This is a genomic window from Bacillus sp. MYb56 (genome assembly GCF_002976445.1).
GTDB lineage: Bacteria > Bacillota > Bacilli > Bacillales > Bacillaceae_G > Bacillus_A > Bacillus_A mycoides.
The window spans coordinates 173,015-230,685 of record NZ_PCOH01000004.1 but is presented as its reverse complement, the minus strand read 5'-3'; the positions used below and the strand labels follow the sequence as shown (position 1 = coordinate 230,685).

At 36.1% G+C, this 57,671-nt stretch carries 57 protein-coding genes, 8 pseudogenes and 1 riboswitch (2 of these 66 running past the window's edge); of the genes and pseudogenes, 38 read left to right on the top strand and 27 right to left on the bottom strand.

What is annotated here, in order from left to right; translation table 11 throughout:
- The 8 genes and pseudogenes from CQ058_RS08090 to CQ058_RS08055 form a co-directional block, all read left to right on the top strand.
- Positions 1–252 carry the end of an ABC transporter permease gene (locus CQ058_RS08090; protein WP_105589591.1) on the top strand. 600 nt of this gene lie to the left of the window's left edge, so the window shows 252 of its 852 coding nt (coding positions 601–852); its start codon lies beyond the left edge, outside the window; its stop codon occupies positions 250–252.
- A 27-nt stretch (positions 253–279) separates the two neighbouring features.
- Entirely contained in the window at positions 280–1,272 is a 993-nt protein-coding gene (locus tag CQ058_RS08085; protein WP_105589590.1) for an ABC transporter ATP-binding protein, read from the top strand.
- A complete protein-coding gene (locus tag CQ058_RS08080) occupies positions 1,265–2,236 on the top strand; it encodes an ABC transporter ATP-binding protein (protein ID WP_002125594.1) in 972 nt (323 codons plus the stop codon). The genes CQ058_RS08085 and CQ058_RS08080 overlap by 8 nt, the downstream gene beginning before the upstream one ends.
- Positions 2,237–2,370: 134 nt before the next feature.
- Positions 2,371–2,592, top strand: a pseudogene (locus CQ058_RS08075) (nucleotide excision repair endonuclease); the annotation flags it as partial.
- 169 nt (positions 2,593–2,761) lie between these two features.
- On the top strand, positions 2,762–3,391 hold the full coding sequence (locus CQ058_RS08070) for a DUF4352 domain-containing protein (RefSeq protein ID WP_105589589.1): 630 nt from the start codon (positions 2,762–2,764) through the stop codon (positions 3,389–3,391).
- Positions 3,392–3,587: 196 nt separating this feature from the next.
- Positions 3,588–3,734, top strand: coding sequence for a hypothetical protein (locus CQ058_RS08065; protein WP_258169456.1), 147 nt, complete (start codon positions 3,588–3,590; stop codon positions 3,732–3,734).
- On the top strand, positions 3,697–3,972 hold the full coding sequence (locus CQ058_RS08060; RefSeq protein WP_258169453.1) for a DNA/RNA non-specific endonuclease: 276 nt from the start codon (positions 3,697–3,699) through the stop codon (positions 3,970–3,972). The genes CQ058_RS08065 and CQ058_RS08060 overlap by 38 nt, the downstream gene beginning before the upstream one ends.
- A gap of 2 nt (positions 3,973–3,974) precedes the next feature.
- Complete coding sequence (locus tag CQ058_RS08055; RefSeq protein ID WP_105589588.1) at positions 3,975–4,457, top strand: antitoxin YezG family protein; 483 nt, start codon at positions 3,975–3,977, stop codon at positions 4,455–4,457.
- Between the two features lie 120 nt (positions 4,458–4,577).
- Here CQ058_RS08055 and CQ058_RS08050 read toward each other — a convergent pair.
- A pseudogene (locus tag CQ058_RS08050) lies at positions 4,578–4,694 on the bottom strand (tyrosine-type recombinase/integrase); the annotation flags it as partial.
- Between the two features lie 361 nt (positions 4,695–5,055).
- On the opposite strand from CQ058_RS08050, the gene CQ058_RS08045 reads away from it, so the two are divergent.
- From CQ058_RS08045 to CQ058_RS31770, 3 genes are all read left to right on the top strand, one after another.
- Positions 5,056–5,460, top strand: a complete 405-nt coding sequence (locus tag CQ058_RS08045; protein WP_002188513.1) for a hypothetical protein — start codon at positions 5,056–5,058, stop codon at positions 5,458–5,460.
- Between the two features lie 288 nt (positions 5,461–5,748).
- A complete protein-coding gene (locus tag CQ058_RS31775; protein WP_002188515.1) occupies positions 5,749–5,910 on the top strand; it encodes a hypothetical protein in 162 nt (53 codons plus the stop codon).
- Between the two features lie 152 nt (positions 5,911–6,062).
- Entirely contained in the window at positions 6,063–6,221 is a 159-nt protein-coding gene (locus CQ058_RS31770) for a hypothetical protein (protein ID WP_002087303.1), read from the top strand.
- Between the two features lie 218 nt (positions 6,222–6,439).
- On the opposite strand, the gene blaIII is transcribed toward CQ058_RS31770, so the two are convergent.
- Positions 6,440–7,387 (bottom strand): class A beta-lactamase BlaIII, encoded by a 948-nt coding sequence (gene blaIII / locus CQ058_RS08040; RefSeq protein WP_000497835.1) that lies wholly within the window; start codon positions 7,385–7,387, stop codon positions 6,440–6,442.
- Positions 7,388–7,923: 536 nt separating this feature from the next.
- Complete coding sequence (locus CQ058_RS08030) at positions 7,924–9,246, bottom strand: MFS transporter (RefSeq protein ID WP_105589586.1); 1,323 nt, start codon at positions 9,244–9,246, stop codon at positions 7,924–7,926.
- A 226-nt stretch (positions 9,247–9,472) separates the two neighbouring features.
- Here CQ058_RS08030 and CQ058_RS08025 point away from each other — a divergent pair, with 226 nt between their 5' ends.
- The 11 genes and pseudogenes from CQ058_RS08025 (at position 9,473) to dnaB (ending at position 22,196) form a co-directional block, all read left to right on the top strand.
- Positions 9,473–11,062 carry an ATP-binding protein gene (locus tag CQ058_RS08025; protein ID WP_105589585.1) on the top strand — a complete coding sequence of 530 codons (1,590 nt, stop codon included), beginning with the start codon at positions 9,473–9,475 and terminating at the stop codon, positions 11,060–11,062.
- A 19-nt stretch (positions 11,063–11,081) separates the two neighbouring features.
- Positions 11,082–11,759 (top strand): response regulator, encoded by a 678-nt coding sequence (locus CQ058_RS08020; protein WP_105589584.1) that lies wholly within the window; start codon positions 11,082–11,084, stop codon positions 11,757–11,759.
- The gene (locus tag CQ058_RS08015) at positions 11,756–12,730 is read left to right on the top strand and encodes a tripartite tricarboxylate transporter substrate binding protein (RefSeq protein WP_142396333.1); all 975 of its coding nucleotides are present in this window, start codon (positions 11,756–11,758) and stop codon (positions 12,728–12,730) included. The genes CQ058_RS08020 and CQ058_RS08015 overlap by 4 nt, the downstream gene beginning before the upstream one ends.
- Before the next feature lie 88 nt (positions 12,731–12,818).
- Positions 12,819–15,359: an MrcB family domain-containing protein gene (locus tag CQ058_RS08010; RefSeq protein ID WP_105589582.1), complete on the top strand. Its 2,541-nt coding sequence runs from the start codon at positions 12,819–12,821 to the stop codon at positions 15,357–15,359.
- On the top strand, positions 15,334–17,778 hold the full coding sequence (locus CQ058_RS08005) for a restriction endonuclease-like protein (RefSeq protein WP_142396335.1): 2,445 nt from the start codon (positions 15,334–15,336) through the stop codon (positions 17,776–17,778). Before CQ058_RS08010 ends, CQ058_RS08005 begins: the two co-directional genes overlap by 26 nt.
- 352 nt (positions 17,779–18,130) lie before the next feature.
- Entirely contained in the window at positions 18,131–18,469 is a 339-nt protein-coding gene (locus CQ058_RS08000) for a magnetosome magnetite crystal formation protein family (RefSeq protein WP_016126635.1), read from the top strand.
- Between the two features lie 3 nt (positions 18,470–18,472).
- The gene (locus CQ058_RS07995; protein ID WP_105589580.1) at positions 18,473–18,724 is read left to right on the top strand and encodes a hypothetical protein; all 252 of its coding nucleotides are present in this window, start codon (positions 18,473–18,475) and stop codon (positions 18,722–18,724) included.
- Positions 18,725–18,732: 8 nt separating this feature from the next.
- A complete protein-coding gene (locus CQ058_RS07990; protein ID WP_088004599.1) occupies positions 18,733–19,476 on the top strand; it encodes a MerR family transcriptional regulator in 744 nt (247 codons plus the stop codon).
- A gap of 50 nt (positions 19,477–19,526) precedes the next feature.
- Positions 19,527–19,853: pseudogene (locus CQ058_RS07985) on the top strand (nucleoside triphosphate pyrophosphohydrolase).
- A gap of 196 nt (positions 19,854–20,049) precedes the next feature.
- On the top strand, positions 20,050–20,910 hold the full coding sequence (locus CQ058_RS07980) for a DnaD domain-containing protein (RefSeq protein WP_105589578.1): 861 nt from the start codon (positions 20,050–20,052) through the stop codon (positions 20,908–20,910).
- Positions 20,907–22,196 (top strand): replicative DNA helicase, encoded by a 1,290-nt coding sequence (gene dnaB, locus CQ058_RS07975; protein ID WP_050000894.1) that lies wholly within the window; start codon positions 20,907–20,909, stop codon positions 22,194–22,196. Before CQ058_RS07980 ends, dnaB begins: the two co-directional genes overlap by 4 nt.
- A gap of 92 nt (positions 22,197–22,288) precedes the next feature.
- Here dnaB and CQ058_RS07970 read toward each other — a convergent pair whose 3' ends face one another.
- A complete protein-coding gene (locus tag CQ058_RS07970) occupies positions 22,289–23,074 on the bottom strand; it encodes a TrmB family transcriptional regulator (RefSeq protein ID WP_105589577.1) in 786 nt (261 codons plus the stop codon).
- Positions 23,075–23,184: 110 nt separating this feature from the next.
- Between CQ058_RS07970 and CQ058_RS07965 the strand changes: the two genes are divergently transcribed.
- Positions 23,185–23,952, top strand: coding sequence for a TSUP family transporter (locus CQ058_RS07965; RefSeq protein ID WP_105589576.1), 768 nt, complete (start codon positions 23,185–23,187; stop codon positions 23,950–23,952).
- Positions 23,953–24,098: 146 nt separating this feature from the next.
- On the opposite strand, the gene CQ058_RS07960 is transcribed toward CQ058_RS07965, so the two are convergent.
- Entirely contained in the window at positions 24,099–24,989 is an 891-nt protein-coding gene (locus CQ058_RS07960) for a DMT family transporter (RefSeq protein ID WP_105589575.1), read from the bottom strand.
- 257 nt (positions 24,990–25,246) lie between these two features.
- On the opposite strand from CQ058_RS07960, the gene CQ058_RS32255 reads away from it, so the two are divergent.
- Positions 25,247–25,501 carry a hypothetical protein gene (locus CQ058_RS32255; protein ID WP_258169452.1) on the top strand — a complete coding sequence of 85 codons (255 nt, stop codon included), beginning with the start codon at positions 25,247–25,249 and terminating at the stop codon, positions 25,499–25,501.
- A 50-nt stretch (positions 25,502–25,551) separates the two neighbouring features.
- Here the strand turns inward: CQ058_RS32255 and CQ058_RS07950 are convergent, their stop codons facing one another.
- Positions 25,552–26,127: a TetR/AcrR family transcriptional regulator gene (locus CQ058_RS07950; RefSeq protein WP_105589574.1), complete on the bottom strand. Its 576-nt coding sequence runs from the start codon at positions 26,125–26,127 to the stop codon at positions 25,552–25,554.
- Positions 26,128–26,269: 142 nt separating this feature from the next.
- Between CQ058_RS07950 and CQ058_RS07945 the strand changes: the two genes are divergently transcribed.
- Complete coding sequence (locus tag CQ058_RS07945) at positions 26,270–27,745, top strand: MDR family MFS transporter (protein ID WP_078178720.1); 1,476 nt, start codon at positions 26,270–26,272, stop codon at positions 27,743–27,745.
- A 43-nt stretch (positions 27,746–27,788) separates the two neighbouring features.
- Here the strand turns inward: CQ058_RS07945 and CQ058_RS07940 are convergent, their stop codons facing one another.
- The 4 genes from CQ058_RS07940 to CQ058_RS07925 all read right to left on the bottom strand — a co-directional run bounded on the left by CQ058_RS07940 (position 27,789) and on the right by CQ058_RS07925 (position 29,575).
- Positions 27,789–28,316, bottom strand: coding sequence for a permease (locus CQ058_RS07940; protein WP_016126645.1), 528 nt, complete (start codon positions 28,314–28,316; stop codon positions 27,789–27,791).
- Complete coding sequence (locus CQ058_RS07935) at positions 28,313–28,795, bottom strand: hypothetical protein (RefSeq protein ID WP_105589573.1); 483 nt, start codon at positions 28,793–28,795, stop codon at positions 28,313–28,315. The genes CQ058_RS07940 and CQ058_RS07935 overlap by 4 nt, the downstream gene beginning before the upstream one ends.
- Complete coding sequence (locus tag CQ058_RS07930; protein WP_105589572.1) at positions 28,788–29,129, bottom strand: PadR family transcriptional regulator; 342 nt, start codon at positions 29,127–29,129, stop codon at positions 28,788–28,790. Before CQ058_RS07930 ends, CQ058_RS07935 begins: the two co-directional genes overlap by 8 nt.
- A gap of 299 nt (positions 29,130–29,428) precedes the next feature.
- Positions 29,429–29,575: a YjcZ family sporulation protein gene (locus CQ058_RS07925; RefSeq protein ID WP_000540380.1), complete on the bottom strand. Its 147-nt coding sequence runs from the start codon at positions 29,573–29,575 to the stop codon at positions 29,429–29,431.
- 200 nt (positions 29,576–29,775) lie between these two features.
- On the opposite strand from CQ058_RS07925, the gene CQ058_RS07920 reads away from it, so the two are divergent.
- Complete coding sequence (locus CQ058_RS07920) at positions 29,776–30,012, top strand: hypothetical protein (RefSeq protein ID WP_002087264.1); 237 nt, start codon at positions 29,776–29,778, stop codon at positions 30,010–30,012.
- Positions 30,013–30,165: 153 nt separating this feature from the next.
- Here the strand turns inward: CQ058_RS07920 and CQ058_RS07915 are convergent.
- A pseudogene (locus tag CQ058_RS07915) lies at positions 30,166–30,480 on the bottom strand (DUF4352 domain-containing protein); the annotation flags it as partial.
- A 189-nt stretch (positions 30,481–30,669) separates the two neighbouring features.
- Between CQ058_RS07915 and tnpA the strand changes: the two are divergent.
- A pseudogene (gene tnpA / locus CQ058_RS07905) lies at positions 30,670–30,939 on the top strand (IS200/IS605 family transposase); the annotation flags it as partial.
- A 35-nt stretch (positions 30,940–30,974) separates the two neighbouring features.
- Positions 30,975–32,054 carry an RNA-guided endonuclease InsQ/TnpB family protein gene (locus CQ058_RS07900; protein WP_085309502.1) on the top strand — a complete coding sequence of 360 codons (1,080 nt, stop codon included), beginning with the start codon at positions 30,975–30,977 and terminating at the stop codon, positions 32,052–32,054.
- Between the two features lie 87 nt (positions 32,055–32,141).
- On the opposite strand, the gene CQ058_RS32715 is transcribed toward CQ058_RS07900, so the two are convergent.
- The 5 genes and pseudogenes from CQ058_RS32715 to CQ058_RS32245 form a co-directional block, all read right to left on the bottom strand.
- Positions 32,142–32,294, bottom strand: a complete 153-nt coding sequence (locus CQ058_RS32715) for a hypothetical protein (RefSeq protein ID WP_181150758.1) — start codon at positions 32,292–32,294, stop codon at positions 32,142–32,144.
- A gap of 549 nt (positions 32,295–32,843) precedes the next feature.
- The gene (locus tag CQ058_RS07895) at positions 32,844–32,945 is read right to left on the bottom strand and encodes a YjcZ family sporulation protein (RefSeq protein WP_000505688.1); all 102 of its coding nucleotides are present in this window, start codon (positions 32,943–32,945) and stop codon (positions 32,844–32,846) included.
- A 660-nt stretch (positions 32,946–33,605) separates the two neighbouring features.
- Positions 33,606–34,781 (bottom strand): MFS transporter, encoded by a 1,176-nt coding sequence (locus CQ058_RS07890; protein WP_002140622.1) that lies wholly within the window; start codon positions 34,779–34,781, stop codon positions 33,606–33,608.
- 288 nt (positions 34,782–35,069) lie between these two features.
- Positions 35,070–35,381 (bottom strand): ArsR/SmtB family transcription factor, encoded by a 312-nt coding sequence (locus tag CQ058_RS07885; protein WP_002087249.1) that lies wholly within the window; start codon positions 35,379–35,381, stop codon positions 35,070–35,072.
- A gap of 175 nt (positions 35,382–35,556) precedes the next feature.
- Positions 35,557–35,658 (bottom strand): annotated as a pseudogene (locus CQ058_RS32245) (TetR family transcriptional regulator); the annotation flags it as partial.
- 244 nt (positions 35,659–35,902) lie between these two features.
- On the opposite strand from CQ058_RS32245, the gene CQ058_RS07875 reads away from it, so the two are divergent.
- Both CQ058_RS07875 and CQ058_RS07870 read left to right on the top strand, forming a co-directional pair.
- Entirely contained in the window at positions 35,903–36,529 is a 627-nt protein-coding gene (locus CQ058_RS07875) for a VanZ family protein (protein WP_002188546.1), read from the top strand.
- Between the two features lie 125 nt (positions 36,530–36,654).
- Positions 36,655–37,290 (top strand): hypothetical protein, encoded by a 636-nt coding sequence (locus tag CQ058_RS07870; RefSeq protein WP_105589571.1) that lies wholly within the window; start codon positions 36,655–36,657, stop codon positions 37,288–37,290.
- Positions 37,291–37,534: 244 nt separating this feature from the next.
- On the opposite strand, the gene CQ058_RS07865 is transcribed toward CQ058_RS07870, so the two are convergent.
- The 3 genes from CQ058_RS07865 to dhaS all read right to left on the bottom strand — a co-directional run bounded on the left by CQ058_RS07865 (position 37,535) and on the right by dhaS (position 39,521).
- The gene (locus tag CQ058_RS07865) at positions 37,535–37,642 is read right to left on the bottom strand and encodes a YjcZ family sporulation protein (RefSeq protein ID WP_000505673.1); all 108 of its coding nucleotides are present in this window, start codon (positions 37,640–37,642) and stop codon (positions 37,535–37,537) included.
- A gap of 294 nt (positions 37,643–37,936) precedes the next feature.
- On the bottom strand, positions 37,937–38,935 hold the full coding sequence (gene dhaQ / locus CQ058_RS07860; RefSeq protein ID WP_105589570.1) for a DhaKLM operon coactivator DhaQ: 999 nt from the start codon (positions 38,933–38,935) through the stop codon (positions 37,937–37,939).
- A 19-nt stretch (positions 38,936–38,954) separates the two neighbouring features.
- Positions 38,955–39,521, bottom strand: coding sequence for a dihydroxyacetone kinase transcriptional activator DhaS (gene dhaS, locus CQ058_RS07855; RefSeq protein WP_105589569.1), 567 nt, complete (start codon positions 39,519–39,521; stop codon positions 38,955–38,957).
- Between the two features lie 177 nt (positions 39,522–39,698).
- Between dhaS and dhaK the strand changes: the two genes are divergently transcribed.
- On the top strand, positions 39,699–41,450 hold the full coding sequence (dhaK, locus tag CQ058_RS07845; protein ID WP_105589568.1) for a dihydroxyacetone kinase subunit DhaK: 1,752 nt from the start codon (positions 39,699–39,701) through the stop codon (positions 41,448–41,450).
- 55 nt (positions 41,451–41,505) lie between these two features.
- Here dhaK and CQ058_RS07840 read toward each other — a convergent pair whose 3' ends face one another.
- Positions 41,506–42,057, bottom strand: coding sequence for a DUF4352 domain-containing protein (locus CQ058_RS07840; RefSeq protein WP_002035363.1), 552 nt, complete (start codon positions 42,055–42,057; stop codon positions 41,506–41,508).
- A gap of 242 nt (positions 42,058–42,299) precedes the next feature.
- Complete coding sequence (locus tag CQ058_RS07835) at positions 42,300–42,506, bottom strand: hypothetical protein (RefSeq protein ID WP_105589567.1); 207 nt, start codon at positions 42,504–42,506, stop codon at positions 42,300–42,302.
- Between the two features lie 257 nt (positions 42,507–42,763).
- Positions 42,764–42,871, top strand: a riboswitch (SAM riboswitch).
- Positions 42,872–42,953: 82 nt separating this feature from the next.
- Here CQ058_RS07835 and CQ058_RS07830 point away from each other — a divergent pair.
- The 3 genes from CQ058_RS07830 (at position 42,954) to CQ058_RS07820 (ending at position 47,776) form a co-directional block, all read left to right on the top strand.
- Positions 42,954–44,012: an LLM class flavin-dependent oxidoreductase gene (locus tag CQ058_RS07830; protein WP_016093174.1), complete on the top strand. Its 1,059-nt coding sequence runs from the start codon at positions 42,954–42,956 to the stop codon at positions 44,010–44,012.
- Positions 44,005–44,961, top strand: coding sequence for an ATP-grasp domain-containing protein (locus CQ058_RS07825; protein WP_105589566.1), 957 nt, complete (start codon positions 44,005–44,007; stop codon positions 44,959–44,961). Before CQ058_RS07830 ends, CQ058_RS07825 begins: the two co-directional genes overlap by 8 nt.
- Before the next feature lie 430 nt (positions 44,962–45,391).
- On the top strand, positions 45,392–47,776 hold the full coding sequence (locus CQ058_RS07820; RefSeq protein ID WP_016094632.1) for an immune inhibitor A domain-containing protein: 2,385 nt from the start codon (positions 45,392–45,394) through the stop codon (positions 47,774–47,776).
- A 589-nt stretch (positions 47,777–48,365) separates the two neighbouring features.
- On the opposite strand, the gene CQ058_RS07815 is transcribed toward CQ058_RS07820, so the two are convergent.
- Both CQ058_RS07815 and CQ058_RS32710 read right to left on the bottom strand, forming a co-directional pair.
- Complete coding sequence (locus CQ058_RS07815; RefSeq protein WP_105589565.1) at positions 48,366–49,196, bottom strand: VanW family protein; 831 nt, start codon at positions 49,194–49,196, stop codon at positions 48,366–48,368.
- An 88-nt stretch (positions 49,197–49,284) separates the two neighbouring features.
- A pseudogene (locus CQ058_RS32710) lies at positions 49,285–49,488 on the bottom strand (hypothetical protein); the annotation flags it as partial.
- 690 nt (positions 49,489–50,178) lie between these two features.
- Here CQ058_RS32710 and CQ058_RS07805 point away from each other — a divergent pair.
- From CQ058_RS07805 to CQ058_RS07795, 3 genes are all read left to right on the top strand, one after another.
- Positions 50,179–51,915, top strand: coding sequence for an S-layer homology domain-containing protein (locus tag CQ058_RS07805; RefSeq protein WP_105589564.1), 1,737 nt, complete (start codon positions 50,179–50,181; stop codon positions 51,913–51,915).
- A 140-nt stretch (positions 51,916–52,055) separates the two neighbouring features.
- Entirely contained in the window at positions 52,056–52,370 is a 315-nt protein-coding gene (locus CQ058_RS07800) for a PadR family transcriptional regulator (protein WP_001078071.1), read from the top strand.
- 16 nt (positions 52,371–52,386) lie between these two features.
- Entirely contained in the window at positions 52,387–52,998 is a 612-nt protein-coding gene (locus CQ058_RS07795; protein ID WP_105589563.1) for a DUF2812 domain-containing protein, read from the top strand.
- 114 nt (positions 52,999–53,112) lie between these two features.
- Here CQ058_RS07795 and CQ058_RS07790 read toward each other — a convergent pair.
- Positions 53,113–53,427: pseudogene (locus tag CQ058_RS07790) on the bottom strand (Tn3 family transposase); the annotation flags it as partial.
- Positions 53,428–53,532: 105 nt separating this feature from the next.
- On the opposite strand from CQ058_RS07790, the gene gad reads away from it, so the two are divergent.
- Entirely contained in the window at positions 53,533–55,002 is a 1,470-nt protein-coding gene (gene gad, locus CQ058_RS07785) for a glutamate decarboxylase (protein ID WP_105589562.1), read from the top strand.
- Positions 55,003–55,148: 146 nt separating this feature from the next.
- On the opposite strand, the gene CQ058_RS07780 is transcribed toward gad, so the two are convergent.
- The 3 genes from CQ058_RS07780 to CQ058_RS07760 form a co-directional block, all read right to left on the bottom strand.
- Entirely contained in the window at positions 55,149–55,250 is a 102-nt protein-coding gene (locus CQ058_RS07780) for a YjcZ family sporulation protein (protein ID WP_000505688.1), read from the bottom strand.
- Between the two features lie 218 nt (positions 55,251–55,468).
- Complete coding sequence (locus CQ058_RS07775; RefSeq protein WP_105589561.1) at positions 55,469–56,122, bottom strand: DUF2306 domain-containing protein; 654 nt, start codon at positions 56,120–56,122, stop codon at positions 55,469–55,471.
- A gap of 908 nt (positions 56,123–57,030) precedes the next feature.
- A protein-coding gene (locus tag CQ058_RS07760) for a bifunctional metallophosphatase/5'-nucleotidase (protein ID WP_105589560.1) crosses the window boundary here: on the bottom strand, positions 57,031–57,671 show its end. It continues 949 nt past the right edge of the window; the window shows 641 of its 1,590 coding nt (coding positions 950–1,590); the start codon falls outside the window, past its right edge — the gene reads right to left on this strand; the stop codon is at positions 57,031–57,033.

The window sequence follows — 57,671 nt, the reverse complement described above, 5'->3', positions numbered from 1 at the left end:
ATCGCAGCGACATTAACAATTGCGACATCGATTTTAATGGAATCATCACTTAGCTTCTTAGGATTAGGTATTAGAGAACCAGATTCTTCTTGGGGCAGCATGCTGAACAATGCGCAAGGATACATAGGTGAAGCTTGGTATTTAACACTCTTCCCAGGGTTCCTTATTTTATTAACAGTACTAAGTTTTAACGTAATCGGTGAAGTGTTGAAAAAAGTTTTCGCGCCAAAAGGGGCTCATCATGAGAACTAATGCTTTAAGTGAGGGGGAGTGAAAAGCGTGTCTGAAAAACTATTAGAAGTGAAAAACTTAAAGACTTCTTTTTTCATAGAAGACGGCGAAGTAGAAGCTGTTCGCGGCGTTTCATTTAGTTTGAAAAAGGGTGAAGTCGTCGGGATTGTTGGCGAATCGGGAAGCGGAAAGAGCGTTATGGCGAAATCGGTTATGGCTCTCGTTACGTCGCCAGGGAAAGTGAAAGAAGGAGAGATTCTTTTTCAAAATGAAAACGTGCTTTCTAAATCGGAGAAAGAATTACGTTCCATTAGAGGGAATCAAATTTCACTCATATCCCAAGATCCAATGTCTGCACTAAATCCAGTTGTGAAAATTGGAAAGCAAATGACGGAAGTAATTATTCGGCATCAAAAAGTGAAAAAGAAAGAAGCACAAAATATCGCGGTCAACTTACTAAAACAAGTCGGTCTTTCTTCACCAGAAGAAAGGGTAAAACAATATCCGCATGAACTAAGCGGCGGAATGAAACAACGGGTTATGATCGCGATGGCAATGTCTTGTAATCCAGACCTTCTCATTGCGGACGAACCGACGACAGCGCTTGATGTAACGATACAAGCGCAAATACTAGATTTAATGAAAAACTTAAAGAATGAAACGAATATGTCATTACTTCTTATTACACATGATCTTGGAATTGTTGCGCAAAACTGTACACGCGTCATCGTTATGTACGGCGGGCTTATTATGGAAGAAGGACCTGTACTTGATATTTTTCAATCGCCGAATCATCCATACACGAAAGGGTTATTAAACTCTCTGCCAAAAATATCGAACGGCGTAAAAGAAAGACTCGCTCCTATTCAAGGTGTAACGCCAAACTTACTACACCCGCCGAAAGGGTGCCCATTCGCAGAGCGTTGCCCACATAAAATGGACATTTGTGAAAAAGAACGTCCACCATATTTCGAAATCGGAAACGGAAGACGCTCTATGTGCTGGTTAAACGAAAGGGCGGTAGGTGATTCACATGCATGAAGAAAACTTAATTGAAGTTCGGAACTTAAAAAAGTATTTTCCTATCAAAAAAGGACTATTCGGCAGAAAAACAGAGCAATTAAAAGCAGTTGATGACCTAAGCTTCACAATTAAAAAGGGTGAAACATTCGGACTAGTAGGGGAATCCGGCTGCGGGAAATCAACGACAGGAAGAAGCATCATTCGTTTACACGATGTCACTTCAGGTAACATCTTATTCGACGGAAAAGATATCGCAGATCTAAAAGAAAGTGAACTAAAAGAATACAGAAAACGAATGCAAATCATTTTCCAAGACCCATACGCATCATTAAACCCGACAATGAACGTATTCCAAATTATTAGCGAACCGATGAACATTCATGGCTCTTACACAGCCGAAGAAAGAAAAGAAATCATTCTAGACCTTCTCAAAAAAGTAGGACTAAAAGAAGAACACCTATATCGCTACCCGCACGAATTTAGCGGAGGCCAAAGACAGCGCATTAGCATCGCACGCGCACTATCTGTAAAACCGGACTTCATCCTATGTGACGAACCAATCTCAGCACTAGATGTCTCAGTCCAAGCACAAGTCGTAAACATGCTGCAGGACATTCAAGAAGAAACAGGCGTCACATACTTATTCATCGCACATGACCTATCCATGGTAAGACACATATCAGATAGAATCGGAGTCATGTACTTAGGAAACATAGTAGAAATTGCCGATAGCGAAGACCTATACACAAAACCGGCACATCCATACACACAAGCACTACTCTCATCCATGCCAGAACCAGATCCAACAAACACAGGCAAAGAACGGATTATCCTAGAGGGAGAAGTACCGAGCCCACTAAACTCACCATCCGGCTGCAAATTCAGAACGCGCTGCAAATTCGCCACTGAAAAATGCGCGCAGGAAGTACCGAAGATGGTGGAGATTGCGAAGGGGCATCAAGTGGCTTGTCATTTGTTTTAGAGGAGAAAGCATTGGGGGGACCTGGTGCTTTTTTCTTTTGTGTGGGGGTGTGGGATTAGTTGTAGACTAATGGTCAGCGACTGTCTATATTTGCATCTCCTATCATATAATTCCCCTTATTTTTTAACTATGATTTTAATGACGAACTTCTTTTTGTTGGGAAAGCACGTAAAGTAAGACAACGTATTAAAAAACATTTTGAAGATAATGTATCACCAATTAAAAATCATCGTGATGAAGTGTATTGTATTGATGTATGTATTGTAGAAGATCCGATGGAAAGAGAAATTTACGAAACATATATGATTAACGAATTTCAAGCGAAGTATAATGTGGATAAAGTATTTTATAAATAACATCAACGTAAAACATGATCTTGGTACTACATCAAGATCATGTTTTTTATATGCAATAAAAACGATTGATTATTCTTAATCATTCGACAAAATACAACAATTTAAGATCGTATTTTTTGCTATGATAAGTAAGGAATTTATATATCGTGTTATTGGGGGATAAAAAGAGATGTTGAAAAAATTTACTACATGTATTTTAGGGGGCGCTTTAGTATTCAATTTATCTGGTTGCGGCAATACATCCGACAAAACTTCTTCAGAATCTAAAGAAACCAATTCTAAACAAGAAGAAAAGAAAGTTCAAACAACTGATGAGGCGAAACCGAAAGAGAATGCAAAGCAGAAAAATACAGAACAAACAAAAGAGAAATCAAAGGTAAAAGAAAAAGAGTATGCTGTAAACAAGGATTTTCATACACCTAAATTTGATGTAACTGTAAAAAGAGTTGTAGAAAGAGATAAGGTTGGTAAAGAAAGTATAGGAATCCAAGAACCTGAAAATGGACATGTCTTTATTGTTGTAGAAGTAGAAGGGAAAAACATCACAAACGAATCGATGAAATTAGCTGTTTTACCATCAGTGGATTTAGTGGATGAAAATGATAATGCTTACCAAAGTGATGTGTGGGCAACTAGTAGTTATGAGGTTGAAAAAGGTGAGACCTCTACTATTACTAAGGAATTAAAACCAGGGGAGGTAAAGAGACAAAATAAAGTTTACGTGATTAATAAAGAAAAATTTGATACAGGGAAATGGTATGTACTTGTTAACCGTGAGTATAAGGAACAAATTAAATAGTGTTTATTTATTAAGAGGAGATGGCTCCTCTTTTTTTTGTTACAAGTTAACACAAAATTCCGTTCTGAGGACACTATTAAATTTTTAAGTTGATGGAGATCATTATGAAAGAGTTAAACGCAGAAAAGTACTTGCACCAGATGTAGAGTATACATCACCATCAGGTCATACTTATAAAACTGATAGTGAGAGGCGAATTAACAGTGTAGAAGGAGAATTAAAAATAGGGGATGCTAAAAGAAATCCTTATGCACAACGAAAAGCTGGGCAAAATGGACCAAATGGAAGAAATGATAGATTAAAAGATGATGATGGGGGGTCATTTAATCGCAAGTATGTTTGAGGGATCAGGTGATATTGATAATTTGGTGGCAATGAATTCACAAATAAATCGTTCTGGTGGTAAATGGTATAGTCTTGAACAAAAGTGGTCGCAAGCTTTAGCGGATGGAAAAACGGTAAAAGTAAAAATAGAGCCTATATATTCGGATGATAGTATAAGACCTTCTCAATTTAAAATAGCTTATGAGATTAATGGAGAAATTAAAAAAATTAGGATGAAAAATCAATCTGGAGGATAAGTATGGAAACTAAAAAAATGGAAATAATTTATCAAGAAATAGGTACAAAAATAGATGAAATTATACCTGGGGAATGGAACGAGATTTATCTATATGCTGAATTATTAGAAGATTCAACAGAAGCGTATTTCTTCTTTACGTCCCCTAAAAAAGATGGATTTGTTTATTCGAATAATATCCCAAAAGTATATGATGTAGATGGGGGAATTTATGATGACTTATTATTCGAACTATACGACGCATTAGAGAAATTACGTGAAGAATTTAAGAAAAACGAACAAGAATTATGGACAAACTTAACATTAATTCTACATGATTCAGGAAAATTCAAAATAGAATATGATTATACAGATGTGCTATCGCCTGAACATAATCCTACAGAAAGGGAGATAATATGGAAATACAAATATCTTGGTATTACTCCCGATAATGAAAATGACAAGATTCGTTTAGCGAATTATCTTAAAAATATAGAAGGTAAATAAAAATATTTATAATTGTGTGTTATGTTATCCTCTATGAATTATCATTCATAGAGGATTTTTTTATAAAATTTAATGGTTAAAAATGAATAATTCTCATACTTAATTATGAGAGGGAGTAGATAGGAACAGAATATAATCTCGTTTGGAGCAATGACGTTTAAGAGCCCACTTCATATCTTCGATTTGTTTTTTGCTACGGATGGATTGGACATCAATGAGATGTTGTTTTTTGTTCACGGATTTTTAACATCTTTATTTACAGTGTTTTGAATGTAAACTAATAATAAAAAGTTTGCTTTCATATTAGAAAAGGTTAGTCCCTCACCTCACTCCAGTTAAAAACCTCACACCCAAAAACAAAGGGGAACTCAATTGTTCAAGCTCATATAAAGTTTCAATCTTGTCTAAGCATCCATTAGGATATACAATTGATCATCTATTTTTCTTTACATAATCTCCAGATACAGTCCATATCAACTATAGATTCTTGTCTTATGCTAAATGTAATCAAAAAGCAAGTAGATAAAGATAATGACTAAAACATTAACTCTAGATACTTTTTTGATGAATATTACAAATAAACAGGAGGTAATGAAAAATGATTAAAACATTATTAGCAGGAGCACTTTTAAGTACAGGATTGGTAGCGGGAGGTGCAGTAGGTGCAGATGATGCGAAAATGGACAATTTAAAGTCAAATGAAAATAGTTCAAATCAAGTAATTACACAAAGTGCAGATGGAACAACGTCTTTCTCACAAAACTTTGATTTACCTAAAGATGCAGTGCCAGCAACTCCTAGAGGAGACGCAAAAACTGTTGAAAGAACAGAAGGTACAGGTTCTCAAGAAGGAAAAATGGTACCAACAAAAGAAGGTACAGATTCTCAATCTGGATTTGAAATGGGAGCCCCTGAAAAACCAGAACATGCAAAAACTGTTGAAAGAACAGAGGGTACAGACTCTCAAGAAGGAAAAATGGTACCAACAAAAGAAGGAAATTAAATAATATATAGTTATAACGAAGAGCATCCAAAAAGTGGTGCTCTTTTTATATTATAGGAATCAACTGGTTTTACTCAATATAGAACTGTAGCGGGAATTCAAGCTAGAATATGCGTTACTGTCTCTTCAAATCATGGTGTTTGAAGCACTAGTTTTGGTGGTAACGTTACAACATAAACATTTTATTAGAGATTTTTTGAATTTACATACACTCTAGATAAACTACATATTAACTTCAGATACTTGTTTTATGATACAAGTAATCAAACAAAAGGAGGGCAATACAAAATGATTACAACAGTATTAACAGGGCACTCTTTTAAGTACAGGAGATTATTAACAGGTGGAGAAAATGTTGAAGATGTGCAGACAGATCAACATATTCCATATGAACAAAATGAATTGCAGCAAACTCTAGAAAAGTACGATTCGAAGAAATTTGAGTTATAAAAAGAAAATAGATAAATATAGTGAAAATAGATAAATTGACAAGAGAAAAGCACTTTGTGTATATCACAGGTGCTTTTTATTTTCATTTTGATATAGGGCTTGAATTAAATTTTTAGACTAAAATATATACGGCAAAAAGGGGGGGGAGTTCATTGCACAAAGTTATTTATGGAATATTAATTTTAATTTATACTTTGTATTCATTTTTTGTAAGTGATGGAAGTGAAGTAAGGTTTATTATGGTGTTAACTATAGTACTTATCTTTTCTGTAGTTTTAGAAAAAGGAAATGCAAACAAAACGACTGATTAAAGGTCTTTTTGTTTGCATTTTTTAGTTGGCTATTAAAGTCCAGATGTTTTAGGGATAGCACCAAATCGCCATCAAGCTTAAAGAACGATTTATCCCCAAACAATAAAAATGAGCTTTTTATTACAAGTTAGCACCAAATTTCGTTTTTGGGACACTATTAAATTTTTAGTTGATGAAAAACACCCGCCTAAAATAGAAAACTTTTAACCTATTATCATTTATTCCGTAGCTTTTAAGGTATTTAACACGACTTTGGTTGCGTCTGCAATAAGTTTATCATCGTATTTAGCATCTTCTTTATCATGATTAGAAAGTATAGCAAGAACAATCGGCTTTTTATTTGGTGGCCAAATAATTGCGATATCATTTCTTGTTCCGTAAGATCCCGCGCCTGTTTTATCAGCTACTTCCCATCCTTTTGGTACGCCAGCGCGAATCAAATTATCCCCAGTTGTATTTCTCTTCATCCAATCTACTAATAGCTCACGTTTTTCTATTGGAAGTGCAGTTCCTAATGTAAATGATTGAAGTGTCTTAGCTATCGCTTCTGGTGTACTGGTATCATGTGTTTCTCCTGGATGCACTTCATTTAATTCAGGTTCAAATCGTTCTGAAGTAGTAACAGTATCTCCCATTTCTCTCAAGATTTTTTCAAATTCAGAGGGCCCCCCTAACTGTTTAAGAATCAAATTATGCGCTGTGCTGTCACTATATCGAACAGAAGCATCTGCAAGTTCTTTTAACGTCATTCCTGTATCAACATGCTTTTCAGTAATTGGATTATAATTAGAAAGATCTTCATGAGTATACGTAATCCTTTGATCAAGAGCTTCTAATGAGTTCTTGCGTAAAAGAGCGCCCACAGCTAATGATTTAGATGTAGATGCAAATGCAAAACGATCATCTGAATGATAAGCAACAGTTTGATTTGTACCTGTGTCCAGTGCATAAATACCAAGCTTAGCATCATATTCTTTTTCAAGTTTAGCGAAAGATTGATTACCTGTATTTTCTTGTTTAATTTGATTAGCTTGATTCGTTTGTTTAGGTGGTTCAGATTGAGTGTTACTATTGGAACAGCCTATAAGTGATACACATGAAAGTAATACTACAGGCACAATCTTTTTGTAATGTAAAATGTTAAAGAACTTGTTTAAAACGAACATAAATTTTCAACCTCTTTCAAGAATATATGGATTTTGTCTAGGTATTCTAAATACCAATGCAATTAAAGATGGCATAGGGTAACAATACTACTGCAGCTAAAATTTCACAGGTTAAAGGACATCCAAAACGTTTATATGATTGATAAGTCACGGTTTGGGCGGTTTCTTTTTTGTTTTCACTTGTAATGGTTCACCTGTGAAAGTATTACAATACATATTTTTTACTTTTGGGAATAATAAGTCCTTTCATTTTTTTGTAATACATAAAAATAGATGTCAAACGGGATATGTTGTATCCAATCTGGACAACTAATATTAGAAATACACTTATTAGACACTCTAAGTAATAAATTTGTTCCACTTTAAGATGAGGAAGAATTTGGGGTTTGTAAAATAACAATGGAACTACGTGTTTTTTCATCATACAAAAACCTCTACATATAAGTAGAGGTTTTTAAATTGTATATTAATGAATTATGCTTTTTTAGATAAAGAAAATCGAGTTCAGGTAAACGAAGAACATAGAATACATAATTTTAACTAGATTTATTATTAGCTAGTTTATCTCCACCACCAAGCTCCGCCTCAATCTGCGAAGTCTTCGATGACTCATCCATACGCCAATACGTAATAAAGCTTATCGCGATACATCCAGCTACGTAGAAGTAAAATAGTGATTCCATTCCGATACTCTTTAGCCATAATGCGATGAACTCGGCTGTTCCGCCAAATATCGCAACAGTTAGTGCATACGGTAAACCTACGCCAAGTGCGCGAATTTCAGTTGGGAAGAGCTCTGCTTTTACAATTGCGTTAATGGAAGTGTAACCAGTAACGATAATGAGACCGACCATCATGAGTAAGAATGCAACAATTGGTTCTGTCGTTTTTTCCATAAAGAAGAAGATAGGTGCTGTTAGTAACGTTCCGAGAATACCGAAAGCCATTAATAGTGGGCGGCGTCCGATTTTATCGGATAATAGCCCTGCAATCGGTTGAAGTACAACGAATATAAGTAGTGCGGCAAAGTTAATCCAGCTTACAACTTCTTTCGGGAGACCGACTGTGTTTACCATGAATTTTTGTAAATATGTTGTGTACGTATAGAATGCAACAGTGCCTCCTAGTGTTAGGCCGACTACTGTTAATACTGCTTTCGGGTGTTTCATAAGAGCGCGAACGGTTCCTGCGCTTTCACGGTTTTTCGATTCCATATTTGAGAACTGCTCTGATTCATCCATTGTACGTCGAAGCCATAATACAGCTACTGCTCCCATCGCACCAATAATGAATGGAATACGCCATCCCCAAGCTTTCATATCTGGTTCGCTTAGTAATTGCTGAAGAACAATTTGAACACCTAACGCAACCATCTGTCCAGCAACGAGCGTTACATATTGAAAACTTGAATAAAAACCACGGCGTCCACTACTAGCCATCTCAGATAAATATGTTGCGGAAGTTCCATACTCTCCGCCAAGTGATAACCCTTGAAGTAAACGAGCAAGAACTAAAATAATTGGCGCCATAATACCGATGCTTTCGTAACTAGGTGTACAGGCGATAATTAAAGAACCACCGGCCATAACCGTAATAGAAAGAGTTAATGCTGCCCGGCGTCCGTGCCGATCTGCATAGCGTCCCATTAATAAACTTCCGATAGGGCGCATTAAAAATCCGACTGCGAAAATAGCTGCTGTGTTCAGTAACTGACTTGTTGGATCTCCTTTAGGAAAGAACTCTGCTGAGAAGTAAACAGCGAAAGCAGAGTAAACGTACCAATCGTACCATTCAATTAAATTGCCGACTGAACCTTTGAAGATATTGCCGGCGACTCGGCTTGATTTTGCTTGAGCCATATTAATTCCTCCTCTTACTTATAAATAAAATGATAATTATGAAAGCGTGTTCAATGTAGTTGAATTGTACTGTTCTTTAATTGAAATCTCAATATTATGACAATTTTATTCTTTTTGTACTTTATGTACATGGAGAGTTTTAATAGTTGCTTCATTATTAGTTTTGTCATAATAATAGAAAAAAGGAGATTGATAGTTTTGAATATTTTATCAAAGGATATGGAGTATGAAGAAATCACGTAAAGTGTCATTACAAACGAAAATAGTAAGCTTAATTATTACATTAATTTTATTTGTCGTTCTTCTATTAGCGGGAATATTTGTTTACATTCAGTCCGTTGATACGAAGCGGCAAGTGGAGCAGTTAGCACTGCAAACAGCGAAGTCGCTTTCTTTTATGCCAGCTATAAAAGAAGCTTTTCAAAATAACGAGCATAAAAGTACGATCCAATCCATTGCGGAACAAGTTCGTGAGCAAGCTGGTGCAGATTATGTAATTATAGAAGATCGCTATGGGGTTATGTATTCCCATTCTAATTCGGAGTTGATTGGAACAAAGAGTAACAATCCATATAACTATGAAGCACTCACTTTTGGTGGCTATTATACGCTCGAAGGAAAGGGAGTAAGTGGCCCGGCTTTAATGGCGAAGGCGCCTATTATTGTTCATAACGGAGATTACGATCAAGTTGTAGGCGTTGTGACAGTAGAGTTTTTAATAAAAGGTATTGAATCTAACATACTGAGCAGAACGAAAGAAATCATACTCTTCTCTTTAGCGGTGTTACTAGTTGGAATTGTTGGCGGCATTCTTCTAGCACGTAGCATTCGTAAAGATACACTCGGTTTAGAACCGAATGAAATTGCAGCGTTATACCGGGAACGAAGTGCGATACTACTATCCATAAAAGAAGGGATTATCGCTATTGATCAAAATGGTTTTATTACTATGATGAATACGTCGGCAGAAGAAATGTTGCATGTAAGTGATGACTATATGCAACAGCACATTTTAAAAGTTTTACCGAATTTTAATATGGAAAGAGTGCTAGAAAACGATCAAGAAATCGCATTTCAAGATAAAGTGTTTATTTTAAATATGACACCAATACTCGAAAATAACAGTACGGTAGGCGTTGTATGTAGTTTTAGAGATAAAACAGAACTGCAAAACCTTGTGAACACAATATCTGAGGTAAGAAAGTATTCCGAGGACTTACGCGCTCAAACACATGAATTTACAAATAAGCTGTTCGTCTTATCAGGATTACTTCAGTTAGGACATTACAAAGAAGCAATTGAATTTATACAGCAAGAATCTAATATTCATCAAAGCCAAAACCATATTTTATTCCATCAAATTCATGATGCGAAAGTACAAGCTATTTTATTAGGGAAACTCGGAACAGCGTCTGAGAAGAAAATCAATTTTCATATTGAAGGAGATAGTGCGCTTCAACCGTTACCAGACCATATAAAAGTTTCACACCTTATTACGATCCTTGGAAACATAATCGACAATGCATTTGATGCGGTGAGTGAACGAGAGGGAAAGAGTGTTTCCTTCTTTGTTACGGATATTGGATACGATATTGTGTTTGAAGTGATAGATAGTGGAGCGGGAGTACCGACAGAAAAAATCGCAACTATTTTTCAAAAAGGATTTTCAACGAAAGGAAATGATCGTGGTTACGGGCTAGCAAACGTGAAAGAAATGGTAGATCTACTAGAAGGAACAATTGAAATTCAAAACGAGAAAAATGGGGGAGCTATTTTTACAATTTACCTTCCAAAAACATTGAGAGAAAGTACATGACAAACAGGGGGATGGGCATATGTTGAAGGTTGCAATTGCAGAAGATGATTTCCGCGTCGCGCAAATTCAGGAAGAGTTTTTATCAAAAATAAAGGACGTAAAAGTGATTGGAAAAGCATTGAACGCGAAAGAAACGATGGAACTACTACAAAAGGAAGAAATCGATTTGCTTCTATTAGATAATTATTTACCAGATGGAATTGGTACAGACTTATTGCCGAAAATCCATGCTGACTTTCCAAACGTTGACGTCATCATGGTTACTGCGGCGAATGAAAACCATATGTTAGAAAAAGCAATTCGAAATGGCGTAAGCAACTACCTTATAAAACCGGTCACGTTAGAAAAATTCGTTCGCACAATTGAAGACTATAAAAGAAAGAAGCAATTATTACATAGTAACAATGAAGTAAATCAAGCACTAATCGATAACTTCTTCGGTACTCCTCAAACACAAGAAATAAAAAACTTACCGACAGGTGTTGATCCACTAACACTTCAAAAGGTGAAAGGGATTATAAAAGGATTCGAAGAGGGAATTACAATAGAAGAAATGGGAGAACAAATGGGGGCCTCCAGAACAACCGCAAGAAGATATTTAGAATACTTAGTAGCGACAAACGAATGCACAGTAGAGTACACATACGGCATTATCGGACGACCAGAACGAAAATATCGAATAGGACGAGGACTATGAAAAAACGATTATTACTATGTATATGGATCATGACAGGAGTAATAGCTGGTTGTTCCATAGAAAAAACGCACACAAATAAAGTGAACATAGAAGAAGTAGAAATCGTTGCACCAAACGTTCAAGGAGCGGGATGGGACTTAACAGCACGAGCAATGCAAAAAACACTAACAGAAGAAAAAATCTTCACAAAACCAATCACAGTCACAAATAAAGTAGGTGGCAGTGGTGATGTCGGATGGAAATATACGAAACAAAAAGGCGGTCACGTACTTGCGATTAACTCAAGCTTACTCATAACGAATAACCTACTAGGCCACAGTAAACTAACATATAAAGACTTCACGCCGCTCGCGCTACTCGCATCAGACTGGGAAGTCGTTGTCGTCTCAAAAGAATCAAATATAGATAACGCAAACGAACTAATGGAACAACTAAAACAAGACAAGAAAAACTTCAAAATCGGCGTTGCCCCCGGCCTAGGAAACGACGATCACCTATCCTTCGTACAAGTAAGCAAAGCCTTCGGCATAAACCCTGCCGAACTACAATTCTTCGTCTACGAAAACAAAGAAAAAATCATAAACGCCCTAACGAACAAACAAATAGGCGCCGCAACAATGACCCTATCCGAAGCCGAAAAACAATACAAAGCCGGCAAAATAAAAATATTAGCCGTATCCGCACCAAAACGGCTAGACCGACTACCAGAAATTCCAACATGGAAAGAACAAGGAATCGACGTTATCTTCCAGCACTGGAAAGGAATTATGGGCCCGAAAGATATGACAGAGGAAGAGGTTGCTTATTGGGATGGTGTGATTAAGAGGATGGTTGAGAGTGATAGTTGGAAGGGGATTTTGAGGGAGAGGGGTTGGGAGAGTTTTTATAAGGATAGTGGGGAGAGTAGGATATTTCTTGAGGAGAGTAGTCAGGAGTATGGGGAGCTAGTGGGGAATAATAGAAATTATTAAATCATAAGGTATGGCGTATGATTTTTCTTTTACACATAGTTTGGTAAAATAGTAGTAATTGTAATTTATTGTAACGGTGGGGATGAAAATGTTAGAGCAACTCATAATTGAATTGGCTAAATCAACGAAGCAGGTTGAAGATATAAAAGGTAATAAACCTTATTTGGTTATAAACAAGGATGATGAAGGATTATACGTTGAAACTAAACTTTCACTTGAGCAATATGAAAAGGGCGAGACAGCAATATCTTATTTTAAAGTGAGTTTTGAAATTCTTAAGAATGCTTGGGAAAAACTTATTGATGTTCGTAAGGTAAAGCATGAGGATTTTGGGCAAGCGGGAGAATGTAATGCTTTCTTGGTAGCTTTTTTTTCTCAGTTTCCATTTGTGAATGTGACTGGATCGCGAGCTATTACATTTAAAGAATTCCAAACTGATAATCTACCGAGTGAAAAATATGATAAAGTTATGCTCTTTTTAGAAGAGATAATGAATGGTACATATAATCCAAGTACGTTAAGTGAACAAACGGATGAAAATTTATATAGTAGGAAGTCTCGCGCGCGTCAAGATTTAAGGTTGTTGGGCTTTTTGAATGAATCCCATGAAATGAATCAGCTACTATTAAGCGAATATGTTCAATCGGAAGATAAGAAAAACTACATGGCACAGCTAGTTTTAAAACAAGAATACTTCCTTCATTCTTTATTTGTTCTTGGAGTGCTAGAGAAGTATTCAAAGGGTGAAAAGAAAGAAGCTCTAGTTGATTTGGGAATGACGATTGTCCGAAATGCATTAGGGGATAATTTGATGGTTGAATCAGTGGCGAAGAGGCGAACAAATAACTTACTGGATTGGCTGGAACAAGTAGGACTAATTAATGATGAATGGATTCCTGTTGAACGATATGTAAAAGATGATGTAGAAAAGGGCGGTAGTATGAACAGTAATTTACGTGAAAAGTTTTTAACGGTAATGAATGAGTATTTACAGGCGAGAACAGAAAGGTTTGCGGGTCATAAAATGGGATCGGTTGTTAGGCACGAAATGACAACGGAAATAACGAGATTACCATTTATTGATCATAATCAGTATGTTGTCACAGGGTCAGTTGGACAAGGAAATTGGGCTGCTGTTCCGTGGCTTGCAATTATGAATAAAGACATTACGACATCTACGCAGAGAGGATATTATATCGTTTATTTATTTAGTGAAGATATGGAGCGATTATATTTAACACTGGCGCAAGGTGTGACGGAGACGACTAAAGAAGAGATGCAAAAAATTAAAGAAGAGATTCGTGAACAAATACATATGTCCCAAAAGGTAAAAAAAGATGATGAGATTTTCCTAGGTACAAGTCCAAAAGCAAAGGGATATTCGAATTCAACCGCGGCTTATATTGCATACGATGTTAATAAAATGCCTAGCGAAACAGAATTAGTTGAAGACTTGGAAGAAATACTTCGTTATTATGAGGGATTTATTGCTTACAAAGAGGACGGAACGAAATATGAAATGATTTATGAGAGGAAAGAAGTATATTTAGATCAGCAATCAATTATCGATCATGTGTCTTCTTATATTCAAAGTAAAGGTTTCTATTATGAGAAAAAGGATCTTATTAATTTCTTCCTTTCATTAAAGACGAAGCCGTTTGTGATTTTATCAGGCATTTCGGGTACAGGGAAAACGAAAATTGTTCAGTGGTTTGCAGAGAGTTTAGGGGCTACGGAAGAGAATGGACAATTTACGCTTATTCCGGTTCGACCTGATTGGAGTGATAGCTCTGATTTACTTGGTTATGTGAACCTTCAAGGGGAGTTTCAAGAAAGACCGTTAATTAAAGTTCTTGAAAATGCAGATGCAAATCCAAATAGGCCGTACTTTGTAGTGTTGGACGAGATGAATTTAGCTCGAGTGGAATACTACTTTAGTGATTTTTTAAGTGTAATTGAAAGTCGTAAATGGAAAGATGGAAAAATTGTTACGTCACCAGTACTTCCAGAATCAATTACGAATAAGCATATTACGATTCCATCAAATGTATATATTATCGGAACTGTAAATATGGATGAAACGACACATCCGTTAAGTAAAAAAGTATTAGATCGTGCGAATACAATTGAATTTAATAATGTTAACTTAGATTATTTTAATTTCTTAATGGATATAGAAGAGAAGGAAGCTGAAATTGCTTCAAATCGTTCCTTAGAAACCGAGTATCTGCATTTAAAAGAATGCTTTAAAGAAAACGAAGATCTTGTGAGAAATATATCGACCACTTTAATAGAAATAAATAAAACACTTGAATCAGTTGGAGCTCAAGTTGGATATCGTATACGAGATGAAATTTGTTTCTATATGGCATACAACGAACAAGGAAAGTTATTTTCATTCGATGAAGCACTTGATTATCAAATATATCAAAAGATTTTACCGCGTCTTGCAGGGAGCGATGGACGAACAGAAGAGGTATTAAAACAGTTGTATGTCTTATGTGCAAATGAAGAATATGATAGTGGTAATAATGACGCTTCATATGCTAAGCATCCTCGTTCAGCTAACAAGCTGTCTCATATGTTAAGGAGGTTCGAGTATGATGGTTTCACCTCTTTCTGGATCTAATAATGAGATAGAGCTAGTTAAGATTGAAACAGAGGAGTTATCATTGACGATTAAAGGAAATCCTTATCATGAAAAATACGAGAGTTTAAAAGAGTACCAAGCTATGAACGCGGATGAAATGATGTATTTTCATGTAGATGGGAAGGCGGAATTCGTTTCTGTATTTGATGCGAGATTGCAGGGGTTAGACGAATGGAACGAACACCCGCCAATCTTTTTTGAAAATAGAAGTTATCAGCTTGTTGTTGTTCCGAAAAAGAACCAACAGCTTTCCTTTTATCATGAACATCCGGGTTTTCGAAAGCAAGTTAGCTCCATTCAAATGGGTTCACTTCATGTGTTAATGGGGAATCTTTCATTTCCAAATGAAGTAGGAAATACAACGTTTGAAATTAAAGATGATAAAGATACTTTATTAACTGTTACATTTGAAGTTTTCCCGGCAAAACTTGATTATAAGGATGATTACAGAGCCTTATTAGATGAAGTAAATGATGAAATTTATAATTTAGCGTTTCATTTACTAAAGAGAACTTACTTAGGAGCATCTGCAATTTACGCTACAAATCCATCGAAGAGTGAATTTTATCGTATTTTAAATGATTCCTTTGAGCGATTTATGAAGTCGATCTCTCATATTAAAAGACAACCGCATCATACGCTTATGACTAGGCATCAACTAGTACGAGGAGAAAAAATTCGTAAATTGGATTCTGTCGGAATGAACTATTTGCGAAAGCGACCACACTTGCTGCAAGGAGAAAGCAGTATACCGACTAAAGGTATTACAGCTTATAAGGAAGTATCTTATGATACGCTGGAAAATCGATTTGTTAAATGGATGATTCAAAGAGTCGTACATAAAATAGATGATCTACTTAAGGCGCTAGAACCAAAGTCTAGATATACACGTGGTGTAACTGATGAAGACTTGTTAGAACGTGTGAAAAATATGAAATATCGAATGAAAAATGAATTGAACGATCCATTTTGGAGAGGAATCGGAAAATTAGATCGCTCAGTCTTTTCACTCGTTATCCAGATGGCGGCAGGCTATCGAGATGCGTATCAAATTTTCTTAATGTTATCGCGAGGTTTAACATTACGAGGACAAATTTTCAAAATGTCGGTAAAAGATGTCGCAAGGTTATACGAATACTGGACATATTTAAAGCTCGGACAAATTTTATCTAAAAAATATATACCGCTCCATCAAGATGTTATTCAAGTTAAACAAGACGGTTTGTACGTAACGTTAGATGAAAGTAAAACCGCCAAAAGAACGTTCAAGCATCCAGTCACTGATGAAGTAATAGAACTGTATTTCCAGAAAAGAAACGGTAGACTGCCAACAGTTACACAAAAACCAGATACGATGCTCGCTATTGAGAAAAAGGGAAAGAACTATCAATATCAATACATTTTTGATGCGAAATACCGAATTGATTTTGCTGAAAGCTCCCATTATAAAAGGAAGTATGGCGCCCCTGGCCCAATGGAAGAAGACATTAATACAATGCACCGCTACAGAGATGCACTAGTAGTAGAACAAGAAGGACCATTTGAACGAACAGCTTATGGAGCGTACGTATTATTCCCATGGAACCAAGAGGAAGCATATGAGAATCATCCATTTTATAAAAGTATAGAAAAAGTAAATATCGGTGGCTTCCCATTCTTACCAAACGCAACGAGACTAGTCGAACAATTTCTAGATCATCTCATTGAAAAGAGCCCAGAAGAAATTATAAGAGAAGGCATCCTCCCAAGAGGAACAAAAGAAGAATGGCACTCTTCACTGGAAGAAAAAGTATTAGTAGGCAGCGTGAAAACTGAAGCTGACTATGAAACATATAGAAAGAATGGCTTATACCAGCTACCAGTCACACAACTAAAACCAGGATGGCAAGAAGCAAAGTACATAGCATTATATGCACCGAAAAAATGGCACGGAGAAAATGGTGGCATTCAATACGTAGCAAAAATCAAACACATTCAAATGCAACAAAACGATGAGTATATACATTTCGAACTAGAGCCATGGAAAAAACTAGACCATCTCATCCGTCCAGTAGGATACGGCATTCAAACATACACAATAACAACTATGTCGTTATTAAAAGAAGTACAAGAACTCCCGGAACTCTTCATGAAATCAAAAGAAGAACGAATTCTTTGGAAAACGCTGCGTCGTTTTACGAAGCAAGTTAAAGTTGAGCTGGACCATAACAACTTAGATGAGGCTTCTTCTATTAAGAGTTATTATGTGCAGGATGTTCAGATTTGGGTTGATTATGAGAGTGGGGTTGTTATGGTTGGGAGAGATGGGCTAGTTAAAGAGGTTGCTTTGGAGTTGGTTGTTGGTAGGAGTTCGGTGTTGTTTAGGGAGGTTTTAGAAGTGCTAAATGTTAAGGAATAGCACTTAGATACAAAGGTGATTAAGTCATGGATAAAGGCCAAATTTATTTTTGCATGGAACTAATGATTTTAGGTGAAGTGGAGAAACATTTAAATATTATAGATAAATATTAGTTGGATAAAGTGTATTGTTAGCTATGGGAAGAAGAGCATATGAGGTATATGCTCTTCTTTTTATTTGTAAATAAAGTGGATGTAAAATTAAAATGATGACCTCCACCCTGTCAAGATAAAGGTCATATTTTATTTATATTGGTGTTACTAAATTTAATCTATATAATCCTCTTGCACCTCCCCCAACGTCACCCCCTAACCTAAAGAAGACAAATCAAAAAGGGGGGACCAAACCAATCATGAAAACCACCACAAAAGAAAAAAGAAATACCATCATCATGTTACTACTATCAGCCGCAATAGGAATTTTTTCACCACTACTCATGTACATTACACTGGCACGTAAAAATGAAGTGTACAAATATCATTGCCGAAAGGCGTTCAACTTTCATTTGTTAATTTTTCTTCTATTTAATATTAGTTCGCGTATTAGTGATGTTTTGTTTTGGATTGTGTTTGCTCTTGAGGTAGTTCAAGTGATCATGGTTGCGTGGAAAGTAATACGCGACGAGCCATATCGTTATTTCATTCGAATTCCGTTATTTAAAGAAGATAAGTACGCAGTGGAAGGAGAATAGGTGATGAAACAAGAAGTGGAGATAAGGAGAAAGCGAATTTTTATTATGGCCGCAGTGTTGTTTATTGCGATTTATATTATTTTACGAAAAAGAAAGTATGAGTACTTTTATGACGGTATTAGTGAGTATGAACATCGTTATAGAAGGAATGTTCCTTTTGTATTGCTTGTTGTAGGTTTGCTTCAATATTGTAGGCGGAATGAGATGAGCTTTTCTTATATGCTTCAGTATGTGAAAGAGAAGTTAGCGGAGTAGGTGATGATATGGCGTGGATGATTAGTGAGTTTGCAAGTGTTGGGGATGTTACGGTGCGGACGCTTCGTTATTATGACAAAATTAATTTATTAAAGCCGAGCGATTATACTGAGGGTGGGCATCGGTTATATACGACAGATGATTTGTATGTGCTGCAGCAAATTCAATCGTTTAAGCATCTTGGGTTTTCGCTTGGGGAAATTCAAAATATTATATTGCAGCGTGATATAGAGACAGAAGAATTTTTAAGACAAATGCATTTTCAAAGGGAAGTGCTTTTGGTAGAGCAAGAAAGAATTGCGAAGGTGCTTTCACATATGGATGAGATGACGAAGAAGTTTCAAAAGGAAGAACGCGTGGATATCGCTTTGTTTTCTTCGTTTTTGCAAACTTTCATATGGGAGAAAGAAAATAAAGAATGGTTAGAGGAACACTTTTCAACGGATAGTGTTCGAGCGTTTTATGATAATAAGGAATTAAAAGAAAAATTTGATCGGCGATTTATGGATATGATAGGGAAGTTGAAAAAGTGTAAGGTAGAAGAGAAGGATCCGAGTCATCAAGATGTTCAAGTTACCTTGAAGGAATTTTTTAATTTAATAGAAGAGGTAACGAACTATCTTGATACATCTCAAAGTGATATAGAGGACATAATTAAACAATCAAACCTCCCACTATCCGAACTCCCAGCCCTCTTCACAACCGGAGAAGAAAAATATATAAAAGAAGTAATGAAGCAGTTTAACACCTAGTTAAACTGCTTTTCCATTATAATAGAAGAAAAACTAACGGAGGAACCCACATGCCAACCTACAACAAACTAATCCGAAACAAAATCCCACAAATAATAAAAGCTAACGGAAAAACACCCACAACAAGAATTCTACCTGAAGACGAATACATAAAAGAAATCTGCAAGAAAACACAAGAAGAACTAACCGAGTATCTAGAGGCAGACACAAAAGAACATAAACTAGAAGAACTATCCGACCTGCTAGAACTAATAAAAGCCCTAGCCGAATACGAAGGCACAACACTATAAGAAATCAATACAATCCGTAAAAAGAAAGCAAAAGAAAGAGGCGGCTTCCAAAATCGAGTCTTCTTAATCGAAGTAACCGATAACTAGCCCCTCCCATACCCCTACAAAGCCCCTACCAAGTAATAAATCACTAATAAAAAACACAACAAAACAAAAACAACTACAAAGACCGTAGTAGTTGTAAAAATTTTTTTGAAATAACACGCCAAAAACCCACCCCTCCTTCCTATATATAGTACAAAGGAGTAATTTTAACTTTTGAGTGAGGACGGGAGGAATTGGGATGGCGGTGTACCGTAATGTGCAGGTGAATTTTTGGCAGGATGATTTTGTTTTGGATTTGACGCCGGAGGAGCGGTATTTTTATGTTTACTTATTAACTTGTTCGAAGACGACGCAGTGTGGGATTTTTCCTTTTCCAAAGCGACTAGCTGAGATGGAGACTGGTTATAACAGGGAGACTGTAGATAAGCTTGTACAACGCTTCATCGATTATGGGAAGATTCTTTATGATGCGGAGACGAGAGAGTTATTTATTTTAAATTGGCTTCGTTATAATCCTGTGACGAATACGAATGTGGAGAAGTGTGTGCTTCGTGAGCTGAAGGGTGTGAAGAATAAGGAGTTTGTACATATGTTTCTTCAGAAGTGCGTAGAGGAGGAGCTGAATGTTCCGATGCTTTTAGCACATTTCGGTATGCCGAGTGATTTGGCTGTTGATGTGGATCCAGATCCGGTTTGTGAAGAGGCAGAAGAAGAGGTTATGGAGGAAGAGACGGGGAGTCGCGTGTTTTCTTTTTATGAGCAACATTTTGGTAGTTTGTCTCCGTTTGCGGTAGAGGAACTGAGTGCGTGGATGGTTGATTTGTCAGAGGAGCTCGTGCTGAAGGCTCTTCAAATTGCGTTTGAGAATAATAAGCGAACGGTTGCTTATGTGAAGGGGATTTTGAGGGGGTGGCACGGGAAAGGATTTACGAAAGTGTCTGAGGTTGAGGCAGATACGGCTCAGTTTAGGAAGAAGGAGTCGTCTGTTAGTAGCGGGGAGACGGAGGAGTTTTTGACGAGGTGCGAGGAGTGGGAGAAGAATGCGCTGTCAGAGGAAGAGTTGCAGCGGTTTTTAGCGGAACGTGGGTGGCGTCCATGAGTATTCAAAATGTGGAGGCGGAAAAGACGGTGTTAGGTTCTCTTTTAATTGATGGAGAGCTTATTAAGGAATGCCGTTTGACGGAGCATTATTTTTCTATGCCGGTGCATAAGTCTATATTTCGGTTAATGCGAAAAATTGAAGATGAAGGGCAACCAATTGATCTTGTGACGCTCGTTTCTCGGATGAATCCAAATTTTTTGGAGAATATCGGGGGAATGGAGTATTTTATAGCATTAATAGAGGGTGTGCCTACAACTGCCAACTTTTCTTATTATGAGGGGCTTGTTCGAGGTGCATGGAAAATGTATCAGGCTGGCGTTCTTGGGCGCAAGATGGGAGAGCGTCTTATTGCGGAGAAGAATGAGAAAATTATTGGTGAGACGATTACGGAACTTTGTGAGTTAGAGGAAAAGGACTGTGTATGTGAGTTTGATTTGAAGGATGCGTTAGTTGGTTTGTATGAAGAACTTCATCAAGATACGAAAGAGAATACTGGTATTGAGACTGGTTATACATCGCTAAATAAGATGACGTGCGGATTGCAGGAAGGGGATTTTGTCGTCCTTGGAGCGCGTCCTTCTATGGGGAAGACGGCGTTTGCGTTAAATATCGCACTGCATGCGGCGAAGTCTGGAGCGGCAGTTGGATTGTTTTCGTTAGAGATGAGTAGTAAGCAACTGTTAAAAAGGATGGCGTCTTGCGCGGGCGAAGTGTCAGGAGGTAGGCTGAAAAATCCGAAGCATCGTTTTACGATAGAGGACTGGGAAAAGGTGAGTAAGGCGTTCGCGGAGATTGGTGAGTTGCCTCTTGAGATTTATGATAAAGCCGGTGTTACGATGCAGGATATTTGGATGCAGACTCGTAAGTTAAAGCGGAAGCACGGGGATAAAAAGCTTCTAGTCATTGTAGATTATTTGCAGCTCATTACGGGCGATCCGAAGCATAAGGGCAATCGGTTTCAAGAGATTAGTGAAATTTCGCGTAAGCTTAAGTTATTAGCACGTGATTTAAATGTTTGTGTAGTGGCGTTGTCGCAATTGTCTCGTTCCGTAGAGTCACGTCAAGATAAGCGTCCGCTTTTATCAGATTTAAGAGAGACAGGACAGATTGAGCAAGACGCGGATGTCATTATGCTTATGTATCGCGAAGATTATTACGATAAGGAAACGATGCAGAAAGAGATGACGGAGATTCATGTGGCAAAGCATCGGAATGGGCCTGTGGGTAGTTTTAAGCTGAGATTTTTGAAGGAGTTTGGGCGGTTTGTGGAGGGGAATAGTTAAAAGACTGGAGTATCACTTTGTAAATAAAATAAAGCATAAGTTTTCTATTTAATTAACTTATGCTTTATTTTTCGATTCTTTGAATATGTTTCTTATTTTTCCATAAAGAAGGATTTTCGCTCTGTAGTAATCCATTGCTCCAAATCATCTTGGCTACGTTGTACAAGTCGATTCACTAAAACATCATGCCATACATAATCCTCTAATAGGTATATATGAACGGGGTCATCTGTATAAAAAGCAATATTACGCTCTTCAATTGATGGTCCATAAATCATCTCTTTAGAATCTATCGATAAAATAAACCAATGTTCTGTAGACAGGGTTTCTGTATAAGGTGTTATACGATGGGCTTCTAGATTTTTAATTGGATTTTCAACATGCAGGGTAATACCTTGTACCGTAACTTTATCAGCTACCTGAGATAGATCCTCTTTTAACGCTTCATACATCTCATCCCACATTGAAATGACAATACGTTTTTGGGCTTTTTTTATTAATGCCTGACAGTAGCTAATTATTGTTTTATTGTCTTTTAAAGTAATCACTCGATTATCTGTTTTTTCCTCGAAAGTTTCTAGTTTTTTTAATGAATCACTGATTCCTTCATAAGTAGACTGCCATTCTGATTGCGCCTTTTGTAAAAAGATTTCAACAGGTAGAGGTGAATAGCGAGTGGTGTCATTTATTTCTTCCTTCATGACAATTCCTTTTTCTACAAGGTTACCCAAAATCTCATAAATTCGCGCTCTTGGGATACCCGAATCCTTACTCACTTGGTAGGCTGTGACAGGCCCCTGTTTAACAAGAGATACATAAGATTTAGCTTCATATTCATTAAAACCAATTTTTTTAAGCTGTTGCACTATGTAGTCCACTTTTTTCTTCCTCCGATGTTTGCTTTTATATTTTAACGTTACAATAACTGTTTACATTTAGCAAATTATTAGTTACTATTCGAATAGTGACTAAAGGGGAGGCTACTAGTATGGATTTTTATTTAGACCCATCAGTATTTATTATTTTGATTGCTTTTGGATTTTTAGCTGCATTTATTGATTCAGTTGTAGGTGGTGGAGGACTCATTGCCTTACCCGCTTTATTATTTACAGGACTGAATCCAGCAAGTGCAGTAGCTACGAATAAACTAGCGTCGACAATGGGGTGTGCAACTAGTAATATTGTGTTTTATCGTTCTGGTAATCTTGATTTGAAATCGGCGTTTAAATTATTTCCACTCACTTTCATAGGTTCCATAATAGGGGCATGGATCGTTCATTTAATGAACCCAGAAGTACTGAAGCCATTGATGCTGATCATGCTTGGTGCGGTTGCTATTTATACGATATTCAAAAAGGATTGGGGTAGTATTTCCACTCATAAAAAATTGTCTGGTCGACACGTCATTATTTTTACTTTTTTTGTTTTTGCTATTGGTTTTTATGATGGATTTCTAGGTCCTGGCACAGGTTCGTTTTTAATGTTTTCTCTTTTATTTATTGGGTATGATTTTTTAAAAGCAGCAGGTAATGCGAAGCTTCTTAATTTAGGAAGTAATGTTGGTGCATTGTTGATGTTTATGTATGTAGGGCAAGTAAACTATGTGTATGGTTTTATAATGGGGATTGCTCAAATTGCTGGAGGGATTGTTGGCTCCAAATTTGCTATAAAAAAAGGAAGCGGGTATGTTCGTGCTCTTTTCATTACAGTAACTTGTTTATTGTTGGCGAAAAATCTGTATGACTATATTCAGTAAGTAATTTTGAACATTTTTTAGATGCTACCTTATTCGAAGATAGCATCTAAAAAAAGGCTCATTTAAAAGAAAATTTAAGTTAAGAGAATGAAAATAATACAAACGAATATTTTCCCGGGGGTATGTTCCTCTATCTTAAAAAATACTTACTCCACATTCTTCTTATAACTCACCCGCAACAACCCCTTAAAATCCACCTCAGCAATCAACACACTTACTAATATAAGCGTCGTCGCCCCTAAGTACCCTTTTCCAGTGAGCGTCTCGCCTGTGAAAACGAAAGCAAATCCTGCTGAAAAGACAGGTTCTAATGAAAAGATAAGTCCCGTATGTGTTGGCGTCGTGTATTGCTGGGCGATAACTTGCACGATGAAAGCGACTGCGGTGCAAAATATGCTTAAGGCTAAGATGATTAGCCATGAGTTGATCGTGCTAGGAAGTTTTGGGGTTTCCATCACTAATGAAAAAATAAGACTAAATAGGCCGACGAAACCGAGTTGTATGACCCCGAGAGCAATCGAGTTCACATGTTTTGTTACGTTTCCAGTAATGATGACATGAATGGCATAAAATAAGGCAGACAGTATGCAAAATATATCGCCGTTACCGATCTTGAATTCACTAGTTAATGTTAATAAGCCAATTCCTATTATCGTTAACACAATTCCTAATATAACTTTCTTTTCAGGAATGTATTTTAAAAATATAGCTGATAATATCGGAATGAAAATGACTGTGAGACATAGTAAGAAACCAGCATTAGAGACACTTGTATACTTTGTACCGAATGTCGCAAAAATGTAAACGATAAATAAAACAGAAGCTAGTATAAAGGCATATTTTACAGTTTTAAAATCGACTTTGAATAAATGTTTGTAGAATATTAAACCTGATAAAAGAAAGGCAATAATAAATCGTAATGCGATTAAATTATATTCTTCTATGCCATCAAGTCCAAGCTTTGTAAGTAGGATGGATGCACCCCAAAAAAATGTAAATAGTAGTAGCATTAAATCAGCTTTTAATTGAATTTTCATTTCTATTCCCTCGTTATGTATAATTTATGATTCCATACCCCTATCCCCATTGTTTATTTCAATATTAATTCTGAATATTTGGAACGAAAATTTATCGACGTTTTATTCTATAGTTACGTACGAATTAACGTTATCTACCGCAAAAACATTAGCGAAGTTAAATCCAAACATGACATTCATTTACGTATCCGGTAGCGGAACAGATAGTACAGAATCAGGACGTACGATGTGGGCGAGAGTGAAGGAGAGAACGGAAAATGAGTTATTACGTTTACCTTTCAAATCTGTATATGTTTAGACTAAGATTAATCATTCCGGCAAATGGTGTGAAATCAAAAACGAAATTGTACCAATTAATGTATGATGTGATGAAGCCCTTTAATCCTCTGTTGAAGCGATTCGGCAGTGTGATAACTTCTAAGCAGTTGGGAAGAGCTATGGTGCGAGTTGGGAAAGATGGATATTCTCGTTCAATTATAGAAAGTTCGGATTTGAAGAAAATCGGTAAGTAATAGTATGTAAAAAACGCCTATTTCATATAGGCGTTTTTTTGATGGTGAAGTTATTTTTCTTCAAACTGAAAAATATTCCGGTTAATAAGTTGGTGGAGATACCTATCCATTTCAGCAGCAGAAACGCTTCTTTCATTTTTAAACCACCATGCACTTAATGAGGTGATTGCCCCTGAATAAAATTCAATGATTAAATCATTTGGCATCGTATGGTTTTTGCAAAGTTGATTTAACGCTTCTATTTCTTGTTTTCTCGTTTCGTGACTTAAATACTGTGTACGGCTAATAAATTGTTCATCAGACATTTGCGTCTCTAATATTTTACCGATTTCTTCATGGTGTAGAAATTGTTCCATTACTTGAAATGGTTTACTTAATCGATCTGAAATCGGTATTTCAGCAATCATCTTGCTGTAGCGTTTAAATCCAAATGATAATAAAGCATCTTTATCTTCAAAGTGTTTATAAAAAGTTGTTCGGTGTACCATTGCACGGTCACAAATTTGGTTAATCGTGATAGTACTATATTTCTGTTTTGATTGCGTCATTAATTCAAATAAGGAATCCCATAGTAATTTATGTGTACGTCTAATACGTAAATCAAGTTGTTTTTCATTATCATTCATCTACAATTCTCCTTTTTTGTAGATTAAATATACAATGGCTGAAAATTGATTCTCCCTTTTTAATCTACATATGTATATTATATTACATGTGTTCCGGTGTATTTAAAGCTTTTTAAGTAAGAAACAGGAGGAGAATTTGTAAATGAATATAACAACTAAGAGCCCTGCAAGTGGCAAAGTTGATACTTCTAATATGAAACATACCCCGATTTTAATTGCATTACTTTTAGGGGCAATGGTTGCATTATTAAACGAAACATTACTTGGTAATGCGTTAACTGTATTAATGAAAGAATTCGACGTAACAGCTTCAACGATTCAATGGCTTTCTACAGCATACATGTTAGTAGTTGGTGTTTTAGTCCCGATTACAGCGTTACTTCAGCAATGGCTCACAACGAGACAAATGTTTTTGATCGCTATGGTAACGTTTTTAGTCGGTACATTAATTGCGGGATTTGCACCGACATTTTCCGTTTTATTAGTCGGCCGTATCGTCCAAGCTGTAGCGACGGGGTTAATTTCACCGTTATTAATGAATACGATTTTACTTATTTGTCCACCTGAAAAACGTGGTGCCACAATGGGATTAATCGCACTTGTAATGATGGCAGCTCCAGCAATTGGTCCTACATTATCTGGAGTAATTGTGGATTCATTAAATTGGCGCTGGTTATTCTATATTGTTATTCCTATCGTGATCATTTCAATTATGATTGGGATGAAATACATTCAAAATGTTTCAGAGTTAACAAGGCCAAAAGTAGATTATCCATCTATCCTTTTATCGACATTAGGATTTGGCGGGCTTGTGTATAGCTTTAGTGCATCAGGTGATTTAGGATGGTCCGATCCGAAAGTGTATGGCGCCTTAATTGTTGGGCTTATATCACTATGTATTTTTGTAGTGCGACAATTAAAAATCGAGAATCCAATTTTAGAATTACGTGCATTTAAAGTTCCGATGTTTACAATATCAGTTGGATTAATCGTCATTGTGATGATGTCGTTATTTTCAACGATGACTTTATTACCGATGTTCCTACAAACAGTTTTACTCGTTACAGCATTTAAATCAGGACTAATAATGCTTCCAGGAAGTATTATTAGCGCCATAATGGGACCAATCGCAGGTAAACTATTTGATAAATTTAGCCCGAAAGTTGTTATCGTTCCCGGTATTGTGTTAGTAGGTATTGCAATGTTCTTATTTAAAGGCATTACTCCTGATACATCAATGGTACAAATTATTGTCATGCATAGCGTATTAATGGTCGGACTCATGTTTGTAATGACAGCACAAACATATGGATTAAATCAATTAACACCAGATTTATATCCGCACGGAACAGCACTGTTTAATACGTTACAGCAAGTAGCTGGCGCAATTGGTACGGCTATCTTTATTTCGAAAATGTCTTCAGGAACAACTAAGTACATGGAAAGCTCAGCAAATCCAATGGATCCAGTAGAGAAGTTAAACGGTTTAACATCTGGATTCCAAGGCGCATTTACACTAGGGTTAATCTTTATCGTTATTGCTTTTATCGTATCGTTGTTCTTAAAAGAAGAGAAAAAGGAAGTAAAGGCAGCGAGGGTTTTACAGAACGAAAATTAAGGTTCATATTAAAAAGACATCTTTACAAGATAAAGATGTCTTTTTACATTTCTTTCGTAATATCATACTGCAACAACTGCCGTTGATCATAAAACTTCTCAAAAACGATGCCCATTACGTAGAAGAACAACAGACCGAAGCAAATGTGAACGAGCGTAAAGGTAGCTCCGAATGAAGAAAATTCATACACCATAATCGGTAATTTCGCAGTTGTCCAAACACCTAAGAAAAATACGATGTACCTAATGCTGGCGCCTTTTTTTAATAGTAGTGCTGCAATCGGAAAGGCAACATAGAGGGGACCAGCTGCAATTCCGCCTAATAATAGAGAGAATAATATTCCATATATGCCGGACTTTTCTCCCATATATTTCATTAGCGTTTCTTTCTTCACCCACTGATCAAGTAACCCTACAAATATTAGGACAGGGGGGAGTAGAAACAACATATCTAAAATGCTATTCCCTGTTAATTGTAATGCGCTCCATCCTAAAGATTGGTTTATAAAAGTTAGAATGATAAGTCCAATCAGCAAAATGAAAAAGAAGCGATATCTTTTTAGTTCTTTCATACCATCACCACCCAAATGATATAGGAGAATAGGAGTGACATGAGTAATGCAGATGCATTACGAGCGTAAGCAAAGCTTCGTCCGAATATCTTTTGTTCCATCGGCAAGGTTGTAATTCCTACTGACATTAGTGTAGACATGAGTGCCGCAACTTGAGGTAGACCTGCGCCGTGCTGTACTAACGTATTACCAAGAGGAAATACGACAAAGCTTGGGATAAGTGCCACAGATCCGAGTAGTGCTGAATAAATAATACCTAAAAATCCAGACTGTTCTCCAATGATGGAAGAGATGAAGGACGGCGTTAAGATAGAAAGTGATAGTCCAACGAAAAGCATAATGGAGAGCATGGCAGGGAGGAGGTTTCGAAATATTTTCCATGATTTTAATAGGGCAAATTTCGTTTTATTCCGATCCTTCATAAAAGAAATCCCCGTAAGAATAATGGCCGAAGTGTAAAGGATAGCGCCATTAATCATGATTAGATTCCTTTAAGTCTTTATATTTGTCTAAGAAAAATGATAAGTTTTTCATTTTTTCCTCAATATCCATTTGAAAATCCGCTAATTGTTCTTTTCCGGCTGTAGTAATTTTGTACATCTTTCTCGGCTTATCTGGAATTGATGTACTTACATAAGATTCAATCGCACCTTCGTTTTCTAATTTCTTCAGCGTGCGGTAAAGGATGGCACTATCGATTGGATTGACCGGAAGTTCTTCGTCACATTTCTGAAGTAGCTGCCCGCCATAGTTATCACCTTCTGCTAAAAATAACAAAAGAAATGCACCTGTATGTCTTCCTGTATGCTTCATGAATATACCTCCTAGAATGAATTGGAATATATACTGTTAATGACAGTATACTGTTGTTAACAGTATATGGTGCATGAAGTGCTATGTCAATTTAAAAATGTTACTGAGGAGAAATGGCAATTCATGTTTTAATCTTGTTAAATAACAAAATAAAAGCCTACTGTTTTCTTGTGACAGTGGCTTTCATAGTTGGTAAACTACTATATTACGCTTAGGGAATCTCGCCTTTTGATAGTAACACATATATGTTAGCCCTATATTGAGAAATAAAAAAAAGACACTCTCAAGAGTGCCTCTTATTAGCAGCCGAATCCGCCGCCCCAACAGCTAGCTCCAACGATGATTAATAAGATAAAGAGCACAACAAGTAAGGCGAATCCACCGCCAAAACCACAGCCTCCACCACAACTACCACCATAGCCTCCACAACTACCACCATAGCCCATATTAACTCCTCCTTCCATAAAGTCCATATATTAATGGATTTATATCACTTTATGTTTTTACGGATAAACTTGAGCAGGTCCTTTTGAAAAAATAAAAGTACTCGGTATTTTAAAAGAGTTGACGAACTTATTTTTGTCACGAGTATTCCGCTTATTACATATGGTATTTTATTCTGTGCATTGGGGGAAAGGAGATCGTTATGGCTAATTCTGAGATGATATTACGTTTACTTACGGATTTAAAGATTGAGCAGCAAGCTTTAAAAGAACAGCTGGAGAAAATGCAAACAGCTTTGAGTATTCTTGAAGAAAAACCAACTATTCTTGAAGAGAAATCAACTACTCTTCAAGAGAAACCAGTTGTTACAAAGCAACGTGGACATTCTGGGTTTCCAACATCTTTTCGTGATTGGAGAGCATCTTCTCAAAAGAACTAAGGAATCCTATTATAGCGAGTTATACAAAATCATAAATGAAAAAGTACAGTCTACTGTAGTTAATACAGAGGCTGTACTTTTTGTTATGTTAGTATAAGTTGTGATAGGTGGTTTATCTATTTTGTAGAAAAGCCACTTTTACATTTTCTTTGACTATTCCACCTTTAACTCGATCCCTTCACCCAGCATATCTCCATTAATTTTTAACGTTAATCCTTGCGTATTTTTCGGAACATCGAATACAATGTTCCCTTCCGAATTTTCATTAGGATTAAGAACACCAAATTTAAATGTAGCAGTATTTGCAGCTTTAAGTACTAATTGAGATTCATTAGAAATGTGATATTCTCTTCCGGTTCCGTCAATTAATTTAAAGTTATTGCTATTTAGTGTAATGGGTTCCTCTTGACGATTATAAACTGCGACGTCTAATACTTTAAATATACCTTGTGCTTTAACTTCTCCATTACAGCCCTTTCCGAACGAGAAAGCCCATTGCCTTTAGGCATGGGATGAAAGTGAGGTTGGATACGGAGTACCACTAAAAATCGTAAGGTTCGTGGTACTTTAAGTATCCAAAGAATAGGTAGTTTCTTTGGGTCTGTTTGTTGTAATTTTTCGAAAATAAATGATACATTGTAACTATGATAAATGATTATAGAAGAATGTTTCAAAGTGTTGGTTGAAGAGATATGTAACGATCTTGATATTGTTAGTATCGCAATGGAATAGGATACCAAACACGTTCATTTGTTTTTAAATACACTGTCAACACTTAGTCCTGCTGATACAAGGGCAAAAATAAAAGGAGTGACATTAAAGTGTTTGAGAGAAGAATTCCCTCATCACAAGCACTTGCAAAGTTTATAGACGCGTTCCCATTTTGTTTCTACTGCTGGAAGTGTATCAAATGAGACAATAAAATAGTATGTTGAGAATCAAAAAACAAAGGGGTGAAACGTATGTCACAGACCCTAACAGTGAAAGTGAAATTGCTTCCCACAAAAGAACAAATTCGTTTATTGGAACAAAGTAGCCGAGAGTACATTAAACTCATAAATACACTTATATCTGAAATGGTTGAAACAAAGGAAAGTACGAAAAAAAGTACGAAAGATATTGAAGCGAATATACCAAGTGCGGTGAAGAATCAAGCAATTAAAGACGCGAAAGGCTTATTTGCTACAAAAGTAAAGAAAAGCAAGTATAAAATCATTCCGATTTTAAAGAGACCTGTTTGTGTATGGAACAATCAAAATTATTCATTTGACTCCACTCATATTTCAATCCCGTTTAAGGTAAAAGGAAAGTCAACTCGTTTAAAGGTCCGTGCTTTATTAATCGATAAAAAAAATCGCAATTTGGATTTGTTAAAACATAAGTTGGGTACACTTCGTATCACAAAGAAATCGAATAAGTGGATGGCCCAAATATCTGTCACACTTCCTACAAATGAAAGAGCAGGGACGAAAATTTTAGGAGTAGACCTAGGTCTCAAAGTCCCCGCGGTAGCAATCACAGACGATGACAAGGTTCGTTTCTTTGGGAATGGTAGGCAAAATAAATATAGGAAGCGTAAGTTTCGTAGTGTTCGTAAGAAGTTAGGAAAAGACAAAAAAGTGAATGCGATTCGGCGATTTGATGATAAAGAACAAAGATGGATGCAAGATAAAGATCATAAAATAAGTCGTGAAATCATTGATTTTGCAATTGCTAATCATATTTCTGTCATTCGTTTAGAGCAACTAACGAATATAAGACAGACGGCAAGAACAAGCCGTAAAAACGAAAAAAACCTACACGCTTGGTCATTCTATCGTTTGTCACGATTTATTGCGTATAAAGCAACATTAGTTGGTATTCAGGTTGAATATGTAAATCCGGCTTATACAAGTCAAAGCTGTCCGAAATGCGCTGAAAAGAATAAGGCACAAGACAGAAAATACAAGTGTCCATGTGGGTTTGGGACACATCGTGATATCGTTGGGGCGATGAATATTCGCTACGCAACTGTGATTGATGGTAACAGTCAATCAGCCTAAGCACCTATATGGTCTGGTTTAGGAGGGGCAATGAGATGCCCTCATCTTGAAGGCTGTTTAAAACAGAAATGGACTGCGAACGTTTAGTCATTCAAGAATCCCACCCGTAAATCCGTAAGGATTCGGGCTTGCGACTTTAGTCGTGGGAGTCTCAATGCTAGATGTATCATGTGAACTGCAAGCTGATAATCCAAATAAGAATGTGCTACATAATAATGATGTTAATAACTTTTTGTTCATAGTTTGTTCCTCCAAAATAAAAGTACTTTCATGGGTGCCATAATGATTTAATAAATCTATATTTTTCTTTATATGTATTAAATGTTACATTTTATTATATTTATTTTAGGATAAAAAGGAAACTTGATGCAAATAAACAAGACACTTTGCAGTGTCTTGTTTATTTAAGTTATGCGCATTACTTAATAAGACGTTAGTTACTCATCCTGAACATGAGTAACTATGTAGGGTAGTTTAATTATAACATTTTAACCAGTAATGGGTCTATATGGAATTTTTAATATTTGTTTTTAATTATTCAGAATGATACATGTGGTGAAAGGTATATATTATCTATAATAATTGTATATATAACTAGCCTTGTAATGAGTTTCTACTATATTTGAAATTGAAATATAAATGAAAAGAAAAGCACAAAGAAGGGGCTGTGGAATATGGGCGCTTGGGGAACTGGATTATTTGTATGTCACACTAAAGACCGAAAGTGATGGAGAGCTTTTTATTACAAAGAAAAGACACCCATATAAGAGTGTCTTTTCCGATAGTTTTTTAGCAGAAGCAAGAAGCTCCAACAATGATCAATAAAATAAACAATACAACTAGTAAAGCAAAGCCGCCGCCACAACTACTACAACTACCACCAAATCCCATAATAGTTCCTCCTTTAATAAGAGGGGAAAACAAGGGGTCACTCATGTATTTTAACGGATTCAATTTACTTTATGTTTTTTACGCAATAATTGAGCAGGTCCTTTTGAAAATAAAGAAAAGACACCCTAAGGTGCCTTTCTCCGACTTGAACCATCTTAATTTTAATAATATTGGACTCCCGTCCGAATATTATTTTACCATGTTAAGTTGTTTTTGGAAATATGCCATATCGATAATTACAATACACGTTTTAGTTTTTAAATTATTTATCTTTCTAAAAGTTGAAATTAATAAGAACCCCATAAATGATAAACCATTCCACTAACAAAAAACACTAATCCTAAAAACAAAACAATTAAAGCAAGTACTCCATTTTGATTATGTTCCATAAAATTAGCTCCTTTTAGATTTATTTTTATCCCGCTATTTGTGGGCAGCAGGGCTCCCACCTCAAAATTCAGCTGGAGCAAAGAAGTTAGGTGGGAGCCCTGCGGCCCGTAAACGCCCGATTGGTGAAGGCTAATACTCAGTGGGGGATGAACAAAACCCCCCACTGAGTAAAGTTTCACTTTATATACAAAAAAGCCTTTAGTCGTAATTATGGCTAAAGGCTTTGATCATTATACTTTTTAGTTTATAAAATTTGAAACTGAAAATGTACTAACTTGATAATGAAGCCTGGCTATTAGAATTGAAAAATTTTAGTTTTATTATAATTAATAGAAATGAGAGTAGTGTGAAAATGAATCCGCTCCAAATAAGTTGGTGAATACCTAAGTTTGAAATGAACCAGCCTCCAATAGTTGTTCCTAAAGTAATTCCGAGATTTGAGAATGAAACGAATAGGCTATTACCAAATTCAGGCGCTTCTTTTGCTTCGCTTATTAACCATGTTTGACCAACAATTAATCCACCAGCATGTACGATTCCCCAAATGAATACGATAAAAATCATTGGAACAAGGTAGGAACCTAAATAATAAACCAATATGTAAACAATAGAATATAGGATAGGGAATAATATTACTGTATTTACTATACTTTTTTGCAGGAGACTACCAAATAAATGATTGCCTAAAATCATAACTATGCCAAATATGAATAGCATGATACTGATGAGAGATCCATTCATGGAAGTTACTTTGGCAAGGTACTCAGCGAAGTAACTGTATACGGAAAACATGGCTGCAAAAAGGAATGTGACGGTTAAAATATTCAACCATAATCCTGGTTTGCCGAGTATACGAATTTGTTTGCCGAAAGACATTTTTTCTTTAACAGGCATAGAAGGAAGTAGGATTAGTATTCCAATGAATGCAAGAGTGTTAACAAGCGCTCCGAATAAGAAAGCAATTTCGAGTGAAAATTGGTCTGCAAGGTAAGAGGTTAGTGGTACACCTAAAGCAAAGCCAACAGTAATTCCCATGAAAACTTTTGTAACCGCTTGACCGCTCTTTTCTGGAGGGACAAGTTTAGCAGCTGTTACAAGAGCAATTGAAAAGAAGAGTGGGTGAAGTGCTGCCGGTAAAATACGAAAAATAAGCATGATTTCAAATTGTGTTGTATAAGCGTAGATTATATTTGAAATAACAAATGCAAAAATTGCTGTTAATAAAATTATTTTGCGATTAATACTAGAGACGAGCAGAATTAAAAACGGACCAGAAATAGCAACAACTAGTGCAAATATACTTACTAAAAATCCAGCTTGTGTAGTTGAAATTCCGAATTTTTGAGTGATTTGTGGTAATACGCCGACAATACCCATCTCGGTAGTAATAATTCCGAACACACCTATTGCGAGTGTCAGAATAAGTAAAGGATTTACTTTTTTCATTTATAAAACTCTCCATTCGTATCAGTATTTTGAAAGTAAATTCATTAACAAAGAAGCATTATTACAAGTATGATTGGATGCCAATATTATCTGGACTATGTAATTTTAAATACAATAACAGATATCTAAATAACTAGATATGATATATTAAAAAATTTTCTCCTTTCTATGTTTCTTGCTTTTATAGGTAGTGCAATTTTATAAAAAAATAATTGGATGCCTGTAAAAAAGCAGAATGTGTGAAAGCTAATAATCAATTGATATGTAGATTGATTAGTAGCTTTCATTTTATAATTCGTTTTGAACGTATTCAGAAAACTCTCGTATTGTTTTTTCATTTCGGCGATAGTATGTCCATTTTCCAATTCGGTCAGAGTCTAGTAATCCTGCCTTTTTCATTGTTAATAAATAACTAGAAATAACCGATTGGGCTAAGCCAGTTTTAAGCTGGATATCTCCTACGCACACTCCAACTTGAAAGCTAAGGCCTTGCTCTAGATAAGGTTTTTCATCGAAATGGTTTTCTGGATTTTTCAACCATGATAAAATTTGACATCTTGTTTCATTTGACAATGCTTTATAAATTAATAAAGGTTCCATAAGGATATTATATCTACTTTTATAGATTTGTAAATGGGTTTTGGTGATTTTAAGGGGAGAAGGTATACGTGAGCCCCTTAAATAGGAATGAGGTGCTCTTGATCTGTACCTTTTGTAAAGGACATTCTAAAAAAGATGATTTCTGTATGCAAACAGGAGTCATCTTCTTTAAATTCTATTGATAGCAAGAGTGATTATAGTACGTCATATATTTCTTAATTTCATGTTTTAACTGAACAAACGATTCACATGATTTTATATATGTTTCATCGGTTAAAACACTACGAGGTTTTCGTGTGCAAATGATAATATTGTTAGGTTTAAGCATGTTGTTGCCTAGCTATCAATGGCGGATTCCTAAGAAGAGTAATAATAAAACCCAACTGAAGATTTAAGAAAAATTTTATGTTTACCCCATTTTTTATTTTAAAAGTTTTTCCTATCCTATAAATGAGTTACATCAAGAAGGATACTAAAAACGATAAAGTCATAGATGAAAATGTAAAGTTAGGGGATTCTGCATGGATACAGAAGTTTTGATGAGTTATTTGTATACTTATTTCTTTACTATTATTTTTTGTATTGTGTTTCAAATTGGGTTTTATTTTAAAGCGAAAAGAAATATATCTATTGGGCATTTTCTATGGGTATATGTTTTTCTATTCTACCTTTCGCTAGTATATGGGGTGACGCAAATCGCGACTGTATGGGATATAAGTAGATATGAAACGTGGATTCGTGTAAATCAAATTAACTTGACTCTATTTGATACGGCAGGTAGTACTACGTATCTTTTGAACATTTTGCTGTTTATGCCGTTAGGTTTTTTATTACCGACTATTTGGCCACAGTTTAGAAAAATGACAAACACCGTATGTGCGGGATTCTTTTTTTCATTGGCAATTGAGTTAAATCAATTACTAAATAATAGAATTACAGATATTGATGATCTATTTACGAATACCCTCGGGGCAATTGTTGGGTATGTAATATATAGAGTTTTATTTAAAATGTTTAAAATGATATGTAAAAGAAAGGGGAAAAAGCTTGATACGAACTCTTCTTTAGTCATAAAATACGAAGCTATTTTTTGTTTAGTTTGTTCGTTTGTAGGTGCGATGTTAATTTATTATCCTGGAGACCTGTAAGCTTCCAATAAGATTACGATCTATTCTAGTTCTCCACGCTTAAACACGGTAAAATATGGATAATTCATTGCATTTTCTAACTTAATAGATATAGTTTATGTATTACATGATAGGTAGGTGTAAATATGTTACATGTTCAATTATCTCAATACTTACTAAAAGAGTATCGACCTGCTTTTCATACAGATGAAAAACGAGTGTATATGTTAAAAGATGAAGGATTATCACCGTATCCTATCTATTTAAATCGTCCTATTATGATAGGAGTGGGGACGAATTGGAATCAGCATACAGGATTTGAAGAAATCATTAAAGGATTTATAGGTGCACTTAACAAACTTCCTATGTATATGGTATTTGAAACTTATTTGTGTAGGGACTTTATTGAAGGGTTTTTAGAAGAGAATAAATTCCCGTTTGAGCTGATTTTTACTAATAAGAAAAGGAATACGAACTTTTTTAACGTGTTAATTACTAATAGTGATGATATAAATACACTTATGAAGTATTTCTTCCAATCAGCACGAGATTCTCTTTATACGGTATTAAGTTATTCAGCGGACTGTAAGATTATTAGTAATCGTACTGGTGATATTGAGATAAAGGCTGACAGTTTCTACCCAAGCTTTTCATTTATGTATGATGCGCAAGAATTATTTATTATTGGTGGAGAAGAGAAATGGACAGATATCCATTATATAAAAAGATTTTTTCATCTTGAGCAGATTACAGATGAGCTAACTATTGATGTAAGGAAATGAATTTAATGATGATGAGTGTTTTAATTATATAAGTTTTGGATCTAAGGAATTAAAGTTAGTTAAGCAATTTTGTGTAGGGGAAGGATTATTTATATGTCACACTAAAGACCGAAAGTGATAAGGTGCTGTATAAATAACTAATTTGGATGACTTGAATGTATAAACCTAAAAACTTTCCTTTATGGAGAGTTTTTTATTACAAAGAAAAGACACCCATATAAGAGTGTCTTTTCCGATAGTTTGTTTAGCAGAAGCAAGAAGCTCCAACTATGATTAATAAAATAAACAATACTACTAATAAAGCAAAGCCGCCAGAAAATCCACAGCCGCCACAACTACCACCAAATCCCATAATAGTTCCTCCTTTAATAAGAGGGGAAAACAAGGGGTCACTCATGTATTTTAACGGATTCAATTTACTTTATGTTTTTTACGCAATAATTGAGCAGGTCCTTTTGAAAATAAAAAAAAGACACATTAAGGTGCCTTTCTCCGACTGGATAACCGCATTTCGAAACTGGCGGATAACTTGCAAATAGTATGTATGCTTCGATTTATTTACAGATACCTAAGGTTTATACATTCTTCATATAAGTCAGTACTTTTGATTACTAAACGTTCAATCATCATAATGTTTAGTTTATTGTTACCAACCACTCGCTCTAACATCCGCCTTCAACCACTTCACCCAATCCGAATCTTCTATTTTAAGCAAACTGAGCGAAACACCTTTCATATCTAAAGAAGTGAGAAGGGTACCAACCTTTACGAACTTCACATGTAAGCCTTCCAGCTCACACAAACGGCGAATATCGTTTGCGAAAATGTATTGTTCCATTAATGGTGTCGCACCGAGTCCGTTAATGAGGATGGCAAAGTTGTCACCTTTTCTCCAGCGATAAATGCTTTTTAGTTTGTTCATAAGTTCAATCGCTAATATTTCAGAAGAGGATAGTGCTTCTTTGCGGTAACCTTTTTCGCCATGAATACCAACGCCGTAAAAGACTTCATCGTCGTTTAATGTGAATGAAGCTTTTCCTTGTACTGGATCGTTTGCAGGTGAAAGGGCGACTCCTAATGTGTGTAAGTTTTGGATGACAGATTGGCCAAGTGCTGTTAGTTCTTCTAAAGAATGACCGCTCTCAGCGGCCGCACCTAATATTTTTTGAACGAAAACGGTGCCAGCTACGCCGCGTCTTCTTTTATTAAAAGAAGCATCATCTTCAATTGAAACGTCGTCATTTACGATGATGTGGTCAATTTGTGTTCCTTCTTCTTTGGCGATTTGTTCTGCAGCTAAAAAGTTTTCTACGTCATCTTTAAAGTTTTTAATAATGAATAAAATACTTTTATCTTGTGGCATTAAGCGAGTTGCCGCCACAATTTGTTCCACTGTAGGGGGAGTGAAGATACTGCCGTTTACTGCCGCTGTAAGCATACCTTTTCCTACATAGCCAATATCGGCTGGTTCGTGTCCGCTACCACCGCCGCTTATAATGGCGACATTTTGTTTCATTTCTGCGATATCTTTTACATAAATGATGTTATGTGTTTCGTCGTAATTTACTTTGTCGTTATGTTCAAAATAAAAGCCATGCAGCATATCTTGAACAATATTTTCTACATCATTCATAATCTTTTTCATTGCTTTTGCCACCCTTTAATTACTTTGCTGATTGCTCGAGTAATAGTAGTAATTGATTGTTTATCATATTTTTCATGAGAGAAGACATAATGGATGGATCTATTTCACATTTGCTTTCAATCCAATCTTTTATCGTCCCAACGAAGCCGTGACTATAAAAAGAGGCAATCGTATTTTTTGTCTCATTCGAAAGGCTGAATCTACAGCTCATGGATAGTTCATCAATAATCTTCATATATAAGTTTTTCGTATGCTCAAATAAATAGTGATTAAACGAATTTTGCTCAATGACTTTAAAGGCATTTCGGTAAAATTTTTGATTTTCATAAAAGTAATCAAATAATAAATCGAAAATGTTTTCCCATGTTTCATAATCAAGAAAGTCTATAATATTTTCTTTCGTTTCTTCTTTATAAATCCAGCTTAATAGTTCGAATTTATCTTTAAAATGATAATAAAAAGTTTGTCTACGCATTTGACAGTGTAACATAATATCGCTCACTGATATTTTATGAAACGATTCTGTTTCCATTAAATGTTTCAATGAGTTCGCGATTATCTTTTTAGAAATTATAGAAGAGGTCATCTGAATCATCCCTAGAATGTAGTAATATGAAAATCCTATCTACAAATGAAAGAAGTGTCTTTAGACAGATTGTCCATTTTGTCCGTTTACTATAAAACGCTTTCATTTTACTATGAGTAGTAAGAAGAAGATTTCAAATATATCACAATATATTAAAGGAATTGAGGGAGAATCACAATGAAAAAGATTATAAACAAACCAGAAACATTAGTAATGGAAATGTGCAACGGAATGGTGATGGCTCATCCAGAGCTTGAGTTTTTGAAAAAGTATAAAGTTATTAAGAAGAAAGAAATGAATGAAAATAAAGTAACGTTAATTAGCGGCGGCGGTAGTGGTCATGAGCCAGCGCATGCAGGTCTAGTCGGAAAAGGAATGCTGGATGCAGCAGTGTGCGGAGATGTGTTTGCTTCTCCTTCACAAATTCAGGTATATCAGGCGATTAAAGAGACAGCTAGTAAAAAAGGTACGTTATTAATTATTAAAAATTATAGCGGCGATATTATGAATTTCAAAAACGGTGCACATTTAGCGACTGAAGATGGAATTGAAGTCGACTACGTAAAAGTAGACGATGATATTGCGGTAGAAGATAGCCTGTATACAGTAGGACGCCGCGGTGTTGCGGGAGTTATTTTAGTGCATAAAATTGCCGGCGCAGCAGCGGAAGCAGGAATGGATTTAGGAGCGGTGAAAGCTGTAGCGGAAAAAGCAGCGGCTAACGTGCGTACAATCGGTTTAGCATTAACTTCTTGTACAGTTCCAGCAAGCGGATCACCTACTTTTACACTTGCGGAAGATGAAATGGAATACGGCGTAGGTATTCACGGTGAACCAGGTATTAAACGTGAAAAAACGCTGTCAGCAGATGAATTAGCTAACCGTATGACAAATGATTTAATAAAAGATTTAGGAGTAAAAGATGGTGAGGAAATCGCACTTCTAGTAAATGGTTTTGGCGGCACACCACTGCAAGAACTTTATCTATTTAATAATGCAGTTACGAGAGAATTAGCTGCTAGAAACATTAAAATCAATAGAGTATTCGTCGGTAATTATATGACGAGTATCGATATGGCTGGTATGTCTTTAACAGTGATGAAGTTAGATGACGAGTTAAAAACGTTGTTATCGAAAGAGTGTAATACACCAGCGTTTAAAGTAGATGGACCAGTTGAAAGTGTAGAGTACGTGAATGTGCTTGAAGATGTAGAAGAGAAGGAAGTTTCCTTCGAAATAGAAACAGCGGAAGAGCACGCTGTTATTAAAAATAATGTCATTACATTAAATAACATGATCTATCTCGTTGATAAAATGAGTGACATTATTATTAAAAATGAAGTACCGTTCTGTGAGTTAGATACACATGCAGGTGACGGCGACTTCGGAATGAGTGTTGCAAAAGGATTTAAGCAATTAAAGCGTGAGTGGCATTCTATTTTAGGACAAGAGAATGTAACGATTGGATCATTCCTTGACGGTTGTTCAATGATTATTATGGAACATTGCGGCGGCGCTTCTGGTCCAATTTGGGGCGGAGCATTCCGCGCAGCTAGTAAAGCAGCAGGCGAAAAACGTGAGTTAACAGCCAAAGAGTTCGCTGAAATATTGCAAGCGGCACTTCAAGGCATACAATCTATCGGTGAAAGATCGTTCGGTAGAGGAGCGGTAGTTGGTGATAAAACACTTGTTGATGCACTTGCTCCATGTGTAGATTCTTGGTTAGCTAGCGCTTCAAACGAAGTAGACGTGAAAACTGCCTTTGAAAAAGGAGCAGAAGCAGCGGTTAAAGGAGCAGAGTATACGAAAGAAATCGTAGCTCGTATGGGTCGCGCTGGTACAGTTGGTGAAAGAAGCTTAGGCTATCCAGATGCAGGTGCACATGCGCTTGGAGTTATCTTTACGGAGATTGCGGGTAGTTTGAGATAGTAATTAGAAAGTCCCTCTGCCTTAGGTAGAGGGACTTTTATATTGTATTTTAGATTTAGTTTTTTTGTGATTGCAGCTTATCGATTTTCCAGTGTGCTCCTAGAGGATCTAAAGAGCTTTCAATATAAAACATATATTCATCTGCGGTACTTGGTACTTCAAAAGCTATTTTTAATTCTACCGTTTCATTTGGTTTAACTTGTATATCAGAAGGGTTTTGATCAAGCACCTTTCCTTCATAGGCCTTTCCGTCTTTTTCATCTTTTAAGTTATATTTTAATTCTGATAGTCCAATCGTTTGACCTCGTACATTTTTTACAGAGACATTAACAACGACGGAATCGTTACTAGCATTTAAATATGCATTTTGAACGGCGGTCAAGTAATAGCCTCCCTTAACACTCTCACCAACTAATAAAATACCTTGTTCCAAGCGGCTCATATCTTCTTTTTCTTCAAAATTTATTAATTCTTCATTTTCATTTTTTGCGGTTGGTTCTTCTATTGGACCATTTTCAACGGCACTATCTTTTTTATCTTGTGTGCAAGCAGCCGTAACACTGGCTAATGCTAGAATTAAAGTAAGTAATATGAATAATTTCCTCATAAAATTTATCTGTCTCCTTAAGTTTCTCAATTTGGTGCAACTATACATATTATAAAGAGATTCTATTAAGATTAACATAATGTCTCATTATTGGCTCAAAATAGGGGGTCCTTTAGACACCTTATTCTTGTTTTTTATTAATATGATTGGTGTATTTACTCTAGTTGTAGCGAAATCGTCCGTTGTTATCATTCCTACTGTATCATTAATAAACATCTGCATAATATGTAATTAGTATTATTTTATTCTTTAAATATCTCCGGTTTTTCAACTCTAAATGATTGCACCTCACCGCACTCTAAATAAAATGTGGTTAATAGTTTGGAACGTTTCCCTCCTGAAAAGAATCTACTAGATTCATCCTCACAAACATATGCATGATAAGCAGATCCAACCCTTCCTTCTTTAAATGTAGTAGAACCACAATTCTCGCATCGTTTATTTTTCATGTTACTAACACCTCATTTGATTGATATTTATTTTTCTGTGTTTTTAAGATAGAAGTAAAGCAACTTGGTTATAAATGATGTTTTCGACATGATACAACATAGCCCTTTATATATTCGTAAGTAAAACAACATAATACCCCTATAATTCTCTATAACAATATGATTTTTCATATATCATTTAATGTTTATCGGAAAAATAAGTATTAAAGTATTGAGTTTTATTATTCTGATGATTATAATAAATAAAAAACAAACAATTCTTATGTTGAGAAGTGGAGGGACGGGCCCTATGAAACTTCGGCAACCTCGTTTTAGACGAAAGGTGCCAAATCCTGCAGGTGAAAAAAACACCTGAAAGATAAGAGCAGTTCACTTAGTCAAGAAGGCTACTCTTATTTCGATAAGAGTAGCTTTTTTTATGGCTAAAAGTTAAAGGGGGAATATGTAGTGGAGTATGGTTTTTGGTTACCGATTTTTGGGGGATGGCTTCGAAATGTAGATGATGAATCTATGCCACCTACGTTTGAGTATGCAAAACAAACAGCGCAAGCGGCAGAACAATTAGGTTTTTCAACAACACTTATAGCAGAATTAAATTTAAATGATATAAAAGGTGTTTCAGCACCAAGTTTAGAGGCGTGGACAACTGCGGCAGCACTTGCAGCAGTAACGGATCGATTAGAGATTATGACAGCTGTAAGACCTGGTTTTCACAATCCAGCAGTTACAGCGAAAATGGCAGCGAATATTGATCAATTAAGTAATGGCCGTTTTACATTGAATGTAGTTTCAGCATGGTGGGAAGAAGAAGCGAGACAGTACGGCGGGGTATTTACGGCACATGATGAACGATATGATCGCACAGAGGAATTTGTAACAGTTTTGAAAGAGCTTTGGAAAGAAGAAGAGTTTTCTTATAAAGGGAACTTTTATGAGCTTCATCATACACATTTAAGTCCAAAACCTGTGCAGAAACAAGGCATTAAGATCTATGCAGGTGGTGAGAGTGAGCGAGGAAAAGAAGTAATTGTAAATCACGCGGATGCATATGTAATGCATGGCGGAACAGTGGAAGAAGTATTTGTGAAAATAGAAGATATGAAGAATCGTAGAAAGAAAGTCACAGAGGAGCCATTGCAGTCATTCGGGCTCGCGGCTTATGTCATTTGTCGTGATACAGAAGAAGAGGCGTTAGAAGAATGGAGACGCATAACGGATGTGAAAGACGATGCTTTAGGTTATGCGGGTTACCAAGATTTTATTAGTAAATCGCATTTGGAACAGCAAGTGAAGCTAAATGATTATTCCGTATCTAATCGCGGGTTACGTCCTAATTTAATCGGAACACCAGAACAAATTGCAGAAAGGATACTTGCTTTTGAGAAAGTGGGTGTTACGTTATTACTTTTACAATTTTCACCACAGCTTGAAGAGATGAAACGATTTTCTGAAAAAGTGATGCCATTAGTTGAAGCAAAAAGAAAGGAATTGATTACAAATGAGTAAAATTTACATATTACATGAGAATAAGGAATGGACGAATCATTTAGTGAAAAGGTTGGAAGAACTGGAGTTACCGTATGAGGAATGGTTTTTAGATGCAGGAACGATTTCGTTAGAAAAAGAACCTCCCCAAGGTGTTTTTTATAGCCGCATGAGTGCCTCTTCACATACGAGAGGGCATCGATATGCACCTGAATTGACTGAAGGGGTTCTTGCTTGGCTAGAGGGATACGGACGAACAGTATTTAATGGGTCTCGAGCATTACGCCTTGAAGTGAGTAAATTGAATCAATATGCAGCATTAAGAAATTTTGGGATACAAGTGCCGAAAACAATTGGTGCTGTTGGCCGTGATCATATAGTAAAAGCAGCAAAGGAGTTAGGGGAAGTACCGTTCATTACAAAGCATAACCGTGCAGGTAAAGGCCTTGGTGTTCAACTTTTTCATTCTATTGATGCTTTGGAACAATATTTGGATGGTCCGACGTTTGAAGAGCCCATTGATGGAATTACTTTAATCCAGCAGTATATTGAAGCGCCAGAACCATATATTACACGTTGTGAGTTTGTAGGCGGTCAGTTTGTATATGCAGTTAAAGTAGATACATCAGAAGGATTTGAGCTTTGTCCAGCAGATGCCTGCTCTATTCACGATGCTTTTTGCCCAGTAGGAGAAGAGAGTAAGAAAGAGACGTCAACAAAATTTGAAATTATATCAGACTTCCAAGAGCCAATTATTGAACAATACAAAGAATTTTTGAAAGAAAATAAAATTACTGTCGCTGGTATTGAATTTATTCGCAGTTCGGATGGAACAATTTATACGTATGATATTAATACAAACACAAACTATAATTCTGACGCAGAGTCTGTAGCTAATCAATTTGGTATGCTTGAGCTTGCTAAATTTCTTGGAATAGAATTAGAAAAACAAGTAGAGTCAGTTAAATAATGTTGATTAAAAAATAAGGTTCTGGTGCAAACCTTTGCTAAATTAATAGTATCAGTGTGTCCAAGTTTAAGAGCGTACTTACAAGGTTTTTAGAGTTTTTGCACCAGCAAGAAAAGTATCAGTTTATATTAAAAAACAGCCCAAGTTCGAATAAGGAACTTGGGCTGTTTGTATGTTGTATTTTCTTTCCTTTCCTAGCACTACTCCATCGCATCAAGATAAAAGAACGAGTGATTCCATTGTATGGTTATGTGCAAAACATAAACTAGTAGAAATTTTGTATTTTTTTATCCTACGTATCCCACCCTGCACAAAAAAATATTTCTCAACATTTAATTGTTGAAAAACATTGAATATTCTCTATAAAGAGAATATTATGTTGCTATCGGCAAAAAAAACGATAATTCGCAGACACTGGGGAGGAAATGCATTGAAAAAGAATAAGAAGTTAAAACCATTATCAGTTTTAGCAACAGCGGCAGTACTAAGTAGTAGTTTTGCTTTTGGAAGTCATGCGGCGTATGCTGATTCGCCATCATCTCTACCAATAGATGAGCATTTAATACCGGAGGAGCGTTTGGCAGAAGCGCTAAAACAACGGGGCGTAATTGATCAATCTGCATCACAAGCTGAGACGTCAAAGGCTGTCGAGAAATATGTTGAGAAAAAGAAAGGGGAAAACCCTGGTAAAGAAATCTTGACAGGAGATAGTCTTACGCAAGAAGCTTCTGATTTTATGAAAAAAGTAAAAGATGCAAAAATGAAGGAAAATGAACAGGCGCAGCAGCCAACAGTAGGGCCAGTAGCTGGACAAGGTGCAGGATTGAATTCTAGTAAATTAAATGGAAAAGTACCTACTGCACCAGCGAAGCAAGAAGAGTACAACGGTGCTGTTCGAAAAGATAAAGTACTTGTTTTACTTGTAGAATTTAGCGATTTTAAGCATAACAATATTGATCAAGAGCCAGGATACATGTATTCTAAGGACTTCAATCGTGAACATTATCAAAAAATGTTATTTGGTAATGAACCATTTACGTTATTTGATGGATCGAAGATTAACACATTTAAACAATATTATGAAGAACAATCTGGCGGGAGCTACACAGTGGATGGAACTGTAACGGAATGGCTTACTGTTCCAGGAAAAGCTTCAGATTATGGTGCGGATGCGGGTACTGGCCATGATAACAAAGGTCCTTTAGGGCCGCGCGATCTTGTGAAAGAAGCATTAAAAGCAGCGGTAGCAAAAGGAATTAACTTAGCTGATTATGACCAATTTGATCAATACGATCAAAATGGTGATGGAAATAAAAACGAGCCAGATGGTATTATTGATCATTTAATGGTTGTACATGCTGGCGTTGGTCAAGAAGCTGGCGGCGGTAAATTGAAAGATGATGCGATTTGGTCTCATCGTTCAAAACTTGGATCAAAACCATATGCGATTGATGGCACAAAATCTTCTGTTTCGAATTGGGGCGGAAAGATGGCTGCATACGATTATACAATCGAGCCTGAAGATGGAGCGGTTGGTGTGTTTGCGCATGAGTATGGTCATGATTTAGGCTTACCAGATGAATACGATACGAAGTACTCAGGACAAGGTGAACCTGTTGAGTCATGGTCTATTATGAGTGGCGGCAGCTGGGCTGGAAAAATTGCAGGAACAGAGCCAACAAGTTTCTCACCACAAAATAAAGAGTTTTTCCAAAAGAATATGAATGGCAACTGGGCGAATATCGTTGAGGTAGATTATGATAAACTTCGCACGGGAGTCGGTGTTGCAACATATTTAGATCAAAGTGTTACAAAATCAAAACGACCAGGAATCGTTCGTGTTAACTTGCCAGACAAAGATATTAAAAATATCGAGTCAGCATTTGGTAAGAAGTTTTATTACAGCACAAAAGGAAATGATATTCATACAACACTTGAGACACCAGTATTTGACTTAACAAATGCCAAGGATGCTAAGTTCGATTATAAGGCATTCTACGAACTTGAAGCGAAGTATGATTTCCTTGACGTATATGCGATTGCAGAAGATGGAACGAAGACACGTATTGATAGAATGGGCGAAAAAGATGTAAAAGGCGGCGTGGATACAACTGATGGTAAGTGGGTTGATAAATCATACGATTTAAGCCAATTTAAAGGGAAAAAAGTAAAACTGCAATTTGAGTATTTAACAGATATTGCAGTAGCTTATAAAGGATTTGCGTTAGATAATGCTGCATTAACTGTAGATGGCAAAGTTGTTTTCTCAGATGATGCAGAAGGCGGGCCAGCAATGACGTTAAAAGGATTTACTGTATCTAACGGATTGGAACAGAAAAAAAATAACTACTACGTAGAGTGGAGAAATTACGCTGGTTCTGACACGGCGTTACAACATGCGCGTGGTCCAGTCTTTAATACAGGAATGGTTGTATGGTATGCGGATCAAAGCTTTACAGATAACTGGGTAGGTGTTCATCCAGGTGAAGGATTCTTAGGAGTAGTAGATTCTCATCCAGAGGCAATCGTAGGTACATTAAACGGACAACCGACTGTGAAGAGCAGTACGCGTTATCAAATTGCCGATGCGGCATTCTCATTTGATCAAACGCCAGCATGGAGAGTAGATTCGCCAACTCGCGGTATCTTTGACTATAAAGGATTACCAGGCGTTGCAAAATTTGATGACTCTAAGCAGTACATCAACAGTGCAATTCCAGATGCAGGACGTAAGTTGCCGAAACTAGGATTGAAGTTTGAAGTAGTAGGTCAAGCTGAAGACAAGTCTGCAGGTGCAGTTTGGATTCATCGATAGAATAAGGTGAAACTATGAGAGCTGTCCATAAGTTGGTGAAACTGACTTATGGACAGCTCTTTTCTTATTCTAGAAACGTGGCAGTTTAGTTTAGGAACCAGTTCATTGGAAAGGAAGATATAAAATTTATTTTCAATAAAAACGAGAAATGATATCTCTAGAAAATTTCCTTTTACTTCCACATACGAGGTATAAAACAAAGGGAGAAAGTCAGTAGCGGTCCTGTTATATTCTGCATAGCAGCGATTTATATGTCGAGAAATCAAAATAGATTTATGTAGCATGTCGCTTTAGTTTTAAAAGTAGAAATAAATCAGTAAATTACAATGTAGCATGATTCAAATTCATTGAAATGCATGAGCAAAAATACATTCTCATACGAAATTTTTATTAAATTACAAAATACTTATCAGATTTGATTGTAAGAAATGATAAGTATAATTGATTTTTTATGATGTACAGAAAAAATTAATTATCACATCCCTTTATTTTCACACTAGAACCTAAAAAGAGTTGTGCCTATTAATTATATGAAGAGAGGCATGTAGTGTGTTACTAGACAAAAATACTTGATACACCAATGTTACCTTCACTCACCCTCCTCATTATTATAAGCTAATAGTGGTTCGTACATCATTATAGCGTGATTCTCCGTTACATATTGGTCTTCTATAAACTGTTTCTGTTGAGTATATACTTTACGTTGAATAACATTATGTCGTATATAACCACCCCAGTATGCAGATTGGATTGAGTGTTCTTTTTCATATACTTCATATTGATAAAGCTGCGGATGGGCAATTCTCCACTCACCGATTAAATGCTTATCTGTAATATAAAGGTGAAGTTGATACGATTGGTCCGTTTCATTTTTGATTTGTAAATCCAAATAATTATAAGAACAAGTCGCTCCACTTCCAAATGGTTGGGTCCGCTTGGAATCAGGAAAGACATCAAAACTATGACGATATCGCTCTGTTACTTTCAATGGTGTATGTAAGGTCATCCAATATATTAAATTTGAAAGCTGACAAAGCCCTCCTCCAATGCCTGCTTGAAAAGATCCATAGTGTAGTATCATGCCCTCTACATACCCTTTTCTCCTCGTAGGCTTACCTATTAAACGCCAGTAAGAGAATGTTTCTCCCGGTCTAATGACGATACCATTTAGTTGTTTAATAGCAATCTTCAAATTAACAACTTTATTCTGTTGATACCACATATCTACATCTTTGAGCTTACGAAGTAGTATCGTTCGATGCTGAATCGCTGTATAGGGTAACTTTTCTTGTTGAAACGTTTTTGCATATGTTTTTCCATCTGCTAACCACTGAATGTACCTCTTTGTAGAGTAATACCATGTCCCTAGTAGAATGCGATACTTAGACCGCTGTTTAGGACGTAAGTTCACTAAATTCATTTTATTTCCTCTCTCCATCGTTTTCATATGTTACCATTTCCGTAATTACGATCCCAATCAATTGTCTTATTAATGCCTTTGAATTTACCCAAGTTTTCCCGCACAGAACTGTAATATTAATTGTCGCATTCTCTCGTTTTTTAACTACATTCTTATATGTATATCCATCAATAAATTGTACTTTTCTTAGCTGCATAGTAATTAACATAAATAGATAAGAGACGCAAAAAAACAGTATAATTAATCTAATGGGGACCTTGTTTTTTCCATTTTTCGAATTGCTTATAGTCATGTGAAACTCTGCCTCAATATGATAAATTCAAATAAACACATTATAAATATAAAGGATAACCTTAAATAAAGAATAATGAAAATTAAAGAAATTCTAAAGAATCAATATATTTTTACTAAATATTGATTGATAATAAGTTGTTTTTTGAGACTTTACTAGGTTCTGTTGCAAAGTTTCTTAGCAAATAAAAAGTTAAGTTAATTACAATGAATCATGTTAAAAGGTATGTTCTCAGGATTATATTGTGATTTTAATGGAGATAGCATTGTTTTTTAGGCTACATTTTAGCGAAATAAAAGCTCAAAAATCGATATGTATATTTACAATGTTACATTAGTATTTTTCTTTTTATTTATCCCGCATTAACGGGCAGTAAAACTCCCACCTTAAAATGCGGCTGGAGCAAAGAAGTTAGGTGGGAGATCAACTGCCCGTAAACGCCCGATTGGTGAAGGCTAATAATCAGTGGGGGATGAACAAAACCCCCACTGATTAAAGTTTCACTTTATATATTCGTAAGTAAAATAGCATAATATCAGTATGAATCCCTATAGTGATATGAATTTTTGCATATTTTGAAATTCAGTATACCCTCCGAAAAGTTTTGATTGTATAATGTGTTTTGTCATATTCTTTTAGATTTTTCGACAAAAAATAACAAAAATAGAAGACGTATTGGGAGAATACATTATGTACATAAAACTATTAAAATCAATTACATCCTTATCACTTATTGGTGGTGCTTTATTATATACAAATGGCAGTGATGTGAAAGCTGCTGAAACGGGTGCTTTTTCGGATGTACCTACATCGCACTGGTCCTATCCTGCGATTAAAGACTTAGCGAGTAAAAATATTATTTCAGGTTATGGAAATGGGATGTTTGGTTTTGGTGATGTTGCGACGCGGGAGCAAGTTGCAGCTTTAATTTATCGTGTGTTAGTACCGAATAAGCAAGGTGGTACGTTTAGTAATGATGGTGCTCGTTATGTATTACAAGATGGGTCTACTTTAAATAATCCGTATGGAGATATTCGCTCAGGTTCTACAATGTTTCCGGAAGAGGTTTTAACGTTAACGAAATTGGGGATTTTTAAAGGTGATGGAAATGGCGGTTTTAGACCGAAAGATTCTGTTAGCCGCGCAGAAATGGCGCAAATTATTAAAAATGCGTTCCAAGTTTCAGCTAAACAAAAACATACATTTAATGATGTTCCAAATGGGTTTTGGGCAGAAAACGCGATTAGTGCGGTGCAGTCAAACGGGATTGCATCTGGTACAGGAGACGGGAAATTTGAACCAGCTAAAACGGTAACGCGTGAACAGTATGCACAGTTTTTATATAATGCATTGAAATATAAAAAGCCTGAGGTTGCGGTGCAAGATACAGGAGATGCGGCATTATTAGCAGCATTCAAAAATGAAGTACAAACGCGTATTAATACGTATGAAACGAATATTACACTTCCATATAAAACGAAAAACAGTAATACAAAAGAAGTGATGAATACACTTTTTAACGCATATGAAGAAGTCGCAAATAAAAATGAGTATACAAATTATAATAGATCGAATGTTTCATACTCACTATCTGGATCGCCAGGGAATTATACGTTTACGCTAAATATTACATATCGTGAAACGAAAGAACAAACAGAATATGTGATGAAACAAGCGAAAGCGGTCGTTTCTTCTATTATTCAAATGGGAATGGATGATCATGAAAAAGTGAAGGCAATTCATGATTATGTTGTAAAACATGTTTCTTACGATACGTCTTATAAAGCGTATACAGCATATGAGGCACTCGCGAATCGTTCTGCCGTTTGCCAAGGTTACACACTATTAACCTATCAATTATTAAAAGAAGCTGGAATTGAGAATCATTTTGTAGTAGGAACTGGAGACGGTCAGCCTCATGCTTGGAATTTAGTTAAAATCGATAGCAAGTGGTATCACCTTGATACAACATTCGATGATCCGGTGCCAGATGAACAAGGCCGCGTAACGTATTCTTATTTCAACTTATCTGACGAGCAAATTGCAAGAAATCATGAGTGGAACCGCGTGGACTATCCGCAAGCTACAACAAACTATTATAGTACATTAACAAATAAAATTGCGACAGGTGGTACGAAAACACCTGCATATCAGCAAATATTGAAAGATACAAAGTTAAATTATTTAGGAAATGAATATATCGCAAATAACTATAATGAATTCAAAAATAAAATGCAGCAACGTTATAGCACAAAGTCAGCAAAGATTGAAATTCTTTATAAACAATCAATGGACGGTTCACTGCAAGATGTGAAAAAAGTAATTGGAGAAATCGGTTATCCGCAAGGAGCGAACCGTGTTTCTTATAAAGCTGAGCCGTATAATGTGAAAGAAGGATATTCTTTAGTGACGATTACGTTTATGTAAAAAAGAAACCTAGATCCTATGAGATCTAGGTTGTTTTTTTGTACCTAAATTTGACATGTACAGTTAGACTGTATAAAATAAAACTATACAGTTCAACTATATAGTTTAGCTATATATTAATCGTTACACTGGAGGTCTTTATGAATAGAGATAAAAATTTACCATTAACGGAAACAACGTATTACGTTCTTTTAGCTTTATTAGAGCCAGCACACGGATATTTAATTATGCAAAAGGTTGAGGAACTTAGTAATCATCAAGTGAAAATCGCAGCGGGTACATTGTATGGTGCGGTTGAAAATTTATTAAAGCAACAATTAATAGAATCGGTAAAAAGTGAAGATAAACGAAGAAAAGTGTATGTCATTACTGAGCGGGGGAAAGAAGTATTACATTTAGACTTTATGAGGATGCAGCACATTATTGGGGTTACAAAAAGCTTATTAAATGTATAGTTAGGAGGAAGCGAAGATGTGGAGATTGAAATTCTTTTTAGACTTTGAGAAAGAGGAAAAATGGTTAGAAGAGATGGCTTGGAAAGGCTATCAACTAAAAAGTAATACATTTGGTTATAAATTTAAAATCGCAGAACCAGAGGATGCGACAATTAAAATAGATTATAGAATATTTTATAGACGAAGTGATTTTATTAATTATTGTACGTTATTTGAAGATAGCGGCTGGAAGCATATAGCCGGTAAATGGTGGGCAGGCACGCAATATTTTAAAAAGATAGATGAGGAAAGTGAAGATGACATTTTTTCAGATCAAATGTCACGAGCAGGGAAGTATAAACGTTTATCTAAGACATTTTTAGAATTAGCAATATGTTATTTTCCTCTATTAATGCTATTTATGTTTAATAATACAATTGATTTAGGAGTGATGTTAAATCCGAAAGGCCTATACTATACACCAGGATTATGGGATATGCACGGCGCAGCATTTTTAGGATCATTCTTATTTGAAACGCCATTTGCATTAATGAGGGGCATTTCATGGTTGTTTATCCCAGCTGCGATTGGTATGCTTTTCTTTTTCTCATATAAAGCAAATCGATTGTATGAAGAGAGAAAATACTAGGAGGACCCCCTTAAAGCTGATGCTTTGAGGGGGGATTCTTTTGAATTTGTAAATGGTGTACTTGGTTAGCTTGATGGGCATGGGGTAGAGTCAGGAAAATGCGGATTTACAACGCTAAGAAAGTTTCAATGGTCTTAGAGAATCTAATGAGACCACTTTCTTTGAATTAAAATGGTATTCTCCTAGTAAATTGATATGTTCCCAACCTAAAGGTGACATATGATGCAATCAGTCTTCATTAAAACTACCTATCCGTTTTTGATATTTAACTGCTTTTGTTAGATGTAAAGTATTCCAGATACTGATGGCATTGATAATTATGTTTAAGGCACTGGCCCTTTGCAATTGATGCTGTATGGTTTGTTCCCTAAGCTCACCTTGTTTTCCGAAGAAAATAGCTCTTGCAAGTCCATTCATGGCTTCTCCTTTAATTCGAATGGTGGCAGCACCTTTTATTAGAATTGTCCCCTTGGTGTAACAAATGCTTTTTTGTAAATAATATGTTTGTTAAACAATTAATTAAGGGGGACTTGTATGCCACAGGATCGAAAAGCAGAAGTTCAAAACGATGCATACGAAGGAAAAGAGATCATGCCAGATAATCTACAATATCTACCGCGTCACGTGCAAATGGAGCTGCCTCACGAATTTTCTGTAAATCCTCTGTTTGCCCGCGAAGGAGAATCAGTCGTTCCGCGCTTTCACATGCCTGATGAAGGCATGTTACCAGAAATAGCGTATCAAATCGTCCATGATGAAATTGCTCTTGATGGCAATGCCCGCTTGAATCTTGCAACATTCGTTAGCACATGGATGGAGCCTGCCGCAGAGCACTTATATGCCAAATCATTCGACAAGAACATGATTGACAAGGATGAATATCCACAGACAGCCGAAATTGAGGAGCGGTGTGTCCGCATTTTAGCAAACCTCTGGCATTCGCCCACTCCCCTTACGACTATGGGCGTTTCAACAACTGGATCGTCGGAAGCATGTATGCTCGGGGGGCTTGCGTTAAAGAGACGCTGGCAAAATGCACGCAAAAGCGAAGGGAAGCCGGTGGATCGGCCCAATATTGTGTTTAGTTCTGCTGTTCAAGTCGTGTGGGAAAAATTCGCGAACTATTGGGAGGTTGAACCACGCTATGTTAAGGTTAGCCCAGAGCATCCCCGATTGGATCCTCAGGGGGTCCTCGCTGCCGTGGATGAAAATACGATTGGTGTGGTACCGATTCTCGGTGAGACTTATACCGGGGTTTACGAACCGGTTGCCGCCATTGCGAAAGCGTTGGACGATTTACAGGAGAGGACGGGCCTCGACATTCCCATGCATGTGGATGCGGCTTCGGGGGGATTTATAGCACCGTTTCTTCAACCAGATTTAGTCTGGGATTTTCAATTACCGAGGGTGAAGTCCATCAATGTATCCGGACATAAATATGGATTAGTCTACCCTGGGTTGGGTTGGATAATTTGGCGGGAAGCTGAAGATCTCCCTGAGGATCTAATCTTCCGCGTCTCCTATTTGGGCGGGAACATGCCGACTTTTGCCCTGAATTTCTCTCGTCCTGGCGCACAAGTGCTCCTGCAATATTACAATTACCTGCGTTTGGGGAAAAGTGGGTACTATGATGTCCAAAGGGCTTCTCAGAAAGTCGCTCTTTTTCTTAGCAAGGCGATTCAGAAGATGGAACCGTTCGAACTTTTGTCCGATGGTTCGGATATTCCGGTTTTCGCTTGGCGACTGAAAGATGGTTACACATTAAACTGGAATCTTTATGATTTATCTCGACAATTGCGTGTGTTCGGCTGGCAAGTACCCGCCTATCCATTGCCTCCAGATATGGAAGCGGTGACGATTATGCGCGTTGTGGTTCGAAATGGATTTTCCATGGATCTCGCGCATTTATTTTTGAGGAACCTCAAACAGACCGTTGCCTTTCTGGATTCCCTGGACGGGCCTATGCCACATGATACGAAATGTGATAATGGGTTTCATCACTAAATGAAAAAAGCCTAATTTCTTCATATTTAATTGAGAAATTAGGCTTTTTAATATTGAAATTTCCTTAACGTTGTAAATCAGCATTTTTCTGACGCACCCCATAAAGAAAAGACACCCATATATGAGTGTCTTTTCTAATAGTTTGTTTAGCAGAAGCAGCTAGCTCCAACTATGATTAATAAAATAAATAATACAACTAATAAAGCAAAGCCACCGCCACAACTACTACAACTACCACCAAAGCCCATAATAGTTCTTCCTCCTTTAGATAAGAGGAGAAAACAAGGTGTCACTCATGTATTTTAACGGATTCAATTTACTGTATGTTTTTACGCATGAATTGAGCAGGTCCTTTTGAAAATAAAAAAAGACACACTAAGGTGTTCTTCTTATGTAGGGCGGGAAGACATCGGCCTTCCTTTCGGGTTGCCATCAAGGGATTCAGTCGAGTTACGTATAAATTGCATCAAAAATGTAAATCAGCATTTTTCTGTTGTTGTCCTTTATTAAGACTTTGTCTTATAAATAATTCTGCAATGATTAAATTTGGCACCCACGCTAACCAAGCAATAACAGCATAACTAAGTTCGAAATGCTCCAGTCCAAATAGCAATACAAATAAAGGTAGCCAAATTCTTAATGTAACTGCCGCAAAGGTTAAGGAATAATTTCTGATCATCCAATTCCGATGGTCTTGAATTTTTTTATTCTTAACTTTGTTTAATGCTTGATATGCCGATGTTAGCCAAAATACGGATAACAAACCGAAACCAAGCTTTCCTACTAATCCTCCCGTAGCGTAAAAGGATAAATAAAGTCCTGAAACGCAGCCAAATAATACACCAATCATATAGATTTTTCCAATCATTCGATGGCGACTGATATTCTTTTCTCTAAATTTTGTGGATAATGTAAAAGGACCAATTATTAATGCTACTAAACTAGTTGCAATATGTATAAATAACATAATGTACCAAAATGCACTCATTTTAGATAGAAACATAAGCTTCATTTGAACAAACCCTGCTTGAAATCCATCCATAATAAAATATTGGAAAACAGCATAACCAGCTACTAAAATAGCTAAAAAAGTAAATATAAACCAAGTTTTTTTATTCATAATTTCACCACCTCCTTACAACATTTAAGGGAATTAGAACATATATTGCTGTTTATCTAGGGTTAAAAGAGAACTTAATTAACTTCTTTTACTTCTTTCGGCAGGGCATCATGTTCAATTCAGTTTTCGACTAAGCTATTAAACAGTTCAGGATTTGCTAAAGAAATTCCATGATTAATTTTAGAAATAATACCACCTAATTAATCATACAACAAAAAAGGATTTTCTGGTGAATTTATCCATATATTCCATATTTGTTATTAGCAATTATTTTCTCAATAATCAATTTAGGAGTAGGTGTCACGGTTCCAGTAATGACCGCAATAGTTATGCAAGCAGCAGGCCCATCTTATGCAAATATGGCTGGAGCAACCTTAAATGTAAATTGACACCAGATAATTGCTCGTTTAGTAGGGGTACCACCTCATCGCCATCAAGTTAAAAAAATTAATTATCCCCCAAAGCGAAAAAAACGAGCTGAATTCACATAAATAACTGTAGAGAGATAAAAATTTCGTTCTGGGGGTACTATAAAATTTTAGCTTGATGGCGGATGGTGTAGCACCAACAAAACGCGAATTTCGTACGTTAAGCAAAGTTTTTAAAAGAAAAAGCCGTTTTTCTGAACATGTGAGAGCTATATAGTATTGTAGGTGGAAAGTATATCCAGATAATTCAAATCGGTCCAAATTAATGTAAACGTCAAATAACCCCAAAATAAACAATAAAAGTTGATTTTGGGGTTATTTTTTGTTGGCTTTACTTTTTTTCGGTACTTTGCATATCGATGGTAAATCCGTTGACCACGGTAGGACTTTATTTCAAACCCACACAAGAAAAATTAGATTACCTGCACACTAAAAAGTATAGCGAACAGGTAATCTAGGTATTTTGAGATTAATGAAAAGCTAATTTATTTTTTGAATTCTTCCATCAATAATAGGCTGAATTGGTTCTTTTGCTTGTTTTATATAATCTACTAATGCTTCAAAATCAGTTGGTCCTGTTTCAGCATCTTTCCCATTTTTAAAGGACACAAATCCATCTCCACCTGAAGCTAGAAATGCGTTCGCAACGACGCTGTAAGTTTTAGAAGGAATAATTTCTTCTCCATTTGTTAAGCGAATACTTGTGACTTTTTCTCCATTTGGCTTGTTCGCATCCCAAGTGTATTGGATCCCTGAAATTTGAAGCATTCTTGTTATGTCTTTTTGCCATTGTTGATTTAAAATATCACGAATGTCTTGACCCGTTAAATTAACTTTTATTAATTGATTTCCGAATGGTTGAATGCCATATACCTCTCCCCATGTAATATCACCAGCATCTAAGTCATTACGAATACCACCAGGGTTCATAAGAGCAATTTGGGATTGCATTGTTGCACGCTGAGCATCAGTGATTAAATTGCCGAGAGTAGATTCGCCGGCCATATTTTGTTTTCGATCTAGTGGAGCTGTAGATTTACCAACAACCTCATTGACAAGAGGTGCGATTTTTTCTTGATATTTCTCCATCTTTTTCTTTATTTTTTTATCAGGCTCTATGC

Coding starts and splice junctions, on each gene's coding strand:
- CQ058_RS08080 (WP_002125594.1), top strand. CDS start 1,265: ATGCATGAAGAAAACTTAATTGAAGTTCGGAACTTAAAAAAGTATTTT.
- CQ058_RS08070 (WP_105589589.1), top strand. CDS start 2,762: ATGTTGAAAAAATTTACTACATGTATTTTAGGGGGCGCTTTAGTATTC.
- CQ058_RS08060 (WP_258169453.1), top strand. CDS start 3,697: ATGATGATGGGGGGTCATTTAATCGCAAGTATGTTTGAGGGATCAGGT.
- CQ058_RS08055 (WP_105589588.1), top strand. CDS start 3,975: ATGGAAACTAAAAAAATGGAAATAATTTATCAAGAAATAGGTACAAAA.
- CQ058_RS08045 (WP_002188513.1), top strand. CDS start 5,056: ATGATTAAAACATTATTAGCAGGAGCACTTTTAAGTACAGGATTGGTA.
- CQ058_RS31775 (WP_002188515.1), top strand. CDS start 5,749: ATGATTACAACAGTATTAACAGGGCACTCTTTTAAGTACAGGAGATTA.
- blaIII (WP_000497835.1), bottom strand. CDS start 7,387: ATGTTCGTTTTAAACAAGTTCTTTAACATTTTACATTACAAAAAGATT.
- CQ058_RS08030 (WP_105589586.1), bottom strand. CDS start 9,246: ATGGCTCAAGCAAAATCAAGCCGAGTCGCCGGCAATATCTTCAAAGGT.
- CQ058_RS08025 (WP_105589585.1), top strand. CDS start 9,473: ATGAAGAAATCACGTAAAGTGTCATTACAAACGAAAATAGTAAGCTTA.
- CQ058_RS08020 (WP_105589584.1), top strand. CDS start 11,082: ATGTTGAAGGTTGCAATTGCAGAAGATGATTTCCGCGTCGCGCAAATT.
- CQ058_RS08015 (WP_142396333.1), top strand. CDS start 11,756: ATGAAAAAACGATTATTACTATGTATATGGATCATGACAGGAGTAATA.
- CQ058_RS08010 (WP_105589582.1), top strand. CDS start 12,819: ATGTTAGAGCAACTCATAATTGAATTGGCTAAATCAACGAAGCAGGTT.
- CQ058_RS08005 (WP_142396335.1), top strand. CDS start 15,334: ATGGTTTCACCTCTTTCTGGATCTAATAATGAGATAGAGCTAGTTAAG.
- CQ058_RS08000 (WP_016126635.1), top strand. CDS start 18,131: ATGAAAACCACCACAAAAGAAAAAAGAAATACCATCATCATGTTACTA.
- CQ058_RS07995 (WP_105589580.1), top strand. CDS start 18,473: ATGAAACAAGAAGTGGAGATAAGGAGAAAGCGAATTTTTATTATGGCC.
- CQ058_RS07990 (WP_088004599.1), top strand. CDS start 18,733: ATGGCGTGGATGATTAGTGAGTTTGCAAGTGTTGGGGATGTTACGGTG.
- CQ058_RS07980 (WP_105589578.1), top strand. CDS start 20,050: ATGGCGGTGTACCGTAATGTGCAGGTGAATTTTTGGCAGGATGATTTT.
- dnaB (WP_050000894.1), top strand. CDS start 20,907: ATGAGTATTCAAAATGTGGAGGCGGAAAAGACGGTGTTAGGTTCTCTT.
- CQ058_RS07965 (WP_105589576.1), top strand. CDS start 23,185: ATGGATTTTTATTTAGACCCATCAGTATTTATTATTTTGATTGCTTTT.
- CQ058_RS07960 (WP_105589575.1), bottom strand. CDS start 24,989: ATGAAAATTCAATTAAAAGCTGATTTAATGCTACTACTATTTACATTT.
- CQ058_RS32255 (WP_258169452.1), top strand. CDS start 25,247: ATGAGTTATTACGTTTACCTTTCAAATCTGTATATGTTTAGACTAAGA.
- CQ058_RS07950 (WP_105589574.1), bottom strand. CDS start 26,127: ATGAATGATAATGAAAAACAACTTGATTTACGTATTAGACGTACACAT.
- CQ058_RS07945 (WP_078178720.1), top strand. CDS start 26,270: ATGAATATAACAACTAAGAGCCCTGCAAGTGGCAAAGTTGATACTTCT.
- CQ058_RS07940 (WP_016126645.1), bottom strand. CDS start 28,316: ATGAAAGAACTAAAAAGATATCGCTTCTTTTTCATTTTGCTGATTGGA.
- CQ058_RS07935 (WP_105589573.1), bottom strand. CDS start 28,795: ATGATTAATGGCGCTATCCTTTACACTTCGGCCATTATTCTTACGGGG.
- CQ058_RS07930 (WP_105589572.1), bottom strand. CDS start 29,129: ATGAAGCATACAGGAAGACATACAGGTGCATTTCTTTTGTTATTTTTA.
- CQ058_RS07925 (WP_000540380.1), bottom strand. CDS start 29,575: ATGGGCTATGGTGGTAGTTGTGGAGGCTATGGTGGTAGTTGTGGTGGA.
- CQ058_RS07920 (WP_002087264.1), top strand. CDS start 29,776: ATGGCTAATTCTGAGATGATATTACGTTTACTTACGGATTTAAAGATT.
- CQ058_RS07900 (WP_085309502.1), top strand. CDS start 30,975: ATGTCACAGACCCTAACAGTGAAAGTGAAATTGCTTCCCACAAAAGAA.
- CQ058_RS32715 (WP_181150758.1), bottom strand. CDS start 32,294: ATGAACAAAAAGTTATTAACATCATTATTATGTAGCACATTCTTATTT.
- CQ058_RS07895 (WP_000505688.1), bottom strand. CDS start 32,945: ATGGGATTTGGTGGTAGTTGTAGTAGTTGTGGCGGCGGCTTTGCTTTA.
- CQ058_RS07890 (WP_002140622.1), bottom strand. CDS start 34,781: ATGAAAAAAGTAAATCCTTTACTTATTCTGACACTCGCAATAGGTGTG.
- CQ058_RS07885 (WP_002087249.1), bottom strand. CDS start 35,381: ATGGAACCTTTATTAATTTATAAAGCATTGTCAAATGAAACAAGATGT.
- CQ058_RS07875 (WP_002188546.1), top strand. CDS start 35,903: ATGGATACAGAAGTTTTGATGAGTTATTTGTATACTTATTTCTTTACT.
- CQ058_RS07870 (WP_105589571.1), top strand. CDS start 36,655: ATGTTACATGTTCAATTATCTCAATACTTACTAAAAGAGTATCGACCT.
- CQ058_RS07865 (WP_000505673.1), bottom strand. CDS start 37,642: ATGGGATTTGGTGGTAGTTGTGGCGGCTGTGGATTTTCTGGCGGCTTT.
- dhaQ (WP_105589570.1), bottom strand. CDS start 38,935: ATGAAAAAGATTATGAATGATGTAGAAAATATTGTTCAAGATATGCTG.
- dhaS (WP_105589569.1), bottom strand. CDS start 39,521: ATGACCTCTTCTATAATTTCTAAAAAGATAATCGCGAACTCATTGAAA.
- dhaK (WP_105589568.1), top strand. CDS start 39,699: ATGAAAAAGATTATAAACAAACCAGAAACATTAGTAATGGAAATGTGC.
- CQ058_RS07840 (WP_002035363.1), bottom strand. CDS start 42,057: ATGAGGAAATTATTCATATTACTTACTTTAATTCTAGCATTAGCCAGT.
- CQ058_RS07835 (WP_105589567.1), bottom strand. CDS start 42,506: ATGAAAAATAAACGATGCGAGAATTGTGGTTCTACTACATTTAAAGAA.
- CQ058_RS07825 (WP_105589566.1), top strand. CDS start 44,005: ATGAGTAAAATTTACATATTACATGAGAATAAGGAATGGACGAATCAT.
- CQ058_RS07815 (WP_105589565.1), bottom strand. CDS start 49,196: ATGAATTTAGTGAACTTACGTCCTAAACAGCGGTCTAAGTATCGCATT.
- CQ058_RS07805 (WP_105589564.1), top strand. CDS start 50,179: ATGTACATAAAACTATTAAAATCAATTACATCCTTATCACTTATTGGT.
- CQ058_RS07800 (WP_001078071.1), top strand. CDS start 52,056: ATGAATAGAGATAAAAATTTACCATTAACGGAAACAACGTATTACGTT.
- CQ058_RS07795 (WP_105589563.1), top strand. CDS start 52,387: ATGTGGAGATTGAAATTCTTTTTAGACTTTGAGAAAGAGGAAAAATGG.
- gad (WP_105589562.1), top strand. CDS start 53,533: ATGCCACAGGATCGAAAAGCAGAAGTTCAAAACGATGCATACGAAGGA.
- CQ058_RS07780 (WP_000505688.1), bottom strand. CDS start 55,250: ATGGGCTTTGGTGGTAGTTGTAGTAGTTGTGGCGGTGGCTTTGCTTTA.
- CQ058_RS07775 (WP_105589561.1), bottom strand. CDS start 56,122: ATGAATAAAAAAACTTGGTTTATATTTACTTTTTTAGCTATTTTAGTA.